This window comes from Streptomyces sp. NPDC048275, from assembly GCF_040652275.1.
Classification (GTDB): Bacteria; Actinomycetota; Actinomycetes; order Streptomycetales; family Streptomycetaceae; genus Streptomyces.
In genome coordinates, this window is record NZ_JBEZLR010000088.1 from 1 (window position 1) to 41,462 (window position 41,462).

36 protein-coding genes and 3 pseudogenes are annotated in these 41,462 nt (G+C 70.2%); 13 read left to right on the forward strand and 26 right to left on the reverse strand.

Features of this window, described 5'->3' with window-relative positions; translation table 11 throughout:
* Positions 1-491: 491 nt before the first annotated feature.
* From AB0D57_RS36050 to AB0D57_RS36060, 3 genes are all read right to left on the reverse strand, one after another.
* The gene (locus AB0D57_RS36050; protein ID WP_362083197.1) at positions 492-830 is read right to left on the reverse strand and encodes a hypothetical protein; all 339 of its coding nucleotides are present in this window, start codon (positions 828-830) and stop codon (positions 492-494) included.
* A 184-nt stretch (positions 831-1,014) separates the two neighbouring features.
* Positions 1,015-2,370: an NAD(P)/FAD-dependent oxidoreductase gene (locus AB0D57_RS36055; protein WP_362083200.1), complete on the reverse strand. Its 1,356-nt coding sequence runs from the start codon at positions 2,368-2,370 to the stop codon at positions 1,015-1,017.
* 296 nt (positions 2,371-2,666) lie between these two features.
* Positions 2,667-3,626 (reverse strand): helix-turn-helix transcriptional regulator, encoded by a 960-nt coding sequence (locus AB0D57_RS36060; RefSeq protein WP_362083203.1) that lies wholly within the window; start codon positions 3,624-3,626, stop codon positions 2,667-2,669.
* 217 nt (positions 3,627-3,843) lie between these two features.
* On the opposite strand from AB0D57_RS36060, the gene AB0D57_RS36065 reads away from it, so the two are divergent.
* The 8 genes and pseudogenes from AB0D57_RS36065 (at position 3,844) to AB0D57_RS36100 (ending at position 9,816) form a co-directional block, all read left to right on the forward strand.
* Positions 3,844-4,410, forward strand: a complete 567-nt coding sequence (locus tag AB0D57_RS36065; protein ID WP_362083206.1) for an ester cyclase — start codon at positions 3,844-3,846, stop codon at positions 4,408-4,410.
* 221 nt (positions 4,411-4,631) lie between these two features.
* Positions 4,632-5,264 carry an SDR family NAD(P)-dependent oxidoreductase gene (locus AB0D57_RS36070; protein WP_362083209.1) on the forward strand — a complete coding sequence of 211 codons (633 nt, stop codon included), beginning with the start codon at positions 4,632-4,634 and terminating at the stop codon, positions 5,262-5,264.
* Complete coding sequence (locus AB0D57_RS36075; protein WP_362083212.1) at positions 5,213-5,395, forward strand: hypothetical protein; 183 nt, start codon at positions 5,213-5,215, stop codon at positions 5,393-5,395. Before AB0D57_RS36070 ends, AB0D57_RS36075 begins: the two co-directional genes overlap by 52 nt.
* A gap of 103 nt (positions 5,396-5,498) precedes the next feature.
* Positions 5,499-6,344, forward strand: coding sequence for an SDR family oxidoreductase (locus AB0D57_RS36080; RefSeq protein ID WP_362083215.1), 846 nt, complete (start codon positions 5,499-5,501; stop codon positions 6,342-6,344).
* Positions 6,345-6,540: 196 nt separating this feature from the next.
* Positions 6,541-7,195: pseudogene (locus AB0D57_RS36085) on the forward strand ((2Fe-2S)-binding protein).
* Positions 7,196-7,207: 12 nt separating this feature from the next.
* Positions 7,208-7,453: pseudogene (locus AB0D57_RS36090) on the forward strand (FAD binding domain-containing protein); the annotation flags it as partial.
* Between the two features lie 202 nt (positions 7,454-7,655).
* Positions 7,656-8,781, forward strand: a pseudogene (locus AB0D57_RS36095) (XdhC family protein).
* A 375-nt stretch (positions 8,782-9,156) separates the two neighbouring features.
* Positions 9,157-9,816, forward strand: coding sequence for a YceI family protein (locus tag AB0D57_RS36100; RefSeq protein WP_362083218.1), 660 nt, complete (start codon positions 9,157-9,159; stop codon positions 9,814-9,816).
* Positions 9,817-9,912: 96 nt separating this feature from the next.
* Here the strand turns inward: AB0D57_RS36100 and AB0D57_RS36105 are convergent, their stop codons facing one another.
* Positions 9,913-10,575: a TetR/AcrR family transcriptional regulator gene (locus AB0D57_RS36105; protein WP_362083221.1), complete on the reverse strand. Its 663-nt coding sequence runs from the start codon at positions 10,573-10,575 to the stop codon at positions 9,913-9,915.
* A gap of 136 nt (positions 10,576-10,711) precedes the next feature.
* Between AB0D57_RS36105 and AB0D57_RS36110 the strand changes: the two genes are divergently transcribed.
* Genes AB0D57_RS36110 through AB0D57_RS36120 form a run of 3 tightly spaced genes read left to right on the forward strand, consistent with a single transcriptional unit; the run spans position 10,712 to position 13,727 of the window.
* Positions 10,712-11,914: an acyl-CoA dehydrogenase family protein gene (locus AB0D57_RS36110; RefSeq protein ID WP_362083224.1), complete on the forward strand. Its 1,203-nt coding sequence runs from the start codon at positions 10,712-10,714 to the stop codon at positions 11,912-11,914.
* A complete protein-coding gene (locus tag AB0D57_RS36115) occupies positions 11,911-12,939 on the forward strand; it encodes a phosphotransferase family protein (protein ID WP_362083227.1) in 1,029 nt (342 codons plus the stop codon). Before AB0D57_RS36110 ends, AB0D57_RS36115 begins: the two co-directional genes overlap by 4 nt.
* Positions 12,940-12,968: 29 nt before the next feature.
* On the forward strand, positions 12,969-13,727 hold the full coding sequence (locus AB0D57_RS36120; RefSeq protein ID WP_362083230.1) for a glucose 1-dehydrogenase: 759 nt from the start codon (positions 12,969-12,971) through the stop codon (positions 13,725-13,727).
* Between the two features lie 71 nt (positions 13,728-13,798).
* On the opposite strand, the gene AB0D57_RS36125 is transcribed toward AB0D57_RS36120, so the two are convergent.
* The 18 genes from AB0D57_RS36125 to AB0D57_RS36210 all read right to left on the reverse strand — a co-directional run bounded on the left by AB0D57_RS36125 (position 13,799) and on the right by AB0D57_RS36210 (position 30,341).
* Positions 13,799-14,839, reverse strand: a complete 1,041-nt coding sequence (locus AB0D57_RS36125; protein WP_362083233.1) for an MBL fold metallo-hydrolase — start codon at positions 14,837-14,839, stop codon at positions 13,799-13,801.
* Between the two features lie 78 nt (positions 14,840-14,917).
* A complete protein-coding gene (locus AB0D57_RS36130) occupies positions 14,918-16,432 on the reverse strand; it encodes a class I adenylate-forming enzyme family protein (protein ID WP_362083236.1) in 1,515 nt (504 codons plus the stop codon).
* A 92-nt stretch (positions 16,433-16,524) separates the two neighbouring features.
* Entirely contained in the window at positions 16,525-16,845 is a 321-nt protein-coding gene (locus AB0D57_RS36135) for an EthD family reductase (protein ID WP_362083239.1), read from the reverse strand.
* A gap of 55 nt (positions 16,846-16,900) precedes the next feature.
* Entirely contained in the window at positions 16,901-17,296 is a 396-nt protein-coding gene (locus tag AB0D57_RS36140; protein WP_362083242.1) for a hypothetical protein, read from the reverse strand.
* A gap of 53 nt (positions 17,297-17,349) precedes the next feature.
* Complete coding sequence (locus AB0D57_RS36145; protein WP_362083245.1) at positions 17,350-17,709, reverse strand: nuclear transport factor 2 family protein; 360 nt, start codon at positions 17,707-17,709, stop codon at positions 17,350-17,352.
* Between the two features lie 46 nt (positions 17,710-17,755).
* Entirely contained in the window at positions 17,756-18,943 is a 1,188-nt protein-coding gene (locus AB0D57_RS36150; RefSeq protein WP_362083248.1) for an ABC transporter substrate-binding protein, read from the reverse strand.
* A gap of 187 nt (positions 18,944-19,130) precedes the next feature.
* On the reverse strand, positions 19,131-19,751 hold the full coding sequence (locus tag AB0D57_RS36155; RefSeq protein WP_362083251.1) for a TetR/AcrR family transcriptional regulator: 621 nt from the start codon (positions 19,749-19,751) through the stop codon (positions 19,131-19,133).
* A 103-nt stretch (positions 19,752-19,854) separates the two neighbouring features.
* Positions 19,855-21,003 carry an acetyl-CoA C-acetyltransferase gene (locus AB0D57_RS36160; RefSeq protein WP_362083254.1) on the reverse strand — a complete coding sequence of 383 codons (1,149 nt, stop codon included), beginning with the start codon at positions 21,001-21,003 and terminating at the stop codon, positions 19,855-19,857.
* 31 nt (positions 21,004-21,034) lie between these two features.
* On the reverse strand, positions 21,035-21,829 hold the full coding sequence (locus tag AB0D57_RS36165; RefSeq protein ID WP_362083257.1) for an enoyl-CoA hydratase-related protein: 795 nt from the start codon (positions 21,827-21,829) through the stop codon (positions 21,035-21,037).
* Positions 21,826-22,599, reverse strand: a complete 774-nt coding sequence (locus tag AB0D57_RS36170; RefSeq protein ID WP_362083260.1) for an SDR family oxidoreductase — start codon at positions 22,597-22,599, stop codon at positions 21,826-21,828. Before AB0D57_RS36170 ends, AB0D57_RS36165 begins: the two co-directional genes overlap by 4 nt.
* On the reverse strand, positions 22,596-23,372 hold the full coding sequence (locus tag AB0D57_RS36175) for an SDR family oxidoreductase (protein ID WP_362083263.1): 777 nt from the start codon (positions 23,370-23,372) through the stop codon (positions 22,596-22,598). The genes AB0D57_RS36170 and AB0D57_RS36175 overlap by 4 nt, the downstream gene beginning before the upstream one ends.
* Complete coding sequence (locus AB0D57_RS36180) at positions 23,369-24,601, reverse strand: acyl-CoA dehydrogenase family protein (protein WP_362083266.1); 1,233 nt, start codon at positions 24,599-24,601, stop codon at positions 23,369-23,371. Before AB0D57_RS36180 ends, AB0D57_RS36175 begins: the two co-directional genes overlap by 4 nt.
* A gap of 78 nt (positions 24,602-24,679) precedes the next feature.
* Positions 24,680-25,654 carry a phosphotransferase family protein gene (locus AB0D57_RS36185; protein WP_362083269.1) on the reverse strand — a complete coding sequence of 325 codons (975 nt, stop codon included), beginning with the start codon at positions 25,652-25,654 and terminating at the stop codon, positions 24,680-24,682.
* Positions 25,651-26,853, reverse strand: coding sequence for an acyl-CoA dehydrogenase family protein (locus AB0D57_RS36190; RefSeq protein ID WP_362083272.1), 1,203 nt, complete (start codon positions 26,851-26,853; stop codon positions 25,651-25,653). Before AB0D57_RS36190 ends, AB0D57_RS36185 begins: the two co-directional genes overlap by 4 nt.
* An 18-nt stretch (positions 26,854-26,871) precedes the next feature.
* Complete coding sequence (locus AB0D57_RS36195; protein WP_362083275.1) at positions 26,872-28,017, reverse strand: thiolase family protein; 1,146 nt, start codon at positions 28,015-28,017, stop codon at positions 26,872-26,874.
* Complete coding sequence (locus AB0D57_RS36200) at positions 28,014-28,397, reverse strand: OB-fold domain-containing protein (RefSeq protein WP_362083278.1); 384 nt, start codon at positions 28,395-28,397, stop codon at positions 28,014-28,016. The genes AB0D57_RS36195 and AB0D57_RS36200 overlap by 4 nt, the downstream gene beginning before the upstream one ends.
* 5 nt (positions 28,398-28,402) lie before the next feature.
* Complete coding sequence (locus AB0D57_RS36205; protein ID WP_362083281.1) at positions 28,403-29,191, reverse strand: enoyl-CoA hydratase/isomerase family protein; 789 nt, start codon at positions 29,189-29,191, stop codon at positions 28,403-28,405.
* Between the two features lie 88 nt (positions 29,192-29,279).
* The gene (locus AB0D57_RS36210; RefSeq protein WP_362083284.1) at positions 29,280-30,341 is read right to left on the reverse strand and encodes an alcohol dehydrogenase catalytic domain-containing protein; all 1,062 of its coding nucleotides are present in this window, start codon (positions 30,339-30,341) and stop codon (positions 29,280-29,282) included.
* A gap of 235 nt (positions 30,342-30,576) precedes the next feature.
* Here AB0D57_RS36210 and icmF point away from each other — a divergent pair, with 235 nt between their 5' ends.
* Together icmF and AB0D57_RS36220 are read left to right on the forward strand one after the other, a co-directional pair.
* Positions 30,577-33,825 carry a fused isobutyryl-CoA mutase/GTPase IcmF gene (gene icmF, locus AB0D57_RS36215; RefSeq protein WP_362083287.1) on the forward strand — a complete coding sequence of 1,083 codons (3,249 nt, stop codon included), beginning with the start codon at positions 30,577-30,579 and terminating at the stop codon, positions 33,823-33,825.
* 53 nt (positions 33,826-33,878) lie between these two features.
* Positions 33,879-34,742: a 3-hydroxybutyryl-CoA dehydrogenase gene (locus tag AB0D57_RS36220; RefSeq protein WP_362083290.1), complete on the forward strand. Its 864-nt coding sequence runs from the start codon at positions 33,879-33,881 to the stop codon at positions 34,740-34,742.
* 232 nt (positions 34,743-34,974) lie between these two features.
* Here AB0D57_RS36220 and AB0D57_RS36225 read toward each other — a convergent pair whose 3' ends face one another.
* The 4 genes from AB0D57_RS36225 to AB0D57_RS36240 all read right to left on the reverse strand — a co-directional run.
* Positions 34,975-36,921, reverse strand: coding sequence for an FAD-dependent oxidoreductase (locus AB0D57_RS36225; protein ID WP_362083293.1), 1,947 nt, complete (start codon positions 36,919-36,921; stop codon positions 34,975-34,977).
* Positions 36,922-36,937: 16 nt separating this feature from the next.
* Positions 36,938-38,071, reverse strand: coding sequence for an acyl-CoA dehydrogenase family protein (locus AB0D57_RS36230; protein ID WP_362083296.1), 1,134 nt, complete (start codon positions 38,069-38,071; stop codon positions 36,938-36,940).
* 167 nt (positions 38,072-38,238) lie between these two features.
* Positions 38,239-39,579: an FAD-binding protein gene (locus AB0D57_RS36235; protein WP_362083299.1), complete on the reverse strand. Its 1,341-nt coding sequence runs from the start codon at positions 39,577-39,579 to the stop codon at positions 38,239-38,241.
* Between the two features lie 65 nt (positions 39,580-39,644).
* Positions 39,645-41,462, reverse strand: a 1,818-nt coding sequence (locus tag AB0D57_RS36240) for an ATP-binding cassette domain-containing protein (RefSeq protein ID WP_362083302.1), incomplete at its 5' end; no start/stop codon positions are given.

Below are 41,462 nucleotides of genomic sequence, written 5' to 3' on the forward strand. Positions count from 1 at the left end.
CGGCGAGTTGGTCACGAGTCTCATCCGGGATGCGCATACCACACCAACGAGCTTCAGGACGGGAAGCAACACTTTGATTCCCCGCAAGCCCTTAGCGTTCTACCCGCTGCGGTGACCGCACGAGGGGCAATGGTCCCGGGCGCCACTCATCGGGGGATTGGCTGACGCCCGGGAACCGCACCTGCGGGCTCTAGTCGCAGGTGTTGCATCCCGGGCACCCTTCACGGGGGATGTGTAGCACAGCGCCCGGAACACTGTGTTCAGCCTATCAAAGCTTTGCTGTTCCGGGCGCTGGGCCGAAGACAGTGTTCATCACGATGGAGTGGCGGTCGCGCTCCCCAGAGCCCGAAATTCTGCACCTGTATGGGATGGATTGGCCCGGGTTGAGGCGGACGACGGGGACGAACTTACATGCGGGACGATCGTCTCGCACGCGGTTCCCGTAACAGTGTTATGGCGAGCTTCACAATGTCCCGAGCAGCACCGGTGGTTCAGCTCGACATCCCCAGGATCACAGCGCCGCCGATCGTCGCGACGGTGATGAGGACCATCGCGGTCAGCGTTCCTCGAAGCCATCGCCCGAAGCGGATGTGGTGTTGCTCTTCCACCACGCTGATGCGGTCGGCAATGTACTCAGTCACCATGTGGGCGACGTATCTCTGCTCTTCGAGATACCAGCGCTCGATATCCGTCTTCTGTTCCTGCGTCAGCCCCAGCCCTCGTGCGGTGAAATCTGCTACACGCCGATGTGCTGCTTGCAGATGAGCCTCCCGGTACAGGAATGTCTCGATGTCGGTCAGGCCGCGTGCGGCCTCCTCACTCGCGTCCATGGCGTGCTCCAGAGGGGAACAAGAAGCCCGGTTGCGGCGATGCCGGGTCCGGGCGGGTCGAATGACAGGGATGCGCAGCGAATCCCCGGCGGACTGAGTTGCGCGGCGTCTGCCGACGCAACGTCGCCTACTCAAGCGAATGACACGCGGGTATCGATCTGGCGGTGGAGCCGATCGCGCATGCTCATGCGGCCGTATTGTCGCTCGCCCGGCTCTCGCCGGAGCGCTGCGGATTGCCGCTCGTGACGAACGCCTCCCGTGGGTGCTGAACGGAGGCGAGGGAGACGAGATCCCGGCTGAACAGGGCGGCGGTGAGCCAGACGGTGAGAACGCGGACCTTGCGCTCCCAGGTGGGCACGGCCAGGACGTGATAGCCCCGGTGCATCAGCCAGGCGGGAAGTCCCTTGATGACGATGCTCTTGTACTGGAAGATGCCGCGCCCCAGACCCAGCGTCGCCACCACTCCCAGACTGCTGTGTCGGTAGTTTCGGATCTTCCGCCCGTGCAGGCTGGCTGCAATGTTCTTTGCAAGGCGCTTGCCCTGCCGCACGGCGTGCTGGGCGTTCGGCACCGTGTGCGCGCCCGGTACGGGCGAAGCCAGGTCGGGAACGGCCGCATCGTCTCCGGCCGCCCACACATCCGGCACGGGCTCGCTGTCGGTGCCCACGCGGAGATCGGGGCGGACCACGAGCAGGCCCCGCTCGTCGACCGGCAGATCCGTGTGGTTGTGCACGACCGGGTTGGAGGCGTTGCCGGCGGTCCAGACGATCAGCCCCGAATCGAACTCCTCTCCGCTGGAGAGCACGACGTGCCCGTCTTCGGCGGAGACGAGCTGCGTGTTCAGGTGGACGTGCGCGCCACGGCGTTCCAGGGAGCGCACCACCCAGGCGCCGGGCTTGTCGCCCACCTCGGGCAGGATGCGGCCCCGGGCCTCAACCAGGTGGAAGGAAAGGTCGTCGAAGCTCAGTTCCGGATAGGACTTGAGCATCGCCGTTGCCAGCGAGAGCAGTTCACCGAAGCCCTCGACGCCGGAGAACCCGCCGCCCACGAAGGTGACGGTGAGCAGCTTTCGCCGTTCGGCGCCTGACGGCAGGGACGCTGCCTGGTCGAACGCGGTCATCAGCCGGTCGCGGACGGCCACCGCCTCCTCCACGTGCTTCAGGCCGATCGCCTGCTGCGCCAGGCCGGGTATGGGGAAGGTGCGGGTCACGGCGCCGGCGGTGACCACGAGAGTGTCGTAACGGAGTTCATAGTCGGCTCCGCTCACGGGCCGTACGGTGACCGTCCGGTCTGCGTTGCTGATCTCGGTCACGCTCCCCGAGATCACCCGGGTTCCGCGCAGGTGCCGCCGCAACGACACGGCGGCGTGACGTGCCTCGACCGATCCAGCCGTCACCTCCGGCAGGAAGGGCTGGTAGGTCATGTAAGGACGCGGGTCGACAACCGTGACCCGCGCCTCGCCCGCACGCAGCGTCTTCTCCAGGCCCCATGCGGTGTAGAAGCCCGCGTAGCCGCCACCGACGATCACAATCTCACGCATGATTCCCTCTGCTTGTAGTTCGACACCAGATAGACCGGGCGGGGCAGGCTGGTGTGACAGCGCATCACGACGTGGCCCCGCATGTGCGGCACCTCTCGGCCCACGGGTTCTCGGCAATCGGGTGGCTGCCAGGAGCACACACGCCGAGCAGGTCATGCGCCTCCTGAAGCGTCAGCAGGACCCGCTGTCGCCGGTGTGCTGCACGGGTCGGCAATGTCACCGGCCGTCGGCGGCTCATGGCGGGACAACGTGATGACGCTCGCGAAGCGACACGTTGTCATGCTGTGGCTCGTCGATCAGTCGGGCGTCTCCGCCGAGTCGGCCGACTCGGAGGCGTCAGTCGACGCGGACTGCTCGATTGCGTCAGTGGTCGCCGCCCAACTGGCCAGCAGGTTCAGCGCGTCCTGTGACGGCGATGCGGGCTCGGCGGTGTAGGTGAGGAGGAACTGGCTGGGATCGGCGCCCAGCGGGAAGGCCTCGAACGACAGGTCCAGGTCCCCGACGACCGGGTGGTGGAGGCGCTTCATGCCCGTGGTGTGGATCCGGACGTTGTGGGCGGCCCAACGGCGTCGGAACTCCTCGCTGCGGGTGGACAGCTCCCCGATCAGGTCCGTCAGCCGCCGGTCGTAGGGATCGCGGCCGGCCTCGGCGCGCAGCATGGCGACCGTGTCGCCTGCGACCTCGTCCCAGTCGCGGAAGAACTCAGCCGCATGCGCGTCGAGGAAGACGAACCGGGCGTTGCTGGGTGGCCTCAAGGGGTCGGCGTAGAGCGGCGAGAACAGCGCCCGCCCGAGGTGGTTGGCGGCCAGGATGTCCAGGCGTCCGCTGAGTACGAACGCGGGCGTGCCGACCATCGAGTCGAGGACGCGCTGCACCGCGGGCCGGACGCGCTGCTGGGCCGGTCGGCGGCGCGGCGGACGGGTAGCGCCGGCGCCGCGCAACAGGTCGAGCAGATGGGTTCGCTCTGCCTCGTCGAGCTGTAGCGCTTGCGCGATGCCGTCGATGACGCTCTCGGAGACGCCGGTGGCGTTCCCGCGCTCGAGCCGGGTGTAGTACTCGCTCGAGATGCCCGCGAGGAGGGCGACCTCCTCACGCCGCAGGCCGGAGACCCGCCGCCGGTCTTCGCCGTACGGGGGCAGTCCGGCCTGCTCGGGGGTGACCCTGGCCCGTCGTGTACCCAGGAATTCCCGGATCTCCGCGCGGAAATCGCCACGGATGTCGCGGTGAGCGCCGTAAGGGCCCTTTCTGCCTGTCATGTCCTCCACTCTACGAGCGCTGCCCTCTGGCTGGGGGTCCCTCTCAGTGACCCCCTCGTCAGGGACTCCCAGGCTCCCGAGCCAGCCGGTTCTCTAGGGGGTGTGCACCGCCGAGGCGGTGTGAACGGCCTGGATGCGGCGGGGTACTGCCGCCCGTCTCCAGCCCCTCCCTGCGGCGCTGTCGGCGCTGCGGACCTCCGAAACAAAGGGACGAACAATGCGTCGACGCACCAAGGCTGCCGTCGTCATCACGGCTCTGGGAGCACTCAGCCTCTCGGCCTACGGAGCAAATGCCGCGGACACGACCCGCACGGCCAACGTCAACACCGACTCCGCCGTCGCCCCGGAATCCGCCTCGTGGCACCGCGGGACCGTCCAGGCCAACAAGCGCATCATGGAGCGCTTCACCAGCGAGTTCCTGCCCACCGGCGACCCCGAGATGGCGAAGAAGTTCCTCAGCCCGGACATCGTCATGCACTTCGCCGGAACGACGCACCAGGGACGGGACACCTACCTCGGCATCGTCGCCGCCAGCATGAGGGCCTTCCCCGACCTCAAGTGGACGGTGGAGGACATGCGCGCCGAGGGCGACACCGTGGCCATCCGCTACACCATGACCGGCACCCACGAAGGACCCTTCGCCGGGGTCGAGGGCACCGGCAGGAAGGTCCACGCAGAGAGCTTCGCGTTCTACCGCCTCACCCGCGGCAAGATCGTCGAGGAGCGCGCCCAGCTCGACATGCTGACCATCCTCCAGCAGATGGGCGCCATACCGGCCGCCTAGGACCTGTCCTGGCCGCACCCTCCACCGCACCCGTAACGGTCGGTCCACCCATGTGGCCGGCCCAGGTGCGAGGACACACGACTGGCAGCCGGGCCCCGGCCCTCCACGCTGCCAGGCCCGGGGGTCTGCGCCGTCCCATCGGCCGACGCGACTGATGTGACGCCCCACCGCTTGCCCCGACGTCGTATGTGACGTCGTACGTCTAGAAAGAGAACCACCCCATGGCAACGAATCTGACCGGCACCGTCGCTCTTGTCACCGGCGCGAGCAGCGGTATCGGCGCCGCCACCGCCCGTCGACTCGCCGAGCACAGGGCCTCCGTCGTGCTCGTGGCCCGCCGCAAGGACCGCCTCGACGACCTCGCCGCCGAGATCGAGAAGGCCGGTGGCACAGCCCTGGTCGTGGAGGCGGACATCGCCGACCGCGCCCAGGCCGAGGCCGCCGTACAGCAGGCCGTGGAGTCCTTCGGACGGCTGGACATCCTGGTCAACAACGCCGGCCTGATGCTCCTGGGCCCCGTCGTCGGCGCGGACGTCGAGGAGTGGGAGCGCATGATCGCCGTCAACGTCCAGGGCCTGCTCTACACCACCCGCGCCGCGCTACCACACCTGCTCAAGGCGGCCGAGGACGGTCCGCGCCGGGTCGCCGACATCGTCAACATCAGCTCGATCGCCGGCCGCGTCGCCTGGAACGGCTACGGCGTCTACAACCTCACCAAGTTCGGCGTGAACGGCTCACCGAGTCCCTGCGCCAGGAAGTCACCCAGCGGCACGTCCGCGTCGGTGTCCTGGAGCCGGGCGGCGTGGACACCGAGCTGGGCTCGCACAACAAGCCCGAGATCCAGGGCGCGATGATCACCCCCTTCTACGAGACGACCGAGGTCCTCGCCCCCGACGACATCGCCGACGGCGTCGCCTACATGGTCACCCGGCCCCGCCACACCTCCGTCGGCGAACTGTGGATCATGCCGACGGACCAGGCCTGACGCCATCTGCTCTCATCCGCTGCTCGGCCATCGGCCGGGACGCCCCGCATCATCACCGCGCAACACCCGGGTGCCGGATCACGGCACCTGAAAGGAACCCCTCATGAGCAAGGTCATTCTCGTCACCGGTGCCGGACGCGGTCTGGGCACGGACATCGTCCGAGAGGCCCTCGCCGCCGGCCACCAGGTCGTCGCCACCGGCCGCCGCCCCGAAGAGGTCGAGGAGACCCTCGGCGGGCCACAGGACAACCTGCTGGTCACCAAACTGGACGTCACCAGCCTGGAGGACGCCGAGGCCGCCGCGCAGGCCACCGTCGACCGCTTCGGCCGCATCGACGTCCTGATCAACAACGCCGGCAATTTCTTCGCCGGCTACTTCGAGGAGATCACTCCGGCGCAGATGCGCCAGCAGATCGAGACCAATCTCTTCGGACCCATGAACGTCACCCGCGCCGTCCTGCCCGTCCTGCGCAAGCAGCGCGCCGGCCACATCATCACCCTCTCCTCCTCCGCCGGCATCATCGGCCAGGAATTCTGCGTCGCCTACGCCGCCTCCAAATTCGGCGTCGAGGGGTGGATGGAATCCCTGCGCTACGACGTCGAGCCCTACAACATCCACACCACCGTCGTGGAACCCGGCTTCTTCCGCACCGAACTCCTCGTCGACGGCTCCACCATCTGGCCCGAGCCGACCATCGACGACTACGCCGAACGCACCACCGCCACCGTCGCCGCATGGAAGAGCATGAACGGCCGGCAGAGCGGCGACCCCGCCAAACTCGCCCGTGCGCTGCTCACCATCGCCAACCAGGACAAGCCTCTGCAGCGCTTCGTCGCCGGCGCCGACGCCATCGAAGGCGTCAAGGCCAAGGCCGAGGAACTCCTCGCCCAAACCGAAGCCTCCCGCGAACTCGGCGGCAACCTCGGCTACGACGACACCACCGCCTGAACGCCCCTGAAGCCGGGCCTCGATCTCACACCGCGGAGGTGAGTTCGGGGCCGGGCCACAGCCCGTCGCCGCGTCCGTCATGACAACTGCCCAGTACAGCGCCGTTCGCCCCGGTGGTGACGGACGACGTGGGTTCTGGCTCTGGGCACGCCGACGAAGAGGCCCATCGACCTTCCGCCGATCCGAAAGCGTACGCATGTCCACTGAACTCACCGAGTCAGCCGTTCCTCCCCCCTCCGAGTCCTCCTCCGAGCCCCCCTCGGCGCCGTCCCGGCGCACGTTCATCGCGACGACCACCGCGGTCGGGGGTGTTGTCGTGGCGGGCGGCCTGATGACGAGTCCGACCGCGCTCGGCGCCGAGTCGGCGGCCACCGCCGATGCGCCGCCCAGCGGTCGTGTCTCGCTGACCGTCAACGGCAAGCGGCACACCGTCACAGTCGACAACCGGACCTCGCTCCTTGACCTGCTGCGCGAGCACCTTGGCCTGCCCGGCTCGAAGAAGGGCTGCAACGCCGGTGCCTGCGGGGCCTGCACGGTTCTGGTCGACGGTCGCCGGGTCAACTCCTGTCTGACGCTGACGGTGCGGCTGGAGGACGCAGAGGTCACCACCATCGAGGGCCTGGCCGACGGCGACGAACTGCACCCGTTGCAGCAGGCATTCGTCGAGCAGGACGCCTTCCAGTGCGGCTACTGCACTCCCGGCCAGATCATGTCCGGCGTCGGCTGCATCCAGGAGGGCCACACCGGCTCCAAGGACGAGATCCGAGAGTGGATGAGCGGCAACATCTGCCGCTGCGGGGTGTTACGTGAAGATCGTGCGCGCGGTCGAACAGACCGCCCGCCGGAAATGAGGCCTGCCTCCCATGTATCCCTTCACTTTCACCAAGGTCTCCGACACCGCCGGGGCACTCGCCGCGGGCCGGCGCGGCGGGCGTTACATCGCCGGGGGCACCACCCTGGTCGACCTGATGCGTGAGACCGTCGAACGCCCCGGCGCACTGGTCGATATCAGTGGCTTGCCGTTGCGCGAGGTCACGGTCACCGAGCGCGGGGGCCTGCGGATAGGTGCGCTGGTGCGGATGGCCGAGGCCGCGGCCCACTCCGAGGTCGTCCACATCGGCGTGGCACCCGCCAGCGCCAACGCGGTCTTCAACGCCACCGGACGCCGCGTACGCGAACTGCCCATCACCGTCGAAGCCCTGCTCTGAGGCACGCGGACGCTCGCCCGGCCCGAGCCCTCAGGTGCTCGCCCGACCGTCCGACGGCCGACCGCGCCCGACCACGTATGCCGCCCTCACCGGAGAACCGCCCATGCTGAACATCGCAGACACGCTGCACGACTGGTGCCGCGAGGCCCGTCCCTTCGCCCTCGCCACCGTCATCAAGGTCAGCGGCAGCGCGCCCCTGCCACCCGGCACCGCCCTCGCCGTCGACGCCGACGGTGAGGTGGTCGGCAGCATCTCCGGCGGCTGTGTGGAAGGTGCCGTCTACGAACTGTGCCAACAGGTACTGGCGGACGGCGGCACCCCCGTACGAGCCCGGTTCGGCTACTCCGACGACGACGCCTTCGCCGTCGGCCTCACCTGCGGCGGCGAAATCGACGTCCTCGTACAGCGCGTAGAACCGACGGCCCAACGTCACCATGGCTCTGGAAGATGCGGTGTCGGGACGTCCCACTGCGGTGGCCCAGATCGTCGACGGCCCCGAGCACCTCCTCGGCCGCGCCCTCTCCCTGCTCGGCGACGGCAACGCGTACGACGGAACCCTGGGCGGCGCACGAGAGGACCGGGCAGTGGCAGCCCAGGCCCGCGCACTGCTCAGGGCGGGGCGCACCGCCCGTATCGAGGTCGGCGGGGACGCCGACACCTGCCCCGAACGGCTCTCCGTCCTCGTCCACACCCACGCACCCCGCCCCCGCATGCTCATCTTCGGCGCCATCGACTTCGCCGCCGCCCTCAGCCGGACCGGCCACTTCCTCGGCTACCACGTCACCGTCTGCGACGCCCGCCCCGTCTTCGCCACCCCCACCCGCTTCCCCCACGCCGACGGGATCATCGTCGACTTGCCCCACCGCTACCTGGAACACACCGAGGTCGACGCCCGCACCGTCATCTGCGTCCTCACCCACGACCCCAAATTCGACATCCCCCTGCTCCGCCTCGCCCTCAGCCTCCCCGTCGGGTACATCGGCGCCATGGGCTCCCGCCGCACCCACGACCACCGCGTGGACGCCCTGCGTGATGCCGGCGTAACCGCCGACCGGCTCGCCCGCCTGCACTCCCCCATAGGCCTCGATCTCGGCGCTCACACCCCCGAAGAAACCGCCATCTCCATCACCGCCGAAATCATCGCCCACTCCAACCACGGCACCGGGCAACTCCTTGCCCGCAGCACCGGCCCCATCCACCACCCCGCCCCCGCAGACCGCCTTCCTTGACGGCGGACACGAGTGGTACGTGTGGCGCATCCTCCTGAGGGACTTTCTGGCGCGTGCGGCTTTTCGGGAACCGGTCCGACGGCCTGCTTACAGAAGTGATCGCCGAAATAGTCGCGGATGATGTGCAGGTTTTAGGGCGGTCTGCCTGTAGGTAGGGGTAGTGGTGTTCGACCCGGGCGATCGGGTCGAATTTCCCCGCAGGACGCATCCGCATTCATTCGCCCGCCTCTTGGTGATTCCGTGGCGAGTGTGTGGGGATAGTGTAGCCATCGGCCATACGGTGGTGGTGTATAAGCCTGTCAGTACCGATTCGGGCCTCGGCAGCTCTTGAGTAAAGGTTGCGCCAATATCTGCCGTGCAGTAATTACGTGAGTCATGAAATTGTTCAACCGCGGTGCGTCACTCCGTCCCTCGGAACCCCCCGTCGCTCCACAACTCCCCGTCGCCCCATCGGCTTTCGCCCCTGCCGGTCTGCCGGATCCCGGCCTGGCTGCGCTGACCGGAGAGTGGGAGATCGACCCGGCACACAGCCGGATCGGCTTCTCCGTCCGGCATGCGATGGTGACCACGGTGCGCGGGGCTTTCACGGAGTACCAAAGCCGGCTCTATCTCGACGGCCGCAACCCCGCTCGCTCGCGGGCCGAGATCGTATTGTCCACCGCCAGCGTGAACAGTGGTGTGGAACAACGCGACGCCCACTTGGTCAGCCGTGACTTCCTGGACGCCGCGACCTACCCACGCATGCGTTTCACCAGCACCGCCGCGCAACTCGCGGGCACCGACGTCTACCGCATGACCGGCGACCTCACCATCAAGGACACCACCCGTCCCCTCGTCCTGGAGCTCACCTATATAGGACACGTCACCGACCCGTTCGGCTATGAGTGGGTCGGCTTCGGCGGCACCACCACCATCAATCGTTCCGAATGGGGTCTGACGTACAACGCCAGACTGGCCGAGGGCGGCGCCATGGTGAGTGACAAGGTTCGCCTCGAATTCGACATCTCCGCCGTCCGCACGGCTCCCGTCGGCTGACGGAGCCTTACTCTGCTGCTTCGTCAGGCTCCGGCTGCCGTGGCGCGGGCATCCGCGTCCGCGAGGGCGCAGCTGCGCGGCGTCGAGCAGGCAAGGTCAGTCCTCGTACGCGGTGGCGCCCGGACACCGCGCGCCCACGATACGCAGCGCGATGTCGCCGTACTGATAGGCGAGTTGGTCCACGGTGAACTCCCCGCCCTCGCGGAACCAGCTGGCCACACCGATGCCCATGTCGAGGATCGAGTACGACGCGATCCTGGCCGACTGCACGTGGAAGGCGCCCTCGGCCGTGCCCCGCTCGATCAGTTCGCGAAAGCGGCGCTCGTAGTCGCTGCGGCGGGCGAGTACCCGCTCCTGGTCGGGCTGTTCCAGGCTGCCGATCTCGCGGTTGCCGACGAAGGCTTCCAGGCGATGGCGCGCGTGGTAGCGAATGTGCGCCTCCACGGAGCGGCGCAGTTGTTCCCGTACCTCGCCGGTGTCCGCGACAGCGGCTGTGTTGTCGGCGATGAGCTGCTCCATCGTGCCGATCATGATCTCGGCCAGCAACTCGTGCTTGGACGCCACGTGTTTGTAGAGGCTCGGCCCGCGAATGCCCACGGCGGCGCCGATGTCGGTCATGGTCGTGGACCGATAGCCCTGCGCGGCGAACAACCGTAGCGCGGCCTCGCGGATCCCCGACCGGCGGTCGGCCGCGGGGGCGCCCTCCGGGCGCGGCGGCCGGTGCGGCCGCTCGTACACCTCGCCTTGAGATGCGCTCACATGGACTCCCGGGAAGCTACTGCACATTAGCCGATTCCATCACTCTGGAGCAGCCACTATAGCCCGAACCCTTGACATAGCACTCCCCTCACCCGTGTCATGGCTAATGGTCAGTAGCCAAGATCAGAGGTGAGATGTGTCCATCAGCTTCGAGATCGACGAGAGGGTCGCCGAGATCGCGCGGCGTACCACGGACTTCGTACGGGATGTGGTGATACCCGAGGAACAGGCGTGTGACGGCAACGTCCATGCGGGACCGGAACCACTGCGGCGGCGGCTGCAGGAGGCGGCCCGGACGGCGGGGGTGTTCGCTCCGCATGTCGGCGAGGAATTCGGCGGGCTCGGACTCGACCTGCGGGGACAGGCGGTCGTCTTCGAGGCAGCCGGTTACTCACTGCTGGGGCCGCTCGCGTTGAACTGCGCGGCGCCCGACGAGGGCAATACGCACCTGCTCGAGGTGGTGGCCACCCAGGAGCAGAAGGAGCGGTACCTCCGCCCGCTCGCCGCGGGTGAGGCGCGCTCCTGTTTCGCGATGACCGAACCGGCACCGGGCGCCGGATCCGATCCGCGCGCGCTGGCCACCGCCGCGACGAAGACCGGCGCCGGCTGGCGCATCGACGGCCGTAAGTGGTTCATCAGCGGCGCCGACGGGGCCGCCTTCGCCATCTGCATGGCCCGCACCAGCGGCGGCCCCGGTGACGCGGGCGGCGCGACGATGTTCCTCGTCGACGCGGCGAACCCGGGCATGAAGATCGTCCGGAACATCGACACCCTGGACCAGGGCCTGTTCGGCGGGCACAGCGAGATCGTCTTCGAGGGCTGCGAGGTTCCGGACACGGCCGTTCTGGGCAAGGTGGACCAGGGCTTCCGGTACGCGCAGGTGCGCCTCGGCCCGGCCCGCATGACCCACTGCATGCGCTGGCTCGGGGTGGCGCGCCGGGCACAGGACCTCGCCCTCGAACGCGCGGCGGGCCGCTCGGCCTTCGGTGGGCCGCTGGCCGAACTGGGCATGGTGCAGCAGCTGCTGGCCGACTCCGAGATCGACATCGAGACCAGCCGCGCGGTGCTGTGGCGGGCCTGCTGGGAACTGGACCAGGGCCGCTCGGCCGCCCAGCACACCTCGATCGCCAAGACCTACGTCTCCGAAGCCGTCAATCGCGTGGTCGACCGCGCCGTCCAGGTGTGCGGAGCGCTCGGCATCTCGGGGGACGCTCCGCTGTCGCGGCTGTACCGGGAGGTGCGCCCCTTCCGTATCTACGACGGCCCTTCGGAGACCCACCGCTGGGCGATCGCCAAGCGTGCGGTTCGGGCGGCGACGGAGCGGAGGGCCGGGCGATGACCCCGTCGCAGTCGGCGGTGGTCGGCGTGGACGTGACCGCGCTGCACCGCTACTTCGAGCGTCATGTCCCCGAGTGCGCCGGCCCGTTGAGGGTCGAGCTGCTGCACGGCGGGCGCTCCAACCTCACCTACGAGGTGACGGACGGGACGCACCGCTGGGTGCTGCGCCGGCCGCCGCTGGGGGTGCTGACGCCGACCGCGCACGACATGGACCGCGAGTACCGTGTCGTCGCCGCGCTCGCAGGCACCGGGGTGCCGGTCGCCCGGGCGGTGCTGTCGTGCACGGACCCGGAGGTGCTCGGAGCGCCGTTCTGCGTCGTCGACTTCGTCGAGGGCGCGGTGCTGCGCGACGGTGACGAGGCCGCCGGGCTGCCGCCCGCGGATGCGCGGCGCGCCGCCGAAGCCCTCGTCGACGCTCTGGTGGCGCTGCACTCGGTCGACGCCGCCGACGTCGGACTCGGCGGCTTCGGCCGCCCCGAGGGCTATCTGGAACGTCAGGTGCGGCGCTGGCGCGGACAGTGGGCCAAGGTCGCCACCCGGGAGCTGCCCGACCTCGAAGAGCTGCACGGCCGCCTCGCCCGCGCCGTGCCGCCGAGCGGCGCCCCGACGGTCGTGCACGGCGACTACCGCCTGGACAACACGATCCTGGCGCCCGGCGACCTCGGGCGGATCGCGGCGATCGTCGACTGGGAGATGGCCACGCTCGGCGACCCGCTCGCCGACCTCGGGATGCTCCTCATGTACTGGGATCCGACCTGCGAACCGGTCCTCGGGGCACGCCATGTCCCGACCGCCAACCCCGGCTTCCCCTCGGGTCGCGAACTGGCCGAGCGATACGCCGCGAAGTCCGGCCGGGACATCGGAGCCGTGGCCTACTACCAGGCGCTCGGGTGTTTCAAGCTCGCCGTGATCGCTGAAGGCATCCACGCCCGCTATCTCGCGGGACAGACCGTCGGAGCGGGCTTCGAGCGCGTCGGCTCCGCGGTTCCCGCGTTGCTGCGCTCCGGATTGGAGCTGCTGCCGTGAACGCTGAGGCACTGAGTGAAGGAGAGCTTATGCGAGACCGGCTGTCCGGACAGGTCGCTCTGATCACCGGCGCGACGGGCGGTATCGGCGACGCCGTCGCGCGTCGGCTGGCCGCCGAGGGCGCCGCGGTGGTGGTGACCGACGTGGACGCCGGCCGCTGCGAGGAGCTGGCGAAGGAGCTGACGGCCGGCGGTGCCCGGGCGCTGGGCCTGGCACTTGACGTCCGCGACGAGGATGCCTGGCGCGGCGCGGTCGAGCGCGCGGTCGACGAACTGGGCGGCCTGTCCGTACTCGTCAACAACGCGGGGATCGCCAAGATGCGCACCGTGGAGACGGAGACCCAGGAATCCTGGGACAAGGTCATCGCGGTCACCCAGACCGGTGTCTGGCTCGGCATGAAGCACGGCGGTGCCGCGATCGAACGCACCGGTGGCGGCTCGATCGTCAACATCGCGTCCATCTTCGGTACGGTCGGCGGGTTCGGCAGCCAGTTCTCGTACCACGCCGCGAAGGGTGCGGTCCGGCTGATGACGAAGAACGCCGCGCTGCACTGGGCCACCCGCGGAGTGCGCGTCAACTCGATCCACCCCGGCTTCATCGAGACGCCCCTCTCCCGCGAGCTGTGGCGCGGCACACCCCGGCACACCGCGATGGTCGAGGGCACGCCCATGGGCCGCCTGGGCAGGCCCGACGAGGTCTCCGGTGCGGTGGCGTTCCTCGCCTCGGACGACTCGAGCTTCGTCACCGGTTCCGAGCTCTACGTGGACGGCGGGTGGACGGCCCGCTGACAGAAGGCACGAAGCGAGGCGACGCGGCAGTTGTCGCGTCCCCTCGCTTCGTGCCTTGCGCCTGTGCGATGTCAGCGCACACGCGTGTACTGGTTCACCCCGTCGACGAACGCCACCGTGACCCGCCCCCGCAGCACCAGGACGTCCAGGTGCGCCGCCGTCTCGTTGATCGCGAGCATCTGGTTGAACGCATTGAGCTCGCCGAACGGCACCTCCCGGCGCGTCCAGCCCAGCTTGCGGGCCACCGCGTGCGCGTCGAGCGTGGCCTCGCCCAGCGCCGTCAGGCTCTGCGCCAGCCGGTTGTCGTGGTGCGTCAGCAGCTCGGCGACGCGGGTGTGCGCGCTGTCGGCGACCGGCCCGTGCGCGGGCAGCAGGCGCGCGTCGGCGTAGTGCGTCATCAGCCGCAGCGAGTCCAGGTAGTCGGCGAGCGGACGGCCCCCGGGATCGGCCAGTTCGAAGCCGATGGACGGGGTGATGTGCGGCAGGACGTGATCCCCGGAGAACAGCAGTCCGCGCTGTTCGTCCAGGAAGACCACGTGCCCCTTGGTGTGTCCGGGAGTCGGTACGACACGCAGCGCGCCGTCACCGAAGCGGAGGGTCTCGGCCCCGAGCCAGCGGTCAGGGGCCTCCCAGACCGCTGGGTCGTAGCCGCCGTGGTCCAACTCCTGGATGTGGTCGGCGAGTTCGCGGGCGCCCGCCCTGCGCAGTGTCTCCAGTGAGCCGGCGGGTTCGTCGCTGCGCAGGCGGTCGAGCATCTCCAGGCCCGGCCGTTCACCCGCGCCCAGGTACACACGGGAACCGAGCAGACGGCGCAGCTCCACGGCGTTGGTGTAGTGGTCGCGGTGGATGTGGGTGACCAGGATGTGGCTGATGTCGCCGAGGTCGCGGCCGATGGCGGCCATGGCCTCCTCGAGCGCCTTGCGTGCCTCGGGGATCGCCCAGCCCCCGTCGATCATGACGATGCCGTCGTCGTCCGCCAGATTCTCCAGCAGATAGACATTGACGGCGTGCAGGCCGTCGTTGGGCAGCGGCAGCGGAACGCGGTGCACCCCGGGCTGCACGGTCTGGACTCCGGCTGCGGCCCATGGGCCCTGGTCGAACCGCGTTGTCATGACTCTCCCTCGCTGGCTGCTGTGCCGCTGTGGAACGGGCGGAATGGTGGTCGGGGCGGCCCGTGGCCACGCCCCTCGTCAGGCCGGGTCGAAAGTGCGCGCCCGCAGCCGGTGGGCCAGCTCGCGGGCCCCCGACCGGTCGAGCTTGCCGACCTTGGTCTGCGGCAACTCCTCGATGCCGTAGACGAATTCGGGCCACTTCGTCTTGGACAGTCCCACGCTCTCCAAGTGACCCGTCACCTCCTCCAGGTCGATGCCGGCGCCGTCCTCGGTGACGACTAGCAGCGCGACCCGTTCACCGAGCACCTCGTCCGGTACGGCCGCGACGCAGGCCCTGGCCACGCGCGGGTAGCTGGCGACCGCCCGCTCTATCTCGGTGATGTCGATGTTGCGGCCGCCGCGGATGATGACGTCCTTCTCGCGGCCCATGATGCTGATGGTGCCGTCCTCGTGGACCGACAGCAGGTCCCCTGTGGGGAAGTAGCCGTCGTCGGTCAGCGTGGGCGGCTCGACCCCACCGTCGCGGGCGTAGCCGAGGAAGAGGGAGGGGCCACGCACCTGGGCCCTTCCGGACACGCCCGGCGCGGCCTCGGTGCCGTCGGGCGCGACCGCGCGCAACTGCGTACCGGGGAACGGCCGGCCGTCCCTGCCGAGCCGTATCTCCTCGGGGTCGTCGGGGCTCGGCGAGGTGTGGCCGAGGCACTCGGACATACCGAAGACACGCAGGATCCTTGTGCCCAGGGACTGTTCGGCGCGCGCCAGGGCGCCGCGGTCCATCGGGCCTCCGCCCACAGTGATCGCGCGGACCCCCGCGAGGATGCCCGAGCCGGCCGCCTCGGCGCCCATCTGCAGCGCCATGGTCGGCACACACATGGACCAGCGGACCCGGGCGTCGGCCATCCGCTGCAGTGCGACGGCCCGGTCCCACTTCGCCGTCAGAACGAGCGGGCCGCCCAGGAGAAGGGACAGGTAGACGCCGAAGCAGTACGCCGCCGTCGACGACAGCGGCACGATCGCGGCGACCGCGTCGCCGCGGGCCAGGCCGTTGATCTCGATGGTGCTCTCGCCGGCGTAGCGCAGGGCCGCCTCGGACTGCACGACGCCCTTGGGTCGCCCGGTCGAGCCCGAGGTCAACCCTATGAGCACGCCCCCCGACCAGCGCGACACATCGGGCCGCCCCGGCACGGAGTGGACCGTCCAGCCGTCGAGCACCATGCCGTCCGCCCGGCCCGGCACCAGCGCGGGCACGGCCCATTCGTCGATCGCCGAGGGCTCGGCGACGACGGCGTCCGGGCGGATGTCCTCGAAGGCCGCGGCGAACTCGGTCCGCGTGGTGTGCCGGTTGACGACGGCGAGGACACCACCGCGCAGGCCCACGGCGAGCGTCGCGGCGACGGTGCGCCATGAATTGTCGGCCTGGACCATGACGGTGCCGCCGTCGCCCTCCGCCGCCGCGCCGGGAAACAGCACCTCGGCCAGCCTGGCCGCCTCGGCCAGCAGTTCGCGCGCCGTATGGCTGCCCGCGTCGTCGATGACGGCGACGAAGTCGGCCTGCTCGGCCCGTTGTTGCAACTCCCGCACTACCTGTCGCATGCCGCTTCCTCGCTATGCTGTGCCGAACTCCGTACTGAACCCTGTCGACGAACGTGAGGAGCGGTCGCTCTTCGACCGCCCCGGGCGGCGCTTCAGCCGGTGAACAGCTCCGCCTCGTGCCCCATCACCGCGATACGCCGCCCCTTCATGTCCCCCACCTGGGCGACCGCGTCGGCCCACTCCTGGCTTTTGAGGGCCTTCTTCAGGTCCTCCGGGGAGTCGAAGCTGAGCACCGAGATCCCGTCCCAGCCCTCGGAGCGCGGCTCCAGGGCCTGGTCGATCTCGGTGTGCCGCCAGGCACGCAGTCCCGGCAGGCGATACGTCAGGTCCGCGTGATCGCCACGCCACCAGTCGATGAACCGCTCATGCGTCCACTCCGGTGGCCGGGCTGCCAGCAGGACGAGGTTGTACATAACTTCCCTCCGCACATAGTCAGTTGAAATGTGAGCCGCACCGCCGGGGAGGTGTTCAGTCGAAACGGATCTCGGACGACCGGCCGATCAGCAGCCGCTGCAGCCGGCCGCTTGCGTTCACCCGCCCGGCGGCGACGAAACTCGCCTCCAAAACACCCGCGCGCCGCACCTCGCCGAGGAAGAGCTCGTCCTGGCCGAGCGTGGTCGCGGACAGGAGATGGTGGGTGCGCGTGCCCCTCTCCCGCTGTTCGAGGTAGCCGACCAGCGCGGCGCGGTCCCCCGCGAAGTCGGTCGCCTTGCCGTCGCCGGTGGAGAACAGGATGGAAAGGGAGAAGTCGTCGCTGATCAGGTCGAGGATCTTGTTCGGCTCGTCACTGTCGAGGATCTCGAACCATGCGGTGAGGAAGGGGGCGGCGGCCGTGGTGGCGGCGCCCGTGGAGGTCTCGGTCATGTCGGATTCCCTGTCGCCTGCGGGTCGGATGGGTCAGCGATTGCGGGGCGCGGCTACTCCGGCAGGTCGATGAGGTCGTACGTCGTGGTGAAGTACGACTGATAGCGCGCCATCTGTCCGTCGGGGGTGACAACGGCAGCGGAGAGGAAGGACCCGACGGCCTTCCCCGACTCGGTCACCACTCCGTACACGGTCTCCAGATCACCGTCGGTGCTGTGACGAAGGATTTTGTGCGCCCGCTCGACGGCGTTGCGGCCCGCGATGTAGGCGGCGAAGTCGTCCTTCGACCATCCCGTCTGCTCCCGGCCCGGCAGGGCGAGGTGAAATCGGAAGTCCGGTACGAGGAGTTCGAGCGCCCGCTCCGGGTGGTCGCTGTCCAAACGCGCCATGTAGTCGCGCAACACACTGGCCATGAGTGGTCCTCTCACTGGTCGGAAAGGCTGTCGGCGACAGCCGGTGTCAGTCGCGGACGGGCGGGGTGAAGAAGTCGCCCTGCGACTCCCAGCGGCCGTCCCTGGCCACGACTTTCTGTACGTCACGGGTGCCCAGGTGGCGGCTCGGGGAGAAGTTGAGTACCGGCCCCACGCCCGTGTCGACCTGGCGCGCGTTCTGGTAGGCCCGGGTCAGCGCCTCGGAGGTGACCGGCCCGTCGATGGTCTCTGCGATCTCCACGAACGCCTTGGCCGCTTCCCAGCCCCACAAGGTGATGAAGTCGGCCGGCTGTCCGGGCTCGTACTTCGCCATCGCCTTGCGGAACTCCTTGACGGCCGGGTCGTCGTCGTTCGGCGACTTGACCAGTTGCACCGACTTGAACCCTTCGGCCGCCTTGCCGGCCAGCGTCAGCGTGGCCTGTGCCGCCACGGGCGCATAGCCGTACGAGGGGATGTCGAGTCCCTGCAGCTTGGCTTCCTTCATATAGGTCGCGGCCTCCGCGGCTGCCAGGATGAGCACGACGGCATCGGGTTTCTGGGCCTTCACCTTGCTGATCACCGGGCTGTAGTCGGTGGTCGCGAACTTGACCTTCAGCCGCTTCACCTGGACGGACGGATCGGTCTTGAGAGCGGCGGGGGCGACCTGCTTGGAGACGTTGACGAAGGCCGCCGGGTCACTGTGCACGACCAGCACCTTCTTCGCGCCGTCGCGCACCACCCAGTCCCCCAGCGCGGCCGCCTGGTCTTCGTACAGGGTCTGCAGCCCGAACAGCCCGTCACGGGCCGGCTGGTACCAGGACGCGTCACCGCCGAGCGTGTTGAGGATCGGCACCTTCGACCGCTCGAGCACGAAGGGGAACGTGGCCCGGGTCTGGGACGTACCGTTCGTCGCGACGATCGCCACGACCCCGTCCTGGTCGACGAGCCGACGGGCGATCTGCACCGTCTGCTGCGGGTCGGAGGCGTTGTCCTTGACGATCCACTCGATCTTGCGGCCGTTGATCCCGCCCTGCGCGTTGACGGAATCGAAGTAGGCGTCGGCACCCGCCCTCTCGGGGATGCCGAAGGAGGCCAGGGCTCCCGTGAGCGGATGCCAGGCACCGATTCTGATGACTTTGTCGTCCCCTGCCGCCGAAGGGCCTGCGCAGGCGCTGGCCACCGGGGCGAGCATGGCGACCAGTGCGGCGATGAGCGTGCGTGTCGTGCGTCGTCGCATGACCCCTCCTCAGCTCAACCTGAGTTAAGTTCAGTTCAGTTTCTGCGGGGATCTTAATCCTGGGGAAACACACCTGGCAATGGCCGGTTACGTTCTCGGTCATCACGCTCAGGACGACGCAGTGGCCCCCTGACGGACGACATCCGTCAGGGGGCCACGCAGCGCGTACGCAGGACCGCTCAGCTCGTCAGGAGGCGACCATCCGCACGCAGGCGCCCTCGATCAGCTCACTGATCTCCGCAAGCGGCGTCGGGCCGGACGGCCGGTACCACCGCCACACACTGACGATCAGACCGAGCACGCTCGCGCCCAGCAACTGCGCGTCCCGCAGCGGAAAGGCTCCCTGGGACATGCCCTTCACCAGCAGGTTCGTCCAGTCCCGCTCGACGACCTGGACCAACTGCCGGGCCGCGATCCGCTCGGCCTCCTCGCGCTTGGACCGGCGCGTACCGGAGAGCAGGTCCATGTGGTTCTGCAGAATGCGCATCTGCAGCACCTCGTGCGGGGAGACGTCGTACGCCGCGCGGACCGCCGCCCGCAGCGCCTCGACGGGGACCTCGGTGTCCTTGGTCGCCTCGACGAACCGGTCGTGCGAGCGCTCCAGTTCGAGGCGCATGATCGTCAGCAGACAGTGGGTCTTCGACTCGAAGTAGTGATAGAGGGCGGTCTGCCCGATGCCCACCCGCTCGGCCACGGTGGACCACTTGGTGGCCTCGAAGCCGGCCTCGCCGAAGCAGTCCACCGCAGCCGTGAGGATGGCCGCACGCTTGGACCGCGGTCCCGCCTCCGGTTCAACGATCCTCGCCATGACCTCTCCCGTGACCGTCACCCGGCGCCGCCACTCAGCGCCGTCACTCAGCGTGTCCGCACCGAGAGTAGACCCAAGTTGAACTCAGTTGCCAATCGGGCGCTCACAGAGCCTCGAGCACGGTCGCGTTGGCCATGCCGCCGCCTTCGCACATCGTCTGCAGACCGTAGCGTCCACCGGTCCTGCGCAGCTGGTGAACGAGCGTGGTCATGAGCCGGGCTCCGGTGGCGCCGAGCGGATGCCCGAGCGCGATCGCGCCGCCGAAGGCGTTGACCCGCTCCGGGGCGGCGCCGATCTCCTTCTGCCAGGCGAGGACGACGGAGGCGAAGGCCTCGTTGATCTCGACCAGGTCGATGTCGTCGATCGCCAGGCCCGCCTTGTCCAGGACCTTCTCGGTGGCGGGGATCGGACCGGTGAGCATATGGATCGGGTCGGATCCGACTACGGCCATGGTGTGCACACGGGCCAGCGGAGTCAGCCCGTGGCGACGCACGGCTTCTTCGGACGCGATCAGCAGAGCGGCGGCGCCGTCGGAGATCTGGCTGGAGACGGCGGCGGTCAGCCGGCCGTCCTCGGTGAGCGTCTTCAGCCCTGCCATCTTCTCGAGCGTGGAGTCGGCGCGCGGGCCCTCGTCGACGCTGAGCCCGAAGGACGGGACGATCTCCTCGTCGAAGACGCCGTCGGCCTGGGCGGCGAGCGCCCGCTGGTGACTGGTGAGCGCGTACTGCTCCATGTCCTCGCGGGAGATGGCCCACTTCTCCGCGATCAGCTCGGCGCCGCGGAACTGCGAGACCTCCTGATCCCCGAAGTGCTCGCGCCAGCCGTCCCCCGCATAGGGACTGCCGAGGCCGGCCTTCTCTCCGACGAACATCGGGCTGGCGATGGGCACCAGGCTCATCACCTCCACGCCGCCCGCGACCACCAGATCGGCGGCGCCGGAGCCGACCGCTTGCGCGGCGAAGTGCACGGCCTGCTGGGAGGAGCCGCACTGCCGGTCGATGGTGGTGCCGGGGACGTGCTGCGGCAGTCCCGCCGACAGCCACGCGGTGCGTGCGACGTTTCCGGTCTGGGCGCCGATCTGGCCGACGCACCCGAAGTACACGTCGTCGACCGCGCCCGGGTCGACACCTGTTCGCTCCAGCAGGGCGCGCAGCACATGGGCGCCGAGGTCGGCGGGGTGCACGCCGCTGAGCGTGCCCTTGCGGCGGCCGACGGGGGTGCGGACGGCTCCGACGATGAATGCTTCCGTCACGGTGGGCTCCAAAGGGTGTGGGGTACGGGGATCAGGCCCGGGGCGGGACGCGCGTGAACTCGGGGGCCCGCTTGCCGAGGAAGGCGGCGACGCCCTCACGGCCCTCTTCGGAGGTGGCCGCGGCGGCGAGCGCGCGGGCCTCGCGGTCCAGGTGCGGGCCGAGATTCGCGGTCGGTCCGGCTCCGACGAGCCGGCGGGTGGCGCCGTAGGCGGCCGTGGGTCCGCGGCGCAGGGCCTCGGCCGTGCGCTCGGCATCGGCGGCCAGCTCCCCGGCGGGGACGGCGCGGCTGACGAGCCCGATCGCCGCGGCTTCCGCCGCCGGTATCCGGCGGTTGGTCAGCAGCAGGTCCAGGGCCCGCTTGGGTCCGATCAGACGGGGCAGGGACCAGCTGACTCCGGCGTCCGGCGAGTAGCCGATGCCGGTGTACGCGGCCGTGAACGTGGCGGTGTCGGCGGCCAGGGTCACGTCGGCCGCGGCCGCCAGGCCGATGCCCGCGCCCGCGACGGCTCCCTGCACGGCAGCCACCAGGGGCGCGTCCAGGGCGGCGAAGGTGCGCAGGGCGTCGTGCAGCGCGTCGGTGACCGCGACGAGGTGTTTCTCCAGTGCCTCACCGGAGAACGCGGCGAACTCCCTGAGGTCACCGCCCACGCAGAAGGACTTCCCTTCGCCGGTGAGCAGCACGGCCCGGACGGCACCGCGCTCGCAGGCACGGGCCGCGTCCAGCAGTCCGCGGGCCAGCTCCAGGTCGATGGCGTTGCCCGCCTCGCCCCGGCACAGGGTGACCCGGGCCAGTCCGCCCTCGTCGATCTCGGTGCGGACCCTCATCGCGCCGTCCATCCGCCGTCGACGGTCAGGACCTGTCCGGTGCAGTACGTGGAGGCGTCCGAGGCGAGGTAGAGCAGCGCGCCGTCGAGCTCGTGGCTCTCGCCGCCGCGCCGCAGCTGGGTGTTGCGGTCGACCCAGCGGCTGGAGCGCTCGTCACCGAAGAGCTCGGCGGTCATCTCGGTGCGGAACCAGCCCGGGGCGAGGGCGTTGACGCGAACCCCGTCGCGACCCCACTGACCCGCCAGCTCGCGAGTCAACCCGATCAGTCCCGCCTTGGACGCGGAGTAGCCGGCGCCGCCGAGGGGGGCGGCCGAGACGAGGCCGAGGATGGAGGAGACGTTGATGATGCTCTTGCCGGTGACGACCCCGGGAGCCTCGACGGTGAGCCGGGCGAGGTGGAAGGGCGCGGTGAGGTTCACCCCGAGGACGTCGGCGAAGGCGTCCGGGGACTCGTCCTCGGCCCGGGTCTCGCCGGAGGTGGCCGCGTTGTTGACCAGGATGTCGATGCGGCCGGTGGCGGTGAGTGCGCTCTCCGCCAGCCGTACCCGGTCGGCCTCCAGCGAGACATCGCAGGCGACCGGGTGGATCCGCGCGTCGGAGTCGGCGAGTTCCTTCAGCCGGTCGATACGGCGGGCGGCGGCGAAGACGGTGGCGCCGGCCTGCGCGAGGACGGCGGCGAAGCGTGCGCCGAGCCCGGCGGAGGCGCCGGTGACGATCGCCGTCCTGCCCTCGAGTGAGAACAGGTCGGCGGCGGTACGCGGCGCGCTCACTCGTCCACCCCGATCGGCAGGGCGGTCGCGCCGCCGTCGAGCACCAGGGTCTGTCCCGTCATCCACGAGGAGGCGTCGGAGGCGAGGAACAGCGCCGCGCTCGCGACGTCCTCCACCGTGCCCAGGCGACGCATCGGCAGCTTGGCGGTGAGAACGGGTTCGCGGACCTCCCAGACCGCACGGGCCAGTTCGGTCTTGATCAGGCCGGGGGCGATGGCGTTGACCCGTGCCTTCGGTCCGAGTTCGTAGGCGAGTTGCCGGGTCATGTGGAGCATGGCGGCCTTGGTGGCGTTGTAGTAGCCGATGTGCGGGTCGACGATCAGCCCTCCGACGGAGGCGATGTTGACCACCGCTCCCCCGTGCTCGGCCATCCAGGCCCGCCAGACGCAGCGGGTCCAGGCGATCATGCCGTACTGGTTGACGCGGACGGTCTTCTCCGCGCGCGGCAGGTCGAGGTCGAGCAGGTCGCCGTTGTACGGGTTGGTCGCCGCGTTGTTGACGAGGATGTCGACCCGGCCGAAGCGCGTCATGGTCTCGTCGACGCAGGCCTCGGCCTGGTCGGGTTCGCCGGCGTTGGCGACGACCGTGTGGATGTCGCCGTGGCCCTTGACGCGGAGCAACTCCTCGCGTGCCTCGGCAAGTCCGGCGGCCTTGCGGGCGGCGATCACCACGTGCGCGCCGGCACAACGGTAGGCGGTGGCGATGCCGAGGCCGATACCGCGGGATCCGCCGGTGATGACGGCCACTTTGCCGTCGAGGGTGTGGGCGCTCACGCCGCACCTGCCTTTGTCTCGAACTTCTTCTTGTACGGGGCGAGTTCCTGGCGGGCGACGGTCCGCAGGTGTACTTCGTCGGGGCCGTCGGCGATGCGCAGCGCCCGTGTGATGGCGTACAGCCGGGCCAGTACGGTGTCGTCGCTGACTCCCGCCGCGCCGTGGGCCTGCACCGCGCGGTCGACCACCTTGTGCGCGACTTCCAGGGCCGCCACCTTGATCGCGGCGACCTCCATGCGGGCGGCGGCGTTGCCGACGGTGTCCATCAGCCAGGCCGACTTCAGTACGAGCAGCCGTAGTTGTTCGATCTCGATGCGGCTGCGGGCGATCCACTCGCGCACCACGCCCAGGTCGGCGAGCGGCCCGCCGAACGCGACGCGCTCCGTGACCCGCTCGCACATCAGCTGCAGGGCACGCTCGGCGAAGCCGACGGCGCGCATCGCGTAGTGCATCCGTCCCGGGCCCAGCCGCCCCTGCGCGAGCGCGAAGCCCTCCCCCTCGCCGCGAAGGATGTTCTCCACCGGTACGCGGACGTCCTCGAACAGCACCTCGCCGTGCCCGCACCGGTCGGTGTAACCGAACATGGGCAGATCACGCAGGACCGTGACACCGGGGGTGTCCCGGGGGATGAGCAGCATGCTCTGCTGCCGGTACGTGGGCGCGTCCGGGTCGGTCTTGCCCATCAGGATGATCAGCTTGCAGTCGGGGTCGAGGATCCCGGAGGTGTACCACTTGCGGCCGTCGACGACGTAACTGTCGCCGTCCCGCGTGATCCGGGTCTGGATGTTGCGGGCGTCGGAACTCGCGACCTCGGGCTCGGTCATGGCGAAGCAGGAGCGGATCTCCGCCGTCAGCAGGGGCCTCAGCCAGCGCTCCTGCTGCTCGGGCGTGCCGAACAGCGCGAGCAGTTCCATGTTGCCGGTGTCGGGCGCCGAGCAGTTGAACACCTCGGGGCCGATGATCGAGCGGCCCGCCAGCTCGGCGAGCGGCGCGTACTCGAGGTTGGTGAGCCCCGCGCCCCAGTCGCCGTGTGCCATGAAGAGGTTCCACAGGCCCTCGGCGCGCGCCTTCTCCTTCAGCTCGGTCATCACCGGCGGCAGCGCGTGCGGGTCGTCGGCCTCGGCGAGCTGCCGGTCGTAGACCGCTTCCGCGGGAAAGACGTGCTGCTCCATGAACGACCGTATGCGGTCCTGGAGTTCACTCGCCCGGGGCGAGAATCCGAAATCCACGATTGCTCCTCTTCGCCGGGGGCCGGACCTGGCTCGGCGTGCGTCCTGTGTGCTGGGCGGTGGGGTGGTCGGCCCGGATCAGCCGAGGATGTCGCGCGCCGTGCGGATCATCGCGGCGATGGTGGGCGGCAGGCGCTCCTGCTCCGGGTCGTGGTGCTTGCCCTCGCGGTGCCGGCGCAGGTTGTGGCCCATGATCGCGGCCATCTTCATGCGGCCAAGGGCACGGAACCAGTCCATGGCGGGCAGAGCGGGCCGGCCGTCGAGGTAGGCGTTCACAAGCTCGGCCTCGGTGGGCAGGCCGGGTACGGCGCGGCCGAGCTGTGGGAAGTTGTGGTGGTCGGCGAAGAGCAGGAACCAGCCGAGATCGATGCGCGGGTCACCGACACTCCAGATCTCCCAGTCGACGACGGCCACGGGGCGCTCGCCGACGCACAGCACGTTGCCGAGCCGGAAGTCGCCGTGCAGCAGCACGGGCGGCAGATCGCCGGGCACGTCGTCGGCGAGGCGTGCCAGCAACTCCTCGCCGCCGGGGCGCAATGCGGCGGGGACGGCATGCAGGGTGCGGCTCCACCGCTCCAACTCGCCCGCCGCGTCAAGCGGTTCGGGCGCATCGAGTCCGGGCGTACGCACATCGGTCTCGTGCAGTCGGCGCAGTACGCCCGCGATCTCCAGCATGCGCGCCCGGGCCGTCGCGGCGGGCACCTCGGTCTCGTCGAGGACCGGCTCGACGGCCTCCCCTGCCGCGAACTCCATGGCGAACCAGCCCGGTTGCACTTCGTCGACGGCGACGACACCCGGCACGGGCACCGCCGATCCGGCGAGCGCGGCAAGGACCCGTGCCTGACGCAGCACGTCGTTGCGCCCGACGGGCCGCTGTCCGGGCGGCACCGCCTTGACGACGTACCGCACGTCGCCTGCGGTGACCGAGTACGTCAGCCCCGAGTGGCCGCCCGGCAGGGTCCTCAACTCCCCTGCCGGCGCCCCGGGATGCCGGGGGGCGAGGCGCCCGCGGACCCGGTCTCCCAGCTCCGACACCTGCGTGGCCGTGCTCATCGGACGGGCTCCTTGGGCAGGCCGAGGACGCGCTCGGCGAGGATGTTGCGCTGGATCTCGTCGGTGCCGCCCGCGATGCTGTAGCCGGGCGCACCCAGGACGTGCTCCGTCCAGGCGTACGTGCCCCACTCCCCCGTGTCCGCGACAAGGCGCGGGCCGAGCAGTTCGGACACCAGATCGCTGGTGCGGCGCATGGTCTCGGTGGCGTACAGCTTGCCGACCGAGGCTTCCGCGCCCGGCGCTCGTCCGGCGACGAGGGCTCCGGTCACCCGCAGTCCGATCAGCCGCTGCACGAGGGCGCGGAGGTAGAGGTCGGCCGCCTGTCGCTGTTCGCCGCCGGTGAGCGGGCGGGGCAGGTGCGCGGCCAGGTCCACCGCCCGGTCGGCGTTGTCCAGGCCGAGGTTGCCCGAGTCGAGCCGTTCGGCGGCCAGCACGCTGAGGGTGACCCGCCAGCCTTCGCCGACCGGTCCGAGCCGGTCGGCGTCGGGGACGATGACGCCGTCGAGGTAGACCTCGTTGAAGCTGGCACCGCCGGTCATCTGCTGGATGGGCCGTACCGTCACGCCCGGTGCGTCCATGCGCACCAGGAAGACGGTGATGCCGGCGTGCTTGCGTACGTCGGGGTCGGTGCGGCACACCGCGACGCCCCACGTCGCGACCCGGGCGCCCGAAGTCCACACCTTGTGCCCTTGCAGCACCCAGTTGTCGCCGTCACGCACCGCTCTCGTCCGCACCGCGGCGAGGTCGGAACCGGCCTCGGTCTCCGAGAACAGCTGGCAGGCCAGTTCGTCGGTGCGCAGCATGGGGCGCAGCCAGCGCTGCTTCTGTTCCTCGGTGCCCCAGATGCCGATCGCCGGGGCGACGAGTTGCTGCGTCACCGGGAAGATCTCCGTGCGGTGCGGCACCTCGAAGGCCGCCTCTTCGGCGCGGTAGAGCTGCTCGTAGTACGCGGGCAGGTCGCGCCCTCCGTACCCGGCCTGCCAGTTGAGGGCGCCCCACCCCTGGTCGTAGCGGGTGCGTTCCCACTCCTGGGTGCGGGCGGTGTGCGCGCGCTCCTGCTCCTCGGTCCAGTTCTCGAACACGGCGACGGAGTCGGAGCCGCTGCCCCACTCCCCGCCGGCGGCCCGCGGCCGGGCGAGTGTGGCGAGCCACCGCCGGGCCTGCGCGCGGAACTCCTCGGGTTCCGGGATTCCACTCATCTCTTCCACCACCTCCGTTCAGCGGGACAGCACCGTGCAGGCGCTCACACCCGGGGCGCCGTACACATGGGTGAAGCCGACCCTGGGTGCGCCGGGGACCTGGCGTTCGCCTGCCCGGCCGCGCAGTTGCTGGACGACCTCGTAGACCTGGCGCAGTCCCGAGGCGCCGATGGGTTCGCCGTTGGCGATGCAGCCGCCGTCGGTGTTGACGGGCAGCACACCGTCGATCTCCGTCGCGCCCGAGGCGATCAGCCGTTCCTGCTCGCCGTCCTCGCAGAAGCCGCACTCGGCCATGTGCATGACCTCGGCGCCGCTCTCGGTGTCCTGGAGCTGGCAGACGTCGACGTCGCCGGGGGCCACGCCCGCTTCCTCGAAGGCGGCGGCCGAGGCGTCGCGACTGACACTGGTCAGCTCCCCGCCGGGAATCCACGGGCTGAAGACTTCGAACGAGCCGAAGCGGCGGGTGCGTACGGCTGCCGAGCGCAGGGTGACCGACGGGCCGTCCAGGGTGCGGGCGACTTCGGGCGAGCAGAGCACGAGGGCGGCGGCACCCGCTCCCGGGGAACAGAACATGAAGCGGGTCAGCGGATCGCTGACCATGCCGGAGTCGAGGATCTCCTCGGCCGACATCGGCTTGCGCCGCCACGCCTCGGGGGTCAGACCGCCGTTGCGGTAGGCCTTCTCGGCGACCCGGGCGAGGGTTTTCGGTGTGATCCCGTGGTCGTGCATGTAGCGCTGGATCTTCATGCCGAAGAACTGCGTGGTGACCATCAGTCCGTCGCTGCCGTACTCCTCGCCCAGGCCCCAGTCCTCGGGCCGCGGGTCGAAGGCGCCGCGCGGGTGCTTGTCGAAGCCGACGGCCAGGACGACGTCCGCCATGCCGGAGCGGATGGCGTTCACGGCGGAGATCAGTGCGCTGCCGCCGGTCGCGCAGCCGTTCTTGACATTCACGAACGGCAGCCCTGTCAGGCCGAGTTGAGCCACCAGCGTGTCGGCGAGCCCGGCGCTGTCGCTGCCGCCGAACGCGGCTCGCACCCGCGACCAGTCGATGCCGGCGTCCGCAAGGGCGGCGTTCACCGCACTGACGGCCAACTGCCTGCCCGTCGCCTCCGAGCGGCCGAACGGGGTGCGTCCGGCCCCACAGATCAGGACGTCGGTACTCATGAGAGGACCTCCTCGCGGGTGATCGTGGGGCGGGCCCGCGGCACCCCGTCCGCGGCGGTCACCCTGAGGGGCATGCCGATCCGGATCGCGTCGAGGTCGTCGACCTCGAGCACCGCTGCCACGCGCACCCCCTCCGCCAGCTCGACGTAGCCCACCGCGAACGGCTCGAAGCCGCCGGGCGGGACCTGGTACGGCGGCGACTTGGGCGCGTACCGCTGGACCGTCCAGGTCCACAGCGTGCCCGCGCCGTCGAGGGCGGCCGGGTCGGTCGGCCCCCCGCAGCGCGGGCACACGTCATCCGCGGGGTAGACCGCCACCGAGCAGCCGGAGCAGCGCGAGCCCTGCAGCGCTGCGGCCGGACTCCGCGGAACCGTGGCCATCGGGATCAGCGCCCCTGCCACTTGGGCTCGCGCTTCTCGAGGAACGCCGAGACACCCTCGGCGGCGTCCTCGGAGTTGAGCGCCACGCCCACGGCGAGGTGCTCCATCACCATCAGCGACTGGGTGTCGGCGTCCAGGCTGCGGTCGATGGTCATCTTGGTGAGCCACATCGTGAACGGGCTCTTGTCGGTGAGGTCGCCGATGAAGGCCTCGACCGTCTCGTCCAGCTTGTCGGCCGGAGCGGACTTGTTGATCAGGCCGAACTCGGCGGCCTCGACACCCGAGAGCAGCTTGCCGGTGAGCATCAGCTCCTTGGTCTTGCGGATGCCGATCATGCGCGGCACGCGGTAGATCGGGCCCGCACCGCCGAACAGCGAGCGACGGATGTGGAAGTCGCCGATCTTGGCGTCGTCCGCGGCGATCGCGAAGTCGCAGGAGATCATGATCTCGAAGCCGCCCGCGGTGACGTAGCCCTCGAGGACCGCGACCGAGGGGGTCTTCATCGAGTAGAGGCGGTCGCACACCTTCGCGGACTTCACCGCGACGTCGATGGCGTTCGACTTGCCGACGAAGTCGGCCTTCAGGCTGTCGAGGTCGAAGCCCGAGCAGAAGGTGCCGCCGCGGCCACGGAACACCAGGACCCGCAGTTCCGGGTCCTCGTCGACCTCGGTGATGATCTCGTCGAGCCGGTCCAGGATCGGCACGGTGACGCAGTTCTTCTTCCACGGGCGGTTGAGCCAGACGCGGGCGACATGACCGTCACGCTCGAACTGGATCTCGTCTTCCACTGCCATCTCTGATCCCTCCGGTTCAAACTGAACTGAATTCATTACGAGTTTGGGGAGCTGGTGATCCACTGTCAAGGCTCGGATCGAAATTGGTTCAGGAAGCCCCATGGGCGTCGACCGGAATGTCCACGAGGACCTTGAGCCGCCGCGCGTCCCGGACGTCATGCAGACCCGCGACGGTGTCGGCGAGGTGAATGTGGTCGAGCCAGCCGTCCGTCGGGTAGTGACCGGCGGCCATCTGCCCGATGACCCGCTCGAAGACGCCGTCGGGGTACGCCTCCGCGCCGAGCAGGGCGAGTTCGGCCAGGCGCACGACCGAGGCGTCGATGGCGACCGGGCCCGAGTACAGGGCCACCATCACGACCGGCGACCGGGCGGCCACCGAACGGATGGCCGCGTCGAGCGCCTCGGGGCGGCCCGAGCACTCGATCGCGGCGTCCACACCCCTGCCCCGGGTGTGGCCGATCACCTGCTCGACCACGTCGACCGCACCGGGATCGAGCACACGGGCGCCGTGCCGCTCGGCCGCCGCACGGCGGGAAGGCGAGGGCTCCACCACGAGTACGTCGTCGACGCCGTGCGCCTTGAACGCGAACAGCGCACCCATGCCGACCGCACCCGCACCTGTCACGAGCGCACTGCCGCCGCGGCGCACCCCGGCCCGCTCCACCGCGTTGAGGGCCACCGCCATGGGTTCGACCAGGGCGCCCTGCTCGAGCGAGAGGCCATCGGGCAGCAGGTGCACGGAGTCGGCCGGCACGACCACGTACTGGGCGAGTCCGCCGCCCGGGGCGGTCACTCCGGTCGCGGCCAAGTCCCTGCACAGATGGGACAGTCCGGAGGTACACCGCGGGCACACCCCGCAGGTACGGATCGGCCGCACACAGACCCGGTCCCCGGACGCGACCCGGTCGACCCCTTCGCCGTGGGCCACCACGGTCCCGGCGAACTCGTGCCCCAAGGTCTGCGGCAGCGTGGCGCCGGTCAAGGGGTTGGGCACATGTGTGGCGCGCGGCGTCTCGAAGTACTCGTGCACATCGGTGCCGCAGATCCCCGCGTAGGCCACGCGGATCTTCACCTCGCCAGGTCCCGGCTCGGGTTCGGGCATCTCCTCGATCCGCAGATCCTTGGCTCCGTACAACCTGGCGGCCAGCATCGTTCCTCCCGGGAATCAGTCCTGTGCGACCCTCCGAGACTGCCACCAAACTGAATTGACTTCAACATATAGCTTGAGTCTTGCATCTACTTCGGTTCAGTATGAAGAGGGTCCGCTCACGCCTGCTCGGACCGGCCTCGCTCGCCCATCACTCCTCGTCAGGCGCGCGCCGTTGTCCCGGTCCGACCCGTATCCGCCCCCTGCCGACGTGGGCAGGCGGCAGTCTGGAGTGCACATGTCCGCCGGCAACGCGGCGGCGCGGTCGTACCGCGCTCAGCATCCCGTCCGCTTTGTGACCGCTTCGAGCCTCTTCGACGGCCATGACGCCTCGATCAACATCATGCGGCGCATCCTGCAGGCCCAGGGCGCGGAGGTGATCCACCTCGGGCACAACCGCTCCGTGAGCGAGGTGGTGGACGCCGCTCTCGAGGAGGACGCGCAAGGGGTGGCTGTCAGCTCCTATCAGGGCGGCCACATCGAGTACTTCGAGTACCTGGTGGAGCTGTTGCGGGAGCGCGGCGCCGGGCATGTGCGCGTGTTCGGAGGGGGCGGCGGGGTGATCGTGCCGCAGGAGATCGAGCGCCTTGCCCGGGCCGGCGTACGGGTCTTCTCGCCGGAGGACGGGCAGCGGCTCGGCCTGGTCGGCATGATCCAGACGATGATCGAGGCGTGCGACACGGCGCCGTGGCAGGAGGCGCCCGCCGAGGTCGGGCGGGTGCTGGCCGGGGAACGTCCGGCGCTGGCACGGCTGTTGTCGGGGGCCGCGGCCGGCTCGGTGCCGGCCGCGGACCTGCGGAGGCTGGAGAAGGCGGCCGCGGCCCGCCAGGTGCCGGTGCTCGGCATCACCGGCACGGGCGGTTCGGGCAAGTCCTCGCTCACCGACGAGCTCGTCCGCAGACTCCGCACCGACCAGCGGGACACTCTCCGGGTGGCGGTCCTGGCCGTGGACCCGACGCGCAGACGTGGCGGCGGCGCTCTGCTCGGCGACCGGATTCGCATGAACTCCCTCGACGGCGACCGGGTCTTCTTCCGCTCACTGGCCACCCGCGGAAGCAGTGAACTACCGGAAGGGCTCGGCGAGTCCATCACCGCCTGCAAGGCGGCCGGCTACGACCTGGTCGTCGTCGAGACACCTGGCATCGGCCAGGGAGACGCGGCGATCGTGCCCTACGCGGATGTGTCGCTGTACGTCATGACACCGGAGTTCGGTGCGGCTTCACAGCTCGAGAAGATCGACATGCTGGATTTCGCGGACGTCGTCGCGATCAACAAGTTCGAGCGGCGGGGCGCGGCGGATGCCCTGCGCGATGTAGGCCGCCAACTCGTCCGGAACCGGGAGGCGTTCGGCTCGCGCCCCCAGGACATGCCGGTCTTCGGCACCAGCGCCGCGACCTTCAACGATGACGGAGTCACCGCTCTCTACCAGCATCTGCGCGCATTGCTCGGCGACCGCGGCATGGCGACCGTTCCCGGAGCCCTGCCGGAGGTGTCGGTACGTCACTCCAGCGGCGCGGCGCAGATCGTGCCGCCGGCCCGGGCGCGCTATCTGGCCGACATCGCCGAGACGGTGCGTACGTACCATGCGCACACCCTGGACCAGGCCGAAGCCGCCCGCCGTGTGCAACGGCTGACCGCGGTCCGCGACGAACTGGCCGGGGTGCCGGCGCCGACCGCCGACATCGACCGGCTGCTCACCGAGGCCCGGGCGCGGCTCGACGAGGACTCCCGGCACGGACTGGAGCAGTGGCCGCACACCGTACAGGCGTACAGCGGTGACGAGTTGGTGGTCACGGTGCGCGGCCGCGAGCTGCGCACCCGCCTGGTGCGCGAATCGCAGTCGGGCAGCCGGATCCCGCGGGTCGCGCTGCCCCGGCACACCGATCACGGGGAGCTGCTGCGGTTCCTGCGGGCGGAGAATCTGCCGGGCTCGTTCCCGTTCACGGCCGGGGTGTTCCCCTTCAAGCGGGAAGGCGAGGACCCGGCCCGGATGTTCGCCGGAGAGGGCGACCCTTTCCGGACCAACCGTCGCTTCAAACTCCTGTCGCAGAGCGGCGAGGCGACCCGCCTGTCCACGGCGTTCGACTCCGTGACGCTCTACGGCCGCGACCCCGACCGGCGCCCCGACATCTACGGCAAGGTCGGCACCTCGGGCGTCTCCGTCGCGACGCTGGAGGACATGAAGGCACTGTACGACGGCTTCGACCTGGTCGCGCCCACCACCTCCGTCTCCATGACGATCAACGGGCCGGCGCCGACGATCCTGGCGTTCTTCCTGAACACCGCGATCGACCAGGGGCTCGACGCGTACGCCGCCGAGCACGGCCACGCACCCGGCCCCGAGCAGGCGCGGGACATCCGCTCCCATGTGCTGCGCAGCGTGCGCGGCACCGTGCAGGCCGACATCCTCAAGGAGGACCAGGGCCAGAACACCTGCCTGTTCTCCACGGAGTTCAGCCTGCGGTTGATGGGCGACATCCAGGAGTGGTTCATCGAGCAGGACATACGCAACTTCTACTCGGTCTCCATCTCCGGCTACCACATCGCCGAGGCCGGGGCCAACCCGATCAGCCAGCTGGCCTTCACCCTCGCCAACGGGTTCACGTACGTCGAGTCGTACCTTGCGCGCGGCATGAACGTGGACGACTTCGCCCCGAACCTGTCGTTCTTCTTTTCCAACGGCATGGACCCCGAGTACTCGGTGCTCGGCCGGGTGGCCCGCCGGATCTGGGCGGTGGCGATGCGCGACCGCTACGGAGCGAACGAACGCAGTCAGAAGCTGAAGTACCACGTGCAGACCTCGGGCCGCTCCCTGCACGCCCAGGAAATGAACTTCAACGACATCCGCACCACGCTGCAGGCCCTCATCGCGCTCTACGACAACTGCAACAGCCTGCACACGAACGCCTATGACGAAGCGGTCACCACCCCCACCGAGGAGTCGGTCCGCCGGGCCCTGGCCATCCAGCTGATCATCAACCGCGAGTGGGGTCTCGCGATGAACGAGAACCCGCTGCAGGGCGCGTACATCATCGACGAGCTCACCGACCTCCTGGAGGAGGCGGTGCTGACCGAGTTCGAGCGGATCAGTGAGCGCGGTGGCGTGCTCGGCGCCATGGAGACCGGCTATCAACGGGGCCGTATCCAGGACGAGTCGATGCTGTACGAGGAGCGCAAGCACGACGGGTCGCTGCCGATCACCGGCGTCAACACGTTCCGCGCCCCCCACGCCGAGGACGCCACCCCGGCACCGGTCGAACTGGCCCGCGCCACCGAACAGGAAAAGCAGTCCCAACTCGACCGCGTCCACGCGTTCCAGGCCCGCCACACGGACGCCGCCCGCGCCGCTCTGGCCGACCTCAGGCGGGCCGCGGCCGGCGGGGAGAACGTCTTCGCCGTGCTGATGGACGCCGCTCGGGTCTGCTCACTGCAGCAGATCACGGAGGCCTTCTTCGAGGTCGGAGGCGCCTACCGGCGCAACGTCTGAGGGCCGCGTGAGTGCCCCCGCTCCCCCAACCACCCCACCAGAAAAGGAACTTCATGTCTGACCTCTCACGTCTCGGCGTCGTCGGCTGCGGCCTCATGGGCTCCGGCATCGCCGAGGTCGCCGCACTGCGCGGCCTCGATGTCACCGTCGCCGAGTCGACTCCCGAACTGGCGGCCGCCGGCCAGGGCCGTGTCACCGCCTCCCTCGACCGCGGTCTGCTGCGCGGCAAGCTCACCGAGACCGACCGCGACGCGGCCCTGGCCCGCCTCTCTTTCACGCATGACCTGGGAGAACTCGCGGACCGGCAGTTCGTCGTCGAGGCCGTCGCCGAGAACCGGGAGGTGAAACTCGAGATCTTCCGTCAGCTGGACAAGGTGCTCACCGATCCGGCCGCCGTCCTCGCCACCAACACCTCCTCGATTCCCGTCGTCGACCTCGCCGTCGCCACCGGCCGGGCCTCCCAGGTCGTGGGGCTGCACTTTTTCAACCCCGTACCGGTACAGGAACTGGTCGAGGTGATACCCGCGCTCACGACCGGCGCCGACACCGTGGCCCGCGCCCGTGCCTTCGCCACCGAGGGGCTCGGCAAGAAGGTCATCCAGGCACCCGACCGCTCGGGCTTCGTGGTCAACGCGCTGCTGGTGCCGTATCTGCTCGCCGCGATCCGCATGGTCGAATCCGGCGCGGCCCGCCCCGAGGACGTCGACAGCGGTATGGAGCTGGGGTGCGCCCACCCGATGGGCCCGCTGCGGCTGCTCGACCTGATCGGCCTGGACACGGCTCAGGCCGTCGCCGACTCGATGTACGAGGAGTTCAAGGAGCCTCTGTACGCCGCTCCCCCGCTGCTGCAGCGGATGGTCGCCGCGGGCCACCTGGGCCGCAAGAGCGGCCGCGGGTTCTACACGTACGACGCCTAATGGGAGCTACGGAGCCGGGGAATGCTCGGTTCCGTAGCCGCCAGCAGGTGAGCACTATCGACGCCGGAAGCTGTGACTTCTGAGGTCAGACCGTGCCCCTGCTGGTGGCCGGGCATCCGACGGCCGGCTCGCTGTGACATCCCAAGGGGCACTGATGTGGCCGACGCATCCACCCTCAGGCGCACGGACGGGCACACCGTTCAGGAGCGCGCCCGACGGGGCGATCGACTGATCACAGCGGCCTGGCCGCGACCGCCTCCGCCGCCGCGCGTCCCTCCGCGACGGCGTGGGCGATGCGGCGCGGGACGACGCAGTCGCCGACCGCGTGGACGGTCTGGCCGTCGGCCGGGGTGAAGTCCGGGCGGCGCGGGCGGCGTTCGCCGACGGTGACGAGCACGTCGGCGGCGAGGCGGGTCTCATGGCCGTCCATGACGTTACGCAGGTGCACTTCGCCTGCCGTCGTGGCACTCACGGTGTTCATGGCGACGACCCGCAGCGGCGCGCCGGCGAGCCGGTTCATCAGCTGGGTGCGGTTCTCCGGCGACAGGCCCGTCGCGAAACCGTTGCCCGGGGTGATGACCGTGACTTCGCGGGCACCGGCCGCCAGCGCGCTCTCGACCGCGCTGATGCCCTGCCACCAGCCGAAGCCGTCGTCGAGGACGGCGACCCTGGGCGCGCTCGGCACCACATCGGCGCAGCGGGTGAGGAAGTCCGTGCTGGTGAGCGTCGGCAGCTCGCCCGGCACGGCGACAACAGCCTCCTCGGCTCCCGTGGCGAACACGATCTGGGCGTACTCGGCCAGCTCGGCGGAGGTCGGCGACATACCGAGCACCACACGTATGCCGAGGTCGGCGAGCTGGTTGCGCTGGTAGTCGACGAGCGCCCGCCAGCCGGAGCGGTGCGCGGCGAGACCGGCGAGGCGCGCCTGACCGCCCGCTTCCCGGGCACGCTCGAAGACGACCACCTCGCTGCCGGTACGGGCGAGCACCATCGCGCACTCCATGCCCGCGGGGCCCGCGCCTACGACGGCGACGGGTCCGCTTCTGGTGCCGGGGCCGGTGAGCCGCAGCGGTACGGCGGGGCGGGCCGTGGCGCCGGGCGGGCCGAGCTCGGGGTTCACCGAACACGAGCCGGTGGGTTCGAAGGTTCGGCAGCCCTCGTTGCAGCCTGTGCAGGGGCGGATGGAGCGCTCGTCGCCGGCGACCATCTTGCGGGCGAAGTCGGGGTCGGCGATGAACGGCCGTGCCATGCCGACCAGATCGGCTCCCGAGTCCAGCGCCCGCTCGATGTCCACCGCCGACCGGAACCCCTGGCTGACCAACAAGGGCAGTGCGACCGCCGTACGCAGCCGGGCCACGGCCTCGAGGAGCGGCGGGCGAGTGGTGGCCATGCCGGGGACGTAGGTGTTGCGGACGCCGGTGGTGACGTTGACGTATGTGAAGGGTGCGGCGGAGTTCAGTCGCGGGAGCAGCTCGATCAGGTCGTCGAGGCCGAGCCCGGAGTTCTCGCCGGGTTCCACCGACACCCGTACGCCGAGCGGAAGTTGACCGATCTCGGTGCGGATCGCGTCGATCACCTGGGCGAGCAGGGCGATCCGGTCGCCGTACTCGTCGTCGCGGGTGTTGTTGACGCGGGAGAGGAACTGGGCCAGCAGATAGCCGTGGCCCGCGTGCAGCTCGACGCCGTGAAAGCCGGCCTGCACGCTGTTCGCCGCCGAGACGCGGAACGCGTCGACGACCCGGCGTACTTCGTCGCCGCTCAACGCGTGGGGCGCGGTCGCCTCACGGGGTGAGCGGACGGCCGCGGCGGAGACCGGCGCGTAGTAGGTGCCCGCGCCCAGGGTTTCCCGGCCGAGGTGGACGAGCTGTGCGATGGCCACGGCGCCGCTGTCGGTGATGGCCTCGGCCCGGCGGCGTACGGCGTCCTTGATCTCGGGGCGCCATGCCTCGGTCAGATACCGCTGCGGCAGGGTCGACTCGGGTGCCACGGCGGTGCCGCCGGTGATCACCATGGCGGCGCCGCCCCGCGCGAGCCGCCGCCAGTAGGCGGCGTCGGCTTCGGTGGGGGCGCCGTCGGCGACAGCGGCGGTGGCGTGAGCGGTGGCGACGAGGCGATTGCGGAGCGTGCGGCCGCCGAGGGTGAACGGCGTGGCGAGGGCAGGTGAAGTGCGGGTCGGCATGCGGCTTTCTTTCGGTTCAGGCGGCGGATCGGGAGGTGAGAGCGATGAGTTCGGCGATCCGTACACGGTGCTGGTCCGCCGTGCCGAACAGCACCTCGCCGCTGCGTGCCCGGCGGACGTAGAGGTGCGCCGGGTGCTCCCAGGTGAATCCGATCCCGCCGTGCAGCTGGACGTACTCGGCCGACGCCAGGCGGAAGGTCTCGGAGCAGACCGCGGCGGCGGCGCTCGCGGCCACCGGCAGCTGCGGCGACGCGATGGCCACGCAGGCGGTCGCGTACACGGATGCCGAACGTCCCGCCTCGACGGCGACCAGCACGTCGGCCAGCCGGTGCTTGACCGCCTGGAAGGATCCGATGGGACGGCCGAACTGGTGGCGCTGCGTGACGAACTCGACAGTGGCGTCCAGAGCGTGGCCGCTGCCGCCGACCTGTTCAGCGGCGAGCGCGGCCCGCCCGGCGTCGAGGGCCCGCGTCACCTCACCCGACGCGCCCACGGTCGTGGCGGGTGCGCCCCGGAACTCCACCCGTGCCTGGCGGCGTGTCTCGTCCAGGACGCGGTGTGCTGTCCGCAGGCAGGTGTCCCCGCTGGGCTCGCAGGCGAACAGCCGGGCGCCGTCCGGGGTTTGTGCGCGCACCACGATCAGCTCCGCACCGGCTCCGTCGAGCACGAAGTCCGCCGCGCCGCGCAGCAGCCAGCCGGAGACGCCGAGCTCGGCGCTGACGCCGAGCTCGGCGTCCTGGAAACCGGCCACGGTCGCGGTGAGCGTGCCGTCCGCGATCCGCGGAAGATAGCGCTCGCACGCCTGCCGGTCGCCGCTGCCGAGCAGGGCGTGCGCGGCGAGGACCACGGTGGGCAGCAGCGGTGCGCAGTACAGCGCGCGCCCGGACTCCTCGAGCGCCACGGCGAGTTCGGCGAAGGTGAAGCCCGACCCGCCGTACTCCTCGGGAATCGCCAGACCGTGCACGCCGATCTCACCGGCGAGCCGCGCCCACAGTGCCTCGTCGTATCCGCGCGCAGTGGCCAGATGTTTGCGTACGTCCTCGGGACTGCTCGCCTCGTCGAAGAAGTCTCGTAGGACGGTGCGGAGTTCCCGCTGCTCCTCGGTCTCGGACAGCAGCTGGGGGTCGATTTCGGGGTGGCGAAGGTGCACGGGGTCTCCAAGGCGGAACCGCAGGGAAGGGAAACGGTGTGGTGGTCGTCTTGCCGCCGGGGCGCGACCGACCGGCGAGAGAACTGGTCAGTGGGCCCCGGGCCCGGACATGTCCGAGTGAGCCCGTGGCGCCGCATGCCCGATGCGTCGGGCCGGCGACGGTCCGGTCACGAGCGCTGTGCCGTTTCGGTGGCCGTGTCCGCGGCGGTCAGCCCGAAGACGAGGGCCGCGGCGAGCCCGCCCGCATAGGCGCGGTGCCACAGGCCACCCGTGTCCGATCCGGCAGCGAGGAGCCCGCCGAGGGGGCGACCGTCCTCCCGCAGCACCCGGGCCCGGTCATCGATCCGTATGCCGTGGAACGGGAAGGTGATGGCCGGCACCGTCTCGATGACGTAGTACGGCGGTTCGTCGAGCGGCAGAAGGTCCAGCTTCCGGCCGGGCGCGGTCTGGGCCGCCGCCGAGGCGTGCTCGTTGAACAGCTTGACGGCATTGCGGATCGTCTCGCCGTGATAGCCCCACTCCTCGGGCAGGTAGGCCAGTTCGTCGAGGTCTTCGGCGAGGCCGACACGGCCGCCTCGCCTGCTCGCCAGGGCGTACTTGTCGACGGCGACGGCACCCTCGACGTACGAGCCGACGATCCAGTCGCGGAACACCCGTGCGTCCGCGATGAGGAGGCCACGGCTTTCGGGCTGTTCGAGGAGTGCCATGGCGGTGAGGTGGTCGCCCAGCGTCTCGTCGACGAACCGCTCGCCGCGCAGATTGAACAGGAGGGCGTGCTCGCTGTAGTACAGCGACATGTCGACGAAGTCCGCCGGGTCGGCGAAGGGGATGCCACGGGGAATGAGGTGGCCGTAGAAACCGGCGTCGTCCCGGCTGCCGGCAGCGCCGGCTCGGGTCGCCAGCCGGTAACCGCCGCCACGGCTGTGCGGGTTGGAGCGGAGCTGCATGCGGTCGGCATGGGGGTGCACATGTGCGGTGCGCAGGGCCGTGTCGCCCTGGAAGCCGCCGGTCGCCATCAGCGTGGTGCGGGCCCGCACCTGCCGGTGCGCGCCGTCCGCCGTCCGCAGGTCCGCTCCGACCACGACGCCCTGCTCCACCACCAGCCGTTCGACCTCGGTCTCGAGCAGCAGCTCGCCACCACCCTGGAGGACGATTCCTCGGCAGGTGTCGACGTAGTGGTTCGTGTCGAACTGGTGCCCGCGGCCGAAGCTGAGGACTCGCTGGGCGTCCTTCGCCTCCACCCCGATGGAGCGGATCCAGGAGATGCCGTCGGCGAACCGGTCCACCAACGCGCGCTTGAGCGCGAGGTCTCCACGCGGGTTGTGCTCGTCCATGACGTCATGGCTGGGGGCGGTCCACGCGTAACCGGCGAAGCGTGCCGATCCGCCGACGTCCGTACCGATCTCGACGATCGCAACGGACAGGCCGCCCCGGACGGCGCGGGCACCGGCGGTCAGCCCCGCCATCCCGGCACCGATGATCAACAGATCGACAGCTTCTGTGTGCACGTGGCTCTCCTCTGGCCAGTTCATATCGTGAAGTCCATACCTGCGGGATGCCGCCGGAGCCCTCCTCAGCCCTGTGCGGAGGCCACGGGGGCATCGTCCTGCCCATCGAAGTAGGCCTGTTCGGCGCGCGCGAGGAAGAGCGGGTCGGCGGGCTCGCCACGGACGGCGATGCCGCCCTCGTGCAGGACGACCACCTCGTGGCAGGCGGACGCGGCACGGCCGAGCGACTGCTCCAGCAGGACGACCGTCATGCCCTCGCGGGCGAGCCGGCCGAGGCGGCCGTACACCTCGTCGATCATCGCCGGGGACAGGCCGAGCGCCGGTTCGTCGACGATCAGCAGGTCGGGCCGGGCCATCAACGCCCGGGCGACGGCCAGGATCTGCTGCTCGCCGCCGGAGAGCCCGGCGGCGGGTACGCCCATCCGTTCCCGCAGCCGCGGCGGCAGCCACTCGGCGGTCTGAGCGAGCCGGGCCCGGAGTTCCGCTCCCTTGATGCCCGAGGCGTACGCGGCGACCTCCAGGTTCTCCCGCAGGGAGAGCGTCTTGAACAGCGCGCGGCCCTCCGGCACCAGTGCCGTCCGCAGGTCCTTGGCGGCCGTACGCCCGCCGCGGGTGGGCGGCAGCGTGCCGTGCAGGATCCGGCCCAGCGTGCTCTTGCCCGCACCGTTGGCACCGACGACGCCGACGACGCTGCCCTGCGCGACGGTGAGGTCGACCCCGCGCAGCGCGGTCACCCCGCCGTATGCGTGGTCCACGCCGTCAAGACGCACGGCGATGCTCTCAGTACCCTCCCGGCGCGGGAGTTCGCCCCGGGCGCCGCCCTCGCCCAGGTAGGAGGAGCGAACCCGCGGATCGTCGAGGATCTTGCCCGGCTCGCCCTCGCCGATCGGCCTGCCGAAGTCGAAGGCGACCACCCGGTGGGCCACGGCGAACAGGTCGTCGAGAACATGATCGATGATCACGACGGCCGTGCCGCGCTGCTGCTGCCGCACGATCTGGCGCGCGAGCAGGGTGCGTTCACCGGCGTCGAGGCCGCCGAACGGCTCGTCCAGGACAAGGAGTTCGGGATCCTCGGCGAGCGCCCTGGCCAGGTCGAGGCGCTTGTGCAGGCCGAACGGCAGCTCGGCCGGAAAGCGGTCCGCGACGTGCGCGAGGCCGACGCGGTCCAGGAGTTCGGCGGCTCTCGCACGGTTGTCCGCGGTGTTACGGCGACGGGTGCACAGGACGTTCTCCAGAACCGTCAGCTCGGCGAAGGTCTCGGCATGCTGGAAAGTGCGCCCGATGCCGAGCCTGCGGCGTGCCGTGGCGCGCGTCTTCAGCAGGTGCTTGCCGCCGTACCGGGCGCTGCCTGCCACCCGTCCTCCTCCGACGAGCCCGGACAGGACGTTCAGCAGCGTCGTCTTGCCCGCCCCGTTGGGCCCGATGATCGCGACGGTCTCACCGGCCCGTACGGACATCGATGCGCCTTCGAGCGCTTTCAGGCCGCCGAAGGTGACCCCCACCTCGTCGAGGCGCAGCAATTCCGGGGTGGTCGCGACCGGCGCGGGCACGGGGCTCAAAGACTCCTCGGGCGGCTCCACAGGGGCCGGACGTTGCGCCGCGGGCCGCCGCAGCAGCCGGCGCGCCACGCGTCCCAGGAAGAGCACCACTCCGCCCGGCAGGAACAGCAGGGCGGCGATGAGCACGACTCCCTGGAGGATCGGCTGCGGCACCCCGGCGCTCTCGGCGGCCGTGGGTGCCCAGGTCAGATACGCGCCACCGACGACCGCGCCCAGCAGCGTGCCCGCACCGCCGAGTACGCACGCGGCGATCAGCGAGATGGCCAGTGCCAGCGAGAACGGGTCCGGGCTGACGAAGCCGACGACCAGGGCCAGCAGCACACC

Bases quoted from the DNA above. Each gene is read 5' to 3' on its own strand.
- AB0D57_RS36060 (WP_362083203.1), bottom strand. From the start codon at position 3,626: ATGACAGGCAGAAAGGGCCCTTACGGCGCTCACCGCGACATCCGTGGC.
- AB0D57_RS36050 (WP_362083197.1), bottom strand. From the start codon at position 830: ATGGACGCGAGTGAGGAGGCCGCACGCGGCCTGACCGACATCGAGACA.
- AB0D57_RS36115 (WP_362083227.1), top strand. From the start codon at position 11,911: ATGACCCCGTCGCAGTCGGCGGTGGTCGGCGTGGACGTGACCGCGCTG.
- AB0D57_RS36155 (WP_362083251.1), bottom strand. From the start codon at position 19,751: ATGGCGAGGATCGTTGAACCGGAGGCGGGACCGCGGTCCAAGCGTGCG.
- AB0D57_RS36135 (WP_362083239.1), bottom strand. From the start codon at position 16,845: ATGTACAACCTCGTCCTGCTGGCAGCCCGGCCACCGGAGTGGACGCAT.
- AB0D57_RS36120 (WP_362083230.1), top strand. From the start codon at position 12,969: ATGCGAGACCGGCTGTCCGGACAGGTCGCTCTGATCACCGGCGCGACG.
- AB0D57_RS36080 (WP_362083215.1), top strand. From the start codon at position 5,499: ATGAGCAAGGTCATTCTCGTCACCGGTGCCGGACGCGGTCTGGGCACG.
- AB0D57_RS36185 (WP_362083269.1), bottom strand. From the start codon at position 25,654: ATGAGCACGGCCACGCAGGTGTCGGAGCTGGGAGACCGGGTCCGCGGG.
- AB0D57_RS36205 (WP_362083281.1), bottom strand. From the start codon at position 29,191: ATGGCAGTGGAAGACGAGATCCAGTTCGAGCGTGACGGTCATGTCGCC.
- AB0D57_RS36195 (WP_362083275.1), bottom strand. From the start codon at position 28,017: ATGAGTACCGACGTCCTGATCTGTGGGGCCGGACGCACCCCGTTCGGC.
- AB0D57_RS36150 (WP_362083248.1), bottom strand. From the start codon at position 18,943: ATGCGACGACGCACGACACGCACGCTCATCGCCGCACTGGTCGCCATG.
- icmF (WP_362083287.1), top strand. From the start codon at position 30,577: ATGTCCGCCGGCAACGCGGCGGCGCGGTCGTACCGCGCTCAGCATCCC.
- AB0D57_RS36140 (WP_362083242.1), bottom strand. From the start codon at position 17,296: ATGACCGAGACCTCCACGGGCGCCGCCACCACGGCCGCCGCCCCCTTC.
- AB0D57_RS36190 (WP_362083272.1), bottom strand. From the start codon at position 26,853: ATGAGTGGAATCCCGGAACCCGAGGAGTTCCGCGCGCAGGCCCGGCGG.
- AB0D57_RS36210 (WP_362083284.1), bottom strand. From the start codon at position 30,341: ATGCTGGCCGCCAGGTTGTACGGAGCCAAGGATCTGCGGATCGAGGAG.
- AB0D57_RS36225 (WP_362083293.1), bottom strand. From the start codon at position 36,921: ATGCCGACCCGCACTTCACCTGCCCTCGCCACGCCGTTCACCCTCGGC.
- AB0D57_RS36065 (WP_362083206.1), top strand. From the start codon at position 3,844: ATGCGTCGACGCACCAAGGCTGCCGTCGTCATCACGGCTCTGGGAGCA.
- AB0D57_RS36125 (WP_362083233.1), bottom strand. From the start codon at position 14,839: ATGACAACGCGGTTCGACCAGGGCCCATGGGCCGCAGCCGGAGTCCAG.
- AB0D57_RS36055 (WP_362083200.1), bottom strand. From the start codon at position 2,370: ATGCGTGAGATTGTGATCGTCGGTGGCGGCTACGCGGGCTTCTACACC.
- AB0D57_RS36220 (WP_362083290.1), top strand. From the start codon at position 33,879: ATGTCTGACCTCTCACGTCTCGGCGTCGTCGGCTGCGGCCTCATGGGC.
- AB0D57_RS36130 (WP_362083236.1), bottom strand. From the start codon at position 16,432: ATGCGACAGGTAGTGCGGGAGTTGCAACAACGGGCCGAGCAGGCCGAC.
- AB0D57_RS36070 (WP_362083209.1), top strand. From the start codon at position 4,632: ATGGCAACGAATCTGACCGGCACCGTCGCTCTTGTCACCGGCGCGAGC.
- AB0D57_RS36200 (WP_362083278.1), bottom strand. From the start codon at position 28,397: ATGGCCACGGTTCCGCGGAGTCCGGCCGCAGCGCTGCAGGGCTCGCGC.
- AB0D57_RS36100 (WP_362083218.1), top strand. From the start codon at position 9,157: ATGAAATTGTTCAACCGCGGTGCGTCACTCCGTCCCTCGGAACCCCCC.
- AB0D57_RS36145 (WP_362083245.1), bottom strand. From the start codon at position 17,709: ATGGCCAGTGTGTTGCGCGACTACATGGCGCGTTTGGACAGCGACCAC.
- AB0D57_RS36165 (WP_362083257.1), bottom strand. From the start codon at position 21,829: ATGAGGGTCCGCACCGAGATCGACGAGGGCGGACTGGCCCGGGTCACC.